Origin of the sequence: Streptomyces sp. R35 (assembly GCF_041053035.1) — a bacterium.
In the GTDB taxonomy this organism is placed as follows: domain Bacteria; phylum Actinomycetota; class Actinomycetes; order Streptomycetales; family Streptomycetaceae; genus Streptomyces; species Streptomyces lutosisoli.
This window is the reverse complement of record NZ_CP163440.1, coordinates 7644421-7700723: the sequence shown is the minus strand read 5'-3', so window position 1 is coordinate 7700723 and position 56303 is coordinate 7644421. Positions and strand designations below refer to the sequence as shown.

Annotated in this window: 57 protein-coding genes and 1 riboswitch (2 of these 58 only partly in view); of the genes, 19 read left to right on the top strand and 38 right to left on the bottom strand. The window is 69.9% G+C overall.

The features are described 5' to 3' along the window. From AB5J50_RS34980 to AB5J50_RS34930, 11 genes are all read right to left on the bottom strand, one after another. Window positions 1–467, bottom strand: the 5' portion of a protein-coding gene (locus AB5J50_RS34980) for an MMPL family transporter (protein WP_369262438.1). Its footprint begins 1813 nt before the window's first position; 467 of the gene's 2280 nt are visible here — the first part of the coding sequence; it begins with the start codon at window positions 465–467; the stop codon falls past the left edge of the window. Window positions 468–650: 183 nt separating this feature from the next. After that, a complete protein-coding gene (locus AB5J50_RS34975; protein WP_369262437.1) occupies window positions 651–974 on the bottom strand; it encodes a hypothetical protein in 324 nt (107 codons plus the stop codon). A 100-nt stretch (window positions 975–1074) separates the two neighbouring features. Continuing rightward, on the bottom strand, window positions 1075–2589 hold the full coding sequence (gene gatB, locus AB5J50_RS34970; RefSeq protein WP_369262436.1) for an Asp-tRNA(Asn)/Glu-tRNA(Gln) amidotransferase subunit GatB: 1515 nt from the start codon (window positions 2587–2589) through the stop codon (window positions 1075–1077). Window positions 2590–2605: 16 nt separating this feature from the next. Beyond that, entirely contained in the window at window positions 2606–2848 is a 243-nt protein-coding gene (locus tag AB5J50_RS34965) for a hypothetical protein (RefSeq protein ID WP_369262435.1), read from the bottom strand. After that, window positions 2845–4350: an Asp-tRNA(Asn)/Glu-tRNA(Gln) amidotransferase subunit GatA gene (gene gatA / locus AB5J50_RS34960; protein ID WP_369262434.1), complete on the bottom strand. Its 1506-nt coding sequence runs from the start codon at window positions 4348–4350 to the stop codon at window positions 2845–2847. The genes AB5J50_RS34965 and gatA overlap by 4 nt, the downstream gene beginning before the upstream one ends. Before the next feature lie 5 nt (window positions 4351–4355). Continuing rightward, complete coding sequence (gene gatC / locus AB5J50_RS34955; protein WP_015036350.1) at window positions 4356–4652, bottom strand: Asp-tRNA(Asn)/Glu-tRNA(Gln) amidotransferase subunit GatC; 297 nt, start codon at window positions 4650–4652, stop codon at window positions 4356–4358. Between the two features lie 636 nt (window positions 4653–5288). Then, on the bottom strand, window positions 5289–7529 hold the full coding sequence (locus tag AB5J50_RS34950) for a putative bifunctional diguanylate cyclase/phosphodiesterase (protein WP_369262433.1): 2241 nt from the start codon (window positions 7527–7529) through the stop codon (window positions 5289–5291). Window positions 7530–7790: 261 nt separating this feature from the next. After that, a complete protein-coding gene (gene ligA / locus AB5J50_RS34945) occupies window positions 7791–9995 on the bottom strand; it encodes an NAD-dependent DNA ligase LigA (RefSeq protein WP_369262432.1) in 2205 nt (734 codons plus the stop codon). A 15-nt stretch (window positions 9996–10010) separates the two neighbouring features. Beyond that, a complete protein-coding gene (locus AB5J50_RS34940) occupies window positions 10011–11018 on the bottom strand; it encodes a methionine synthase (RefSeq protein WP_369262431.1) in 1008 nt (335 codons plus the stop codon). Window positions 11019–11051: 33 nt separating this feature from the next. After that, window positions 11052–11750, bottom strand: a complete 699-nt coding sequence (locus AB5J50_RS34935) for an SDR family oxidoreductase (protein ID WP_369262429.1) — start codon at window positions 11748–11750, stop codon at window positions 11052–11054. Window positions 11751–11757: 7 nt separating this feature from the next. Further along, window positions 11758–12297 carry a TIGR00730 family Rossman fold protein gene (locus AB5J50_RS34930; RefSeq protein WP_369262428.1) on the bottom strand — a complete coding sequence of 180 codons (540 nt, stop codon included), beginning with the start codon at window positions 12295–12297 and terminating at the stop codon, window positions 11758–11760. A 51-nt stretch (window positions 12298–12348) separates the two neighbouring features. On the opposite strand from AB5J50_RS34930, the gene AB5J50_RS34925 reads away from it, so the two are divergent. Beyond that, a complete protein-coding gene (locus AB5J50_RS34925; RefSeq protein ID WP_369262426.1) occupies window positions 12349–12672 on the top strand; it encodes a DUF427 domain-containing protein in 324 nt (107 codons plus the stop codon). 38 nt (window positions 12673–12710) lie between these two features. Continuing rightward, a complete protein-coding gene (locus tag AB5J50_RS34920) occupies window positions 12711–13505 on the top strand; it encodes an alpha/beta fold hydrolase (RefSeq protein ID WP_369262424.1) in 795 nt (264 codons plus the stop codon). 49 nt (window positions 13506–13554) lie between these two features. Here the strand turns inward: AB5J50_RS34920 and mnmA are convergent, their stop codons facing one another. Then, window positions 13555–14676 (bottom strand): tRNA 2-thiouridine(34) synthase MnmA, encoded by a 1122-nt coding sequence (mnmA, locus tag AB5J50_RS34915; RefSeq protein ID WP_369262423.1) that lies wholly within the window; start codon window positions 14674–14676, stop codon window positions 13555–13557. Window positions 14677–14736: 60 nt separating this feature from the next. Between mnmA and AB5J50_RS34910 the strand changes: the two genes are divergently transcribed. Further along, window positions 14737–15441 (top strand): N-acetylmuramoyl-L-alanine amidase, encoded by a 705-nt coding sequence (locus tag AB5J50_RS34910; protein ID WP_369262422.1) that lies wholly within the window; start codon window positions 14737–14739, stop codon window positions 15439–15441. Window positions 15442–15701: 260 nt separating this feature from the next. Continuing rightward, entirely contained in the window at window positions 15702–17276 is a 1575-nt protein-coding gene (locus AB5J50_RS34905; RefSeq protein ID WP_369262420.1) for a multicopper oxidase family protein, read from the top strand. 396 nt (window positions 17277–17672) lie between these two features. Here AB5J50_RS34905 and AB5J50_RS34900 read toward each other — a convergent pair whose 3' ends face one another. The 3 genes from AB5J50_RS34900 to AB5J50_RS34890 all read right to left on the bottom strand — a co-directional run bounded on the left by AB5J50_RS34900 (window position 17673) and on the right by AB5J50_RS34890 (window position 19461). After that, a complete protein-coding gene (locus AB5J50_RS34900) occupies window positions 17673–18842 on the bottom strand; it encodes a cysteine desulfurase family protein (protein ID WP_327431899.1) in 1170 nt (389 codons plus the stop codon). Window positions 18843–18931: 89 nt separating this feature from the next. Further along, window positions 18932–19144 carry a DUF4190 domain-containing protein gene (locus AB5J50_RS34895; protein WP_369265598.1) on the bottom strand — a complete coding sequence of 71 codons (213 nt, stop codon included), beginning with the start codon at window positions 19142–19144 and terminating at the stop codon, window positions 18932–18934. 149 nt (window positions 19145–19293) lie between these two features. Then, window positions 19294–19461 (bottom strand): hypothetical protein, encoded by a 168-nt coding sequence (locus AB5J50_RS34890; RefSeq protein WP_369262419.1) that lies wholly within the window; start codon window positions 19459–19461, stop codon window positions 19294–19296. A gap of 184 nt (window positions 19462–19645) precedes the next feature. On the opposite strand from AB5J50_RS34890, the gene AB5J50_RS34885 reads away from it, so the two are divergent. Continuing rightward, complete coding sequence (locus AB5J50_RS34885; protein WP_369262417.1) at window positions 19646–20272, top strand: TetR family transcriptional regulator; 627 nt, start codon at window positions 19646–19648, stop codon at window positions 20270–20272. 131 nt (window positions 20273–20403) lie between these two features. Here AB5J50_RS34885 and AB5J50_RS34880 read toward each other — a convergent pair whose 3' ends face one another. After that, window positions 20404–20763, bottom strand: coding sequence for a hypothetical protein (locus AB5J50_RS34880; protein ID WP_369262415.1), 360 nt, complete (start codon window positions 20761–20763; stop codon window positions 20404–20406). Between the two features lie 135 nt (window positions 20764–20898). After that, window positions 20899–21861, bottom strand: a complete 963-nt coding sequence (locus AB5J50_RS34875; RefSeq protein WP_369262413.1) for a helix-turn-helix transcriptional regulator — start codon at window positions 21859–21861, stop codon at window positions 20899–20901. Window positions 21862–21964: 103 nt separating this feature from the next. Between AB5J50_RS34875 and AB5J50_RS34870 the strand changes: the two genes are divergently transcribed. Both AB5J50_RS34870 and AB5J50_RS34865 read left to right on the top strand, forming a co-directional pair. Then, entirely contained in the window at window positions 21965–22558 is a 594-nt protein-coding gene (locus AB5J50_RS34870; RefSeq protein ID WP_369262411.1) for a TIGR03086 family metal-binding protein, read from the top strand. 111 nt (window positions 22559–22669) lie between these two features. Further along, window positions 22670–22906, top strand: a complete 237-nt coding sequence (locus AB5J50_RS34865) for a hypothetical protein (protein ID WP_369262409.1) — start codon at window positions 22670–22672, stop codon at window positions 22904–22906. A 334-nt stretch (window positions 22907–23240) separates the two neighbouring features. Here the strand turns inward: AB5J50_RS34865 and AB5J50_RS34860 are convergent, their stop codons facing one another. Further along, the gene (locus tag AB5J50_RS34860) at window positions 23241–24101 is read right to left on the bottom strand and encodes a thioesterase family protein (protein ID WP_369262408.1); all 861 of its coding nucleotides are present in this window, start codon (window positions 24099–24101) and stop codon (window positions 23241–23243) included. Window positions 24102–24255: 154 nt separating this feature from the next. Here AB5J50_RS34860 and AB5J50_RS34855 point away from each other — a divergent pair, with 154 nt between their 5' ends. Beyond that, window positions 24256–25476, top strand: a complete 1221-nt coding sequence (locus AB5J50_RS34855) for an alpha/beta hydrolase (protein WP_369262407.1) — start codon at window positions 24256–24258, stop codon at window positions 25474–25476. Here the strand turns inward: AB5J50_RS34855 and AB5J50_RS34850 are convergent. The 10 genes from AB5J50_RS34850 to AB5J50_RS34805 all read right to left on the bottom strand — a co-directional run bounded on the left by AB5J50_RS34850 (window position 25454) and on the right by AB5J50_RS34805 (window position 37058). Continuing rightward, window positions 25454–26119 (bottom strand): trimeric intracellular cation channel family protein, encoded by a 666-nt coding sequence (locus AB5J50_RS34850; RefSeq protein WP_369262405.1) that lies wholly within the window; start codon window positions 26117–26119, stop codon window positions 25454–25456. The genes AB5J50_RS34855 and AB5J50_RS34850 overlap by 23 nt on opposite strands. 99 nt (window positions 26120–26218) lie before the next feature. After that, entirely contained in the window at window positions 26219–27610 is a 1392-nt protein-coding gene (locus tag AB5J50_RS34845) for a M1 family metallopeptidase (protein ID WP_369262403.1), read from the bottom strand. Between the two features lie 106 nt (window positions 27611–27716). Then, window positions 27717–29108, bottom strand: coding sequence for an ABC transporter ATP-binding protein (locus AB5J50_RS34840; protein WP_369262401.1), 1392 nt, complete (start codon window positions 29106–29108; stop codon window positions 27717–27719). Continuing rightward, on the bottom strand, window positions 29105–30202 hold the full coding sequence (locus tag AB5J50_RS34835) for an ABC transporter ATP-binding protein (protein ID WP_327431887.1): 1098 nt from the start codon (window positions 30200–30202) through the stop codon (window positions 29105–29107). The genes AB5J50_RS34840 and AB5J50_RS34835 overlap by 4 nt, the downstream gene beginning before the upstream one ends. Next, window positions 30199–31206: an ABC transporter permease gene (locus tag AB5J50_RS34830; RefSeq protein ID WP_327431886.1), complete on the bottom strand. Its 1008-nt coding sequence runs from the start codon at window positions 31204–31206 to the stop codon at window positions 30199–30201. The genes AB5J50_RS34835 and AB5J50_RS34830 overlap by 4 nt, the downstream gene beginning before the upstream one ends. Window positions 31207–31278: 72 nt before the next feature. Next, on the bottom strand, window positions 31279–33033 hold the full coding sequence (locus AB5J50_RS34825; protein WP_369262399.1) for an ABC transporter substrate-binding protein: 1755 nt from the start codon (window positions 33031–33033) through the stop codon (window positions 31279–31281). Window positions 33034–33092: 59 nt separating this feature from the next. Beyond that, complete coding sequence (locus AB5J50_RS34820; protein WP_369262397.1) at window positions 33093–34091, bottom strand: ABC transporter permease; 999 nt, start codon at window positions 34089–34091, stop codon at window positions 33093–33095. 403 nt (window positions 34092–34494) lie between these two features. Further along, window positions 34495–35292: an enhanced serine sensitivity protein SseB C-terminal domain-containing protein gene (locus AB5J50_RS34815; protein ID WP_330307443.1), complete on the bottom strand. Its 798-nt coding sequence runs from the start codon at window positions 35290–35292 to the stop codon at window positions 34495–34497. A 185-nt stretch (window positions 35293–35477) separates the two neighbouring features. After that, window positions 35478–36269, bottom strand: a complete 792-nt coding sequence (locus AB5J50_RS34810; RefSeq protein ID WP_369262396.1) for an enhanced serine sensitivity protein SseB — start codon at window positions 36267–36269, stop codon at window positions 35478–35480. Window positions 36270–36383: 114 nt separating this feature from the next. Further along, window positions 36384–37058, bottom strand: a complete 675-nt coding sequence (locus tag AB5J50_RS34805; protein ID WP_369265597.1) for an AAA family ATPase — start codon at window positions 37056–37058, stop codon at window positions 36384–36386. Between the two features lie 169 nt (window positions 37059–37227). Further along, a riboswitch (glycine riboswitch) is annotated at window positions 37228–37337 on the top strand. A 147-nt stretch (window positions 37338–37484) separates the two neighbouring features. On the opposite strand from AB5J50_RS34805, the gene gcvT reads away from it, so the two are divergent. The 9 genes from gcvT to AB5J50_RS34760 all read left to right on the top strand — a co-directional run bounded on the left by gcvT (window position 37485) and on the right by AB5J50_RS34760 (window position 45955). Continuing rightward, a complete protein-coding gene (gcvT, locus tag AB5J50_RS34800; protein WP_369262394.1) occupies window positions 37485–38603 on the top strand; it encodes a glycine cleavage system aminomethyltransferase GcvT in 1119 nt (372 codons plus the stop codon). Window positions 38604–38680: 77 nt separating this feature from the next. Continuing rightward, on the top strand, window positions 38681–39058 hold the full coding sequence (gcvH, locus tag AB5J50_RS34795; RefSeq protein WP_369262392.1) for a glycine cleavage system protein GcvH: 378 nt from the start codon (window positions 38681–38683) through the stop codon (window positions 39056–39058). Between the two features lie 11 nt (window positions 39059–39069). Next, window positions 39070–40329 carry a serine hydroxymethyltransferase gene (gene glyA, locus AB5J50_RS34790; protein WP_369262391.1) on the top strand — a complete coding sequence of 420 codons (1260 nt, stop codon included), beginning with the start codon at window positions 39070–39072 and terminating at the stop codon, window positions 40327–40329. Between the two features lie 167 nt (window positions 40330–40496). Continuing rightward, window positions 40497–41864, top strand: a complete 1368-nt coding sequence (locus AB5J50_RS34785) for an L-serine ammonia-lyase (RefSeq protein WP_369262389.1) — start codon at window positions 40497–40499, stop codon at window positions 41862–41864. A 77-nt stretch (window positions 41865–41941) separates the two neighbouring features. Beyond that, window positions 41942–42349, top strand: a complete 408-nt coding sequence (locus AB5J50_RS34780) for a hypothetical protein (RefSeq protein ID WP_327431877.1) — start codon at window positions 41942–41944, stop codon at window positions 42347–42349. Further along, on the top strand, window positions 42336–43481 hold the full coding sequence (locus AB5J50_RS34775) for a WD40 repeat domain-containing protein (protein WP_369262387.1): 1146 nt from the start codon (window positions 42336–42338) through the stop codon (window positions 43479–43481). The genes AB5J50_RS34780 and AB5J50_RS34775 overlap by 14 nt, the downstream gene beginning before the upstream one ends. 115 nt (window positions 43482–43596) lie before the next feature. Beyond that, window positions 43597–44628, top strand: coding sequence for a phosphatidylinositol-specific phospholipase C domain-containing protein (locus tag AB5J50_RS34770; RefSeq protein ID WP_369262385.1), 1032 nt, complete (start codon window positions 43597–43599; stop codon window positions 44626–44628). 120 nt (window positions 44629–44748) lie between these two features. Continuing rightward, a complete protein-coding gene (locus AB5J50_RS34765; protein ID WP_369262384.1) occupies window positions 44749–45306 on the top strand; it encodes a glycoside hydrolase family 25 protein in 558 nt (185 codons plus the stop codon). 109 nt (window positions 45307–45415) lie between these two features. Next, window positions 45416–45955 carry an MOSC domain-containing protein gene (locus AB5J50_RS34760; RefSeq protein ID WP_369262382.1) on the top strand — a complete coding sequence of 180 codons (540 nt, stop codon included), beginning with the start codon at window positions 45416–45418 and terminating at the stop codon, window positions 45953–45955. Between the two features lie 12 nt (window positions 45956–45967). Here the strand turns inward: AB5J50_RS34760 and AB5J50_RS34755 are convergent, their stop codons facing one another. After that, window positions 45968–46741, bottom strand: coding sequence for an NADPH-dependent F420 reductase (locus AB5J50_RS34755; protein ID WP_369265596.1), 774 nt, complete (start codon window positions 46739–46741; stop codon window positions 45968–45970). A 4-nt stretch (window positions 46742–46745) separates the two neighbouring features. Further along, complete coding sequence (locus tag AB5J50_RS34750) at window positions 46746–47738, bottom strand: zinc-dependent alcohol dehydrogenase family protein (protein WP_369262380.1); 993 nt, start codon at window positions 47736–47738, stop codon at window positions 46746–46748. 101 nt (window positions 47739–47839) lie between these two features. Between AB5J50_RS34750 and AB5J50_RS34745 the strand changes: the two genes are divergently transcribed. After that, window positions 47840–48784, top strand: coding sequence for an AraC family transcriptional regulator (locus tag AB5J50_RS34745; RefSeq protein ID WP_369265595.1), 945 nt, complete (start codon window positions 47840–47842; stop codon window positions 48782–48784). A gap of 46 nt (window positions 48785–48830) precedes the next feature. Here the strand turns inward: AB5J50_RS34745 and AB5J50_RS34740 are convergent, their stop codons facing one another. Together AB5J50_RS34740 and AB5J50_RS34735 are read right to left on the bottom strand one after the other, a co-directional pair. Beyond that, a complete protein-coding gene (locus AB5J50_RS34740; RefSeq protein WP_327431872.1) occupies window positions 48831–49043 on the bottom strand; it encodes an EF-hand domain-containing protein in 213 nt (70 codons plus the stop codon). Window positions 49044–49103: 60 nt separating this feature from the next. Beyond that, window positions 49104–50048 (bottom strand): MerR family transcriptional regulator, encoded by a 945-nt coding sequence (locus AB5J50_RS34735; protein ID WP_369262378.1) that lies wholly within the window; start codon window positions 50046–50048, stop codon window positions 49104–49106. A gap of 60 nt (window positions 50049–50108) precedes the next feature. Between AB5J50_RS34735 and AB5J50_RS34730 the strand changes: the two genes are divergently transcribed. Then, the gene (locus tag AB5J50_RS34730; RefSeq protein ID WP_369262377.1) at window positions 50109–50744 is read left to right on the top strand and encodes a GNAT family N-acetyltransferase; all 636 of its coding nucleotides are present in this window, start codon (window positions 50109–50111) and stop codon (window positions 50742–50744) included. A 6-nt stretch (window positions 50745–50750) separates the two neighbouring features. Here the strand turns inward: AB5J50_RS34730 and AB5J50_RS34725 are convergent, their stop codons facing one another. The 6 genes from AB5J50_RS34725 to AB5J50_RS34700 form a co-directional block, all read right to left on the bottom strand. Further along, window positions 50751–51368: an ADP-ribosyltransferase gene (locus tag AB5J50_RS34725; RefSeq protein ID WP_369262375.1), complete on the bottom strand. Its 618-nt coding sequence runs from the start codon at window positions 51366–51368 to the stop codon at window positions 50751–50753. Window positions 51369–51458: 90 nt separating this feature from the next. Continuing rightward, window positions 51459–52664 carry a YncE family protein gene (locus AB5J50_RS34720; RefSeq protein ID WP_369265594.1) on the bottom strand — a complete coding sequence of 402 codons (1206 nt, stop codon included), beginning with the start codon at window positions 52662–52664 and terminating at the stop codon, window positions 51459–51461. 5 nt (window positions 52665–52669) lie between these two features. After that, window positions 52670–53515, bottom strand: a complete 846-nt coding sequence (locus AB5J50_RS34715; protein WP_369262374.1) for a polysaccharide deacetylase family protein — start codon at window positions 53513–53515, stop codon at window positions 52670–52672. Window positions 53516–54206: 691 nt separating this feature from the next. Continuing rightward, the gene (locus AB5J50_RS34710) at window positions 54207–54791 is read right to left on the bottom strand and encodes an ATP-binding protein (protein WP_369262372.1); all 585 of its coding nucleotides are present in this window, start codon (window positions 54789–54791) and stop codon (window positions 54207–54209) included. A gap of 231 nt (window positions 54792–55022) precedes the next feature. Further along, window positions 55023–55790, bottom strand: a complete 768-nt coding sequence (locus AB5J50_RS34705) for an enoyl-CoA hydratase-related protein (RefSeq protein ID WP_327431867.1) — start codon at window positions 55788–55790, stop codon at window positions 55023–55025. 107 nt (window positions 55791–55897) lie between these two features. Further along, a protein-coding gene (locus AB5J50_RS34700; protein ID WP_369262370.1) for an Ig-like domain-containing protein crosses the window boundary here: on the bottom strand, window positions 55898–56303 show its end. 845 nt of this gene lie beyond the right edge of the window; 406 of the gene's 1251 nt are visible here — the last part of the coding sequence; the start codon falls outside the window, past its right edge; it ends in the stop codon at window positions 55898–55900.

Sequence of the window (56303 nt, the reverse complement as noted above, 5' to 3'; positions counted from 1 at the left end):
TGGAGCCCTTTGGCCTCGGCGGCCTTCGCGGTGTCCACGACGGCCTGCGCGTCGCCCTTGTCGATGTTCTCGGCCTGGTCGTGGAAGGTGACGGTGGCGTAGGCCGTACGTCCGTCGGCGCTGATCTGGCCCGAGCCCTGGCCCTCGTAGGGGCTGACGACGGAGGCCACGCCGGGCAGGGTCGAGATCTTGTCCAGGGCCCGGGTCATGGTCTGTTCGACGTCCGAGGAGCGCACGGTGCCGGGGCTGGTGTGCCAGACGACGGTGTCGCTGTCGCCGCCGAGGCCCGGGAAGCCGTCCCGCAGAAGCTGGGTGGCGCGGCCCGACTCGGTGCCGGGGGCTTCGTAGTCGTTCGAGTACGCGGAGCCCGTGACGGCAGCGGCGGAGGTGACACCGCCGAGGGCGAGAAGCCAGAGCAGAACGACGACGAGGCGGTGCTGGACACACCAACGTGCGAGGGCTGCCACGGACTAGCTCCCTGGGTGTTTTGTGGATCTTTACCGGGAACCGCCCGCAAAGAACGCATGACTTATGCGACATCACTCTTACAGCCGGAAGTGATCGTTTGCCTCATTCATGGGCTTATTCACATGAGTGCGAGCCAACTCACAGGACATTCCCGTGAACTCTGTCGCCCCGCGCGGTATCGCTCAGTCGAACTGGTCACCCATCGCCATGACCATCACTCCGGCGACCATCAGCCACAGGGCCCGCCTGGTGCGCCCCCGGGACCCGAGCACCGACGCTCCGGCGCACAGGGCGGCCCCCGAGGCGTAGGAGACGGGTATGAGCGCGGTCTGGGAACCGGTGGAGCGCAGCGCCGACGCCGCGAGGCCGACGACGGCCAGCAGCGCTCCCGCCCCGACCGCCGTCCAGCGGGCCCGCCGCGCCTCCTGCGCCGGATCCTCCACGTCATGCGTCTCAAAGTCTTGCGTTGTGGCGTCGCGCGTCTCGGAGTCTGTGCTTCCACCCATGGCGCGGGAGCGTAGCGCGCACTCCTGTGCGGCTGTTGACGCACCTAGGGGGATACATCGCAACCGATGTATCCCCCTAGGGAGTAGGAAAACCCTGACCTCAGCCCTCGCTGACGCCCAGCTTCTCCAGGATGAGCTCCTTGACGCGGGCCGCGTCGGCCTGGCCCCTGGTGGCCTTCATGACCGCACCGACGAGCGCGCCGACGGCCTGGATCTTGCCGCCGCGGATCTTGTCGGCGATGCCCGGGTTCCCGGCGATGGCCTCGTCGACGGCGGCGGTCAGCGCGCCCTCGTCCGAGACGACCTTCAGACCGCGCTTCTCGACGACCTCGTCCGGGGTGCCTTCTCCCGCGAGAACGCCTTCGATGACCTGGCGGGCCAGCTTGTCGTTCAGATCGCCGGAGACGACGAGCTCGGCGACCCGGGCGACCTGCGCCGGGGTGATCGGCAGGTCCTCCAGGGCCTTGCCCGACTCGTTGGCGCTGCGGGCCAGTTCGCCCATCCACCACTTGCGGGCGGACGCGGCGTCCGCGCCGGCCTCGATCGTGGCGACGATCGGGTCGATGGCACCGGCGTTGAGGATCGACTGCATGTCGTGGGCGTTGACGCCCCACTCCTCGCGCAGCCGGTTGCGGCGGGCCAGCGGCTGCTCGGGCAGACCGGCGCGCAGCTCCTCGACCCACTCGCGGGACGGGGCGACGGGGACCAGGTCGGGCTCCGGGAAGTACCGGTAGTCCTCGGCCTCCTCCTTCACGCGGCCCGAGGTCGTGGACCCGGTGTCCTCGTGGAAGTGGCGGGTCTCCTGGATGATCGTGCCGCCGGAGTTCAGCACCGCGGCGTGGCGCTGGATCTCGAAGCGGGCCGCACGCTCCACGGAGCGCAGCGAGTTGACGTTCTTCGTCTCGGAGCGCGTGCCGAACTTCTCGCGGCCGTGCGGACGCAGCGACAGGTTCACGTCGCAGCGCATCTGGCCCTGCTCCATGCGGGCCTCGGAGACACCGAGCGCCTTGATGAGCTCGCGCAGCTCGGCGACGTACGCCTTGGCGACCTCGGGAGCACGCTCGCCCGCGCCCTCGATCGGCTTGGTGACGATCTCGATGAGCGGGATGCCCGCGCGGTTGTAGTCGAGCAGCGAGTGGGACGCGCCGTGGATACGGCCGGTCGCGCCGCCGACGTGCAGCGACTTACCGGTGTCCTCCTCCATGTGGGCGCGCTCGATCTCCACGCGGAAGACCTCGCCGTCCTCCAGCTGGACGTCGAGATAGCCGTTGAAGGCGATCGGCTCGTCGTACTGAGAGGTCTGGAAGTTCTTCGGCATGTCCGGATAGAAGTAGTTCTTCCGGGCGAAGCGGCACCACTCGGCGATCTCGCAGTGCAGCGCGAGACCGATCTTGATGGCGGACTCGACGCCGGTCGCGTTGACGACCGGGAGCGAGCCGGGCATGCCGAGGCAGGTCGGGCAGGTCTGCGAGTTGGGCTCGGCGCCCAGCTCGGTCGAACACCCGCAGAACATCTTGGTCCTGGTGCCGAGTTCGACGTGGACTTCGAGGCCCATGACGGGGTCGTACGACGCCAGCGCGTCCTCGTACGACACCAGGTCGGTCGTGGTGGTCACGGTGAAAACTTCCCTCTCAGCCCAGCAGGACGTCGTCGTCGCCCAACCGCTTCAGCTCGCGGTAGAGGATGGCGAGGCCGGTGACGATGGCGGCGGCGGACACGGCCGCGTCGATGAGGCGCAGCGTGTCGTGCTCGAAGCGGGCCTTCTTGACCTGCTTGGCGACGCTGACGGCCCCGAACGCGGTGGTCGCCATGGACAGGTACGTACCGGACTTGGACTTCTTGAAGCCCTTGGCCTTGGACAGTGCCTTACTCACAACGACGGAGCCTCCTCGAGCAGCGGGTGCCCCCACTTTTCCACGAAGGCGGCCTCGACGGCGGCGCCGACCTTGTACAGCCGGTCGTCCTTCAGCGCCGGGGCGATGATCTGCAGACCGACCGGGAGGTTGTCCTCCGGCGCGAGACCGCAGGGCAGCGACATCGCGGAGTTGCCGGCCAGGTTGGTCGGGATGGTGCACAGGTCCGCGAGGTACATCGCCATCGGGTCGTCGGCGCGCTCGCCGATCGGGAAGGCGGTGGTCGGCGTGGTCGGCGAGACGATGACGTCGACCTTCTCGAACGACTTCTCGAAGTCGCGCGTGATGAGCGTACGGACCTTCTGCGCGGAGCCGTAGTACGCGTCGTAGTAACCGGAGCTGAGCGCGTACGTGCCGAGCATGATGCGGCGCTTGACCTCGGGGCCGAAGCCTTCCTCACGGGTGAGGGCGGTGACGTCCTCGGCGGAGCGGGTGCCGTCGTCGCCGGTACGGAGGCCGTAGCGCAGGCCGTCGAAGCGGGCGAGGTTGCTCGAACACTCGGACGGGGCGATCAGGTAGTACGCGGAGAGCGCCAGGTCGAAGGACGGGCAGTCCAGCTCGACGATCTCGGCGCCCAGCTCCTTGAGTACGGCGACGGCCTCGTCGAAGCGCTGCACGACACCGGCCTGGTAGCCCTCGCCGCGGAACTGCTTGACGACGCCGACGCGCATGCCCGCCACGCTGCCGTTGCGGGCGGCCTCGACGACCGGCGGGACCGGGGCGTCGATGGAGGTCGAGTCGAGCGGGTCGTGCCCGGCGATGACCTCGTGCAGGAGGGCGGCGTCCAGGACCGTACGGGCGCAGGGCCCGCCCTGGTCCAGGGAGCTGGAGAACGCCACCATGCCGTAACGGGAGACGGCGCCGTACGTCGGCTTGACGCCGACCGTGCCGGTGACGGCCGCGGGCTGGCGGATGGAGCCGCCCGTGTCGGTGCCGATCGCGAGGGGTGCCTGGAAGGAGGCGAGGGCGGCGCTGGACCCGCCACCGGAGCCGCCGGGGATCTTCGTCAGGTCCCAGGGGTTGCCGGTCGGGCCGTACGCGCTGTTCTCGGTGGAGGACCCCATGGCGAACTCGTCCATGTTGGTCTTGCCGAGGATGACGACGTCGGCGGCCTTCAGCTTCTTGGTGAGGGTCGCGTCGTACGGCGGAATCCAGCCTTCGAGGATCTTCGAACCGACGGTGGTCGGGATCCCCTCGGTGGTGAAGATGTCCTTGAGCGCGAGGGGCACACCGGCGAGCGGCCCGAGCTTCTCGCCCTTGGCGCGCTTCGCGTCGACGGCGCGGGCCTGGGCGAGGGCGCCCTCACGGTCGACGTGCAGGAAGGCGTGCACCTTCTCGTCGACGGCCTCGATCCGGGCGAGGTGGGCCTCGGTGACCTCGACGGCGGTGAGCTCGCCGGCGGCGATCTTGCCTGCGATCTCGGCCGCGGTGAGCTTGATGATGTTGACGTTGGTGTCCGTCATGGTGATTAGTCCTCCCCCAGGATCTGCGGCACCTTGAAACGCTGCTGCTCCTGGGCCGGGGCGCCGGAGAGCGCCTGCTCGGGGGTGAGCGACGGACGGACCTCGTCCGCGCGCATGACGTTCGTCAGCGGCAGCGGATGAGAGGTCGGCGGTACGTCTTGGTCGGCGACCTCGCTGACGCGGGCGACCGCGCCGATGATGTCGTCGAGCTGGCCTGCGAAGTGGTCGAGCTCTTCGCCCTTCAGCTCCAGACGCGCCAGCCGTGCGAGGTGGGCGACCTCCTCGCGCGTGATGCCAGGCATGCAGCGATCCTCTGGGGTGAGTGTGTGTGGTTTGGGCCCAATCCTATGGCGCCGGGGGTGGTGCCTGCGCCCGGGTTTCATCCGGGGGGTCTCCCACCCGCGCACCGCCCGTGACACTTCGCTGCCAAGGTGCGGGTCTCCTGCGGGGGTTCATCGCCGCCGGCGGCTGTCCGTAGGGGGGCCACACCACCGTCCGAACCTGCGGGCCGGGTGTGGCCGGCCGCGCAGTTCCCCGCGCCCCTGCCGGGGCGCCGCTCCTGACGCGGCAAGAACGACGCGATGCGGACGGCGGGATGCGGACGGCGGAATGCAGACGGTGGGAAGCAGACGGTGGGACGCGAACAACCAGGCGCGGACGCCAGGACGCAGACGGCCGGACGCGAACGACCAGGCGCGGACGCCGGGACGTGAACGACGAGGCGCGGACGTCAGTCGTGGAGGAACGACGGCATGCGGATGGTGGGACGCGAACCGATGGGATGCGGGCGGTGGGACGCGATCGACGAGGCGCGGACGCCGGCGGTGAGGAACCCCCGCGGGAGAGCTCCACTTGTCTGGTGACCGCCACGGGCGGTGCGCGGGTGGGAGAACAACGCGGAACCCCCACGCACCCGCACCCGACAGCGAACCGTCAAGCTACTCGGCGGCCGGCAAGGCGGCCCGCGGCCGCTGCCACCCCCGGGACCCACGGGCCAGCAGCCACGCAGTGGCCTCGTCGGGCGGCATCGCGGCGGCGACCAGCCACCCTTGCACAGCGTCACACCCCAGATCCCGCAACCGCTCCCACGTCTCGTCGTCCTCGACACCCTCCGCGACGACCAGCAGCCCCAGCGAGTGCGCGAGATCGACGGTGCAGCGCACGATCTCCGCGTCCTCGTTGTCCACGGCGAGCCGCGCGACGAACGACCGGTCGATCTTCAGCTCGCTCACCGGCAACCGGCGCAGGTGCACCAGCGACGAGTACCCCGTACCGAAGTCGTCCAGCGACATCTTCACCCCGTGCCCGGTCAGCCCGGCCAGGGTGTCCGCGGCCCGCTGCGGGTCCTCCAGGAGGACGTGTTCCGTTATCTCCAGCTGCAACGACCCCGCGGGGACCCCGTGCCGGGCGAGCCGGGCGGCGACCGCTCCGGCGAACCCGGGCGTGTGGACGTCCCGCGGCGAGACATTGACGGCCACCGGCACGTGCAGGCCCTGCGCCCGCCAGCGCGCGACCTGTCCGAGCGCCGTCTCCAGCACGTACTCGGTGAGGTGCGGCATCAGCCCGGACGACTCGGCGATGGCGATGAACTCGTCCGGCGGTACCTTCCCGCGCTCGGGATGCACCCAGCGGACCAGCGCCTCTAGTCCGGCCACCTGTCCGTCGAAGCGGACCTTCGGCTGGTAGTGCAGTTCGACGTCGCCGGCGTCGAGGGCCCGGCGCAGATCGCCGAGCAGACCGAGCCGGTCCGGGGTGTTGGAGTCCCGCTTGGACTCGTACACCTCCACCCCCGTACGGTCCCGCTTCGCCTGGTACATCGCCACGTCCGCCCGCCGCAGCAGCCCCTCCGCGTCCAGCGCGTGGTCGGGGAAGACGGCGAGCCCGGCGCTGGCCTCCAGGACGAGGGTGAGCCCGTCGAGGTCGAGCGGCGAGCCGAGCGCGGCGACGAGATTGCGGGCGACCCGCGTGGCCGACGTCGTGGAGTCGGCGACCGGCAGTAACACGGCGAACTCGTCGCCGCCGAGCCGCGCGGCCTCCGCCCCGCGCGGCAGCGCCAGCCTCAGCCGGTCGGCTATCTGAAGGAGCAGCCGGTCCCCGGCGAGATGCCCCAACGTGTCATTCACGGAACGGAATCGGTCCATATCTATCAGCATCAGAGCGGAACGCGCACCGATGCGCTCGGCATCGTCCAGAGCCGTCCATGTACGTTCCAGCAGCCACTGCCGGTTGGGCAGCCCGGTCAGCGGATCGCGCAGCTGCTCCTCCGCCCGCGCACGGGCGATCCACAGCGTGGAGTCGAGGGCGATCAGCGGGATCGAGAACAGCGGCAGCAGTATGGGCTGCGCGATGGCGACCACACAGATCAGTGGCGCGATACCGAGCAGTGCGACCGCGACGAGCCCCTGTCTGACCAGCGCCGTACGGGCGACGGTGGGCAGGCCGCCGGTGCGTGGCGCGTGCAGGTACCAGAGCAGGGCGCGGGTGACCGCGAGATACGCGGCGGCGACCAGAGCCACCTCGGGTGCGGCGTAGAGCGTCCAGCTCTCCGGGTTCCAGGGTGTCTCGACGGTGGGGAACCGCCCGAACACGGCGAGGACCAGCGCTCCGGCGCCGATGCCGAGGATGTCGGCCGCGCCGTGCAGCAGGCCTTGGCGCCAGCGGTTGCGGCGCGCGATGCCGACCAGGACGACGACGGTCAGGCTGACCATGCCGGCGGGCACCCAGCCGTACAGCAGCAGGACCGAGAGGGTGAGCGCCGCGCCGGAGCCGGTGCCGCCCCACCAGCGGGCCCGGCCGAGGGCGACCAGGTGGCCGACGATGATGCCGGTCAGCACGGCCAGCGACCAGCCGACGGCGCCGGACGGGAAGAGCGCGTGGTCGCCGCTGAACGCCCGGTAGAAGCCGGCGCCCAGGACGAACCCGGCTATTGCGACGACCGCCGCGGGCAGTGCGGGCCAGGACATGTGCCGTTCGGCGTCGTGGCCGGTCGGTCCGGTGGCACGCTCCGCGGTGAGCCTGCCGACGCCGGGAGCGGTGGGTGCCGTGAGGGGCGCGGAGCCGGGTCCGCCAGTGCCGGGGTGTTCCGAAGACCGCACCGTCCGCAGGCCGGCCAGCCACGTGCCGGTCATCCGGCGCAGGCGCAGGCGTGAGTCAGGGGCGGCGCTCTCGGTCGGTTCCATTCCCGTCCCTCTCACAGCCGGCGGTGCCCACGCCACGCGGTCCGTTGCCGGCGACAACTGCCAACGGCGCCGCGTCTGAAAAGCCTTTCCCCAGACTCTTCAAGAGCAGGGGATGCCCCAGCCGCAGCTGGGCACGGCAGGCGCACAGCTCAACAGTAGGCCGCAGAAGGCTTCCACGGGCAGCGGTCGTCGACGGTTGCCCGAATGCGACCCGGCCACCCGTATGCATCTGATATGCGCCGAACGGGTGGCCTTCAACCGCTATTCCTCGATCGGAAGCGCGACTTCCGCTGCCGCGTCCGGCCCTTGTTCGAGCAGGACGGCGAAGCCCTCCTCGTTCAGAACCGGCACCTTCAACTGCATTGCCTTGTCGTACTTCGAACCAGGATTGTCGCCCACCACAACGAAAGCTGTCTTCTTCGAAACAGAACCGGTCACTTTCGCTCCCCTGCTCTGCAGGGCCTCTTTCGCGCCGTCCCGCGTGTGGTGTTCGAGCGTGCCAGTGACGACAACGGTGAGCCCTTCGAGCGGACGCGGCCCCTCGTCCTCGCCGGAGCCCTCATCCTGCATACGAACGCCGGCGGCCCGCCACTTACGGATGATCTCGCCGTGCCAGTCCTCGGCGAACCATTCCTTCAGGGCTTTCGCGACGATCCCGCCCACGCCGTCGACCGCGGTCAGCTCCTCCTCCGTGGCCTGCTCGATCCGGTCGATGGAGCGGAACTCGCGCGCCAGCGCCTCCGCCGCGACCGGCCCGACATGACGGATCGACAGACCCGTCAGGATGCGGGCGAGCGGGCGGTCCTTGGCGGCCGCGATGGTGTCCAGCATCGCAAGCGCGTTCTTCTTCGGCTCGCCCTGCTGGTTGGCGAAGACCGTGGCGATCTTCTCCTCGCCGGTCTTCGGGTCGCGCTTGGGCAGGCCGCTGTCCTGGTCGAGGACGTACGCCTTGATGGGCAGCAGCCGCTCGATGGTGAGGTCGAAGAGGTCGCCCTCGTCCACCAGCGGCGGCTCGGCCGGCTCCAGCGGCTTGGTGAGGGCCGCGGCCGCCACGTACCCGAAGTGGTCGATGTCCAGCGCCTTGCGGCCCGCGAGGTAGAAGAGCCGCTCGCGCAACTGGGCCGGGCACGTCCTTGCGTTCGGGCAGCGCAGGTCGATGTCGCCCTCCTTCATCGGCCGCAGCGCCGTACCGCACTCGGGGCACTCGGCGGGCATCACGAACTCCCGCTCGGTGCCGTCGCGCAGGTCGACGACCGGGCCGAGGATCTCCGGAATGACGTCACCGGCCTTGCGCAGCACGACCGTGTCCCCGATGAGGACGCCCTTGGCCTTCACCACGTCCTGGTTGTGCAGGGTGGCGAACTCGACCTCCGAGCCGGCGACCGTGACCGGTTCGACCTGCGCGTACGGCGTGACGCGGCCCGTACGTCCCACGCCGACGCGGATGTTGATCAGCTTGGTGTTGACCTCCTCGGGCGCGTACTTCCAGGCGATCGCCCAGCGCGGCGCGCGCGAGGTGGAGCCGAGCCGTCCCTGGAGGGGGATCTCGTCGAGCTTGACGACCACGCCGTCGATCTCGTGCTCCACGGAGTGACGGTTCTCTCCGTAGTACGCGATGAACTCCCGCACGCCGTCGAGGTCGTCGACCACCTTGGCGTACTGCGTGGTCGGCAGACCCCACTCGCTCAGCAGGTCGTACGCCTGGGAGAGGCGGTCGATGTCGAAGCCCTCGCGGGCGCCGATGCCGTGCACCACCATGTGCAGCGGGCGGGTCGCGGTGACGCGCGGGTTCTTCTGGCGCAGTGAACCCGCCGCCGCGTTGCGCGGGTTGGAGAAGGGCTTGTCACCGGCCTTCAAAAGGCGGGCGTTGAGCTCCTCGAACTTCTCCATCGGGAAGTAGACCTCGCCGCGGATCTCCACGAGGTCCGGGATGCGGTCGCCCTTCAGACGGTCCGGAATCTCCCCGATCGTACGGACATTGGGGGTGATGTCCTCGCCCGTGCGGCCGTCGCCGCGGGTCGCCGCGCGGGTGAGGCGGCCGTGCTCGTAGGTGAGGTTGACCGCGAGGCCGTCGACCTTCAGCTCGCACAGGAAGTGGTAGTCGGAGGTGCCCACGTCCTTGGCGACCCGCTCGGCCCAGGTGGCGAGCTGCTCGTCGGTGAACGCGTTGTCGAGGGAGAGCATGCGCTCGCGGTGCTGGACGGAGGTGAACTCCGTCTCGTACGCCCCGGCCACCTTCTGGGTCGGCGAGTCGGGGGTGCGCAGCTCGGGGTGCTCCTCCTCGATCGCTTCGAGGGAACGCAGCAGCTTGTCGAACTCCGCGTCGCTGACGACGGGAGCGTCGTTCACGTAGTACCGGAAGCGGTGCTCCTCGATCTGCTCAGCGAGCTGCGCGTGCTTCTCCCATGCCTCGGCGGGTACGGATTGCGAAGCTGAGGCGGTCTCTGCGTGCTTTTCGCCGGCCACCGTGTTGTCCTCCCGTTACTCAGGGTTGTCCGCGAGGGATCTCGCCGCCCGGACGCAGTGGGCGAGTGCCTTGCGCGCGAAGTCGGGGGAAGCCCCCGCGAACCCGCACGACGGAGTGACCGTGACCGCCTCCGCGAGAAGGCCCGGTTGCAGCCCCAGCCTGCGCCACAGCGTCCTGACACCCATGACGCTACCGGCAGGGTCTGACAACGGGCCGTCCACGCTGGGGACGACACCGGCGAAGAGCCGCGTACCGCCTTCCACGGCTTCCCCGATCGCGTCGTCGTCACGCTCGGTGAGGAGTGAGAAGTCGAACGAGATCGCCGCGGCGCCCGCCCGGCGCAGGAGGGCGAACGGCACGTCCGGTGCGCACGAGTGGACCACGACCGGGCCGCCGTCGTGAACCCCGATGACGTCGCGGAGCGTGGCCTCGACGACCTGCCGGTCCACGGCGCGGTGAGTCCGGTAGCCGCTGGCGGACTTGACCTGCCCGCGCAGCACGGCGATGAGCGAGGGTTCGTCGAGCTGGAGGACGAGCTGGGCACCGGGGACGCGCCGCCGGACCTCGTCGAGATGCAGGCGCAGCCCCTCGGCGAGCGATCCGGCGAGATCCCGGCACGCGCCCGCGTCGGCCAGGGCCACCTCGCCGTTCCGCAACTCCAGCGCGGCGGCGAGGGTCCACGGACCGACGGCCTGCACCTTGAGCGGACCCTCGTACCCCTGCGTGAACTCCTCCAGCGCGTCGAGGTCTTCGCCGAGCCACGACCTGGCCCGCCTGGTGTCCCGCCCCGGTCGGTCCCCGAGCCGCCAGCCGCTGGGCTCCACGCGCGCGTACAGCTCGACCAGCATCCCGGCGGTCCGCCCGATCATGTCGGCGCCGGGCCCCCGCGCGGGCAGCTCCGCAAGGAACGGGAAGTCCTCGCAGGACCCCACGACCGTCTTGGCGGCCTCCCGCGCGTCACCGCCGGGCATGGATCCGACACCGGTCGCGGAACCGAACCTGAACTCGCTGTTTTCGCTCACCCCGAAAGCCTACGTAACGCTCCGGGGTGCAGCTCAGCGCCCCGGTCGCACCGTCAGATCGTTGACCTCCGCGTCCCGCGGCAGATCGAGGGCCATCAGGATCGTGGTCGCCACCGACTCCGGGTCGATCCACTTCGAGGCGTCGTACTGCTTGCCCTCCTGCTGGTGGACCTTGGCCTGCATGGGGCTGGCGGTGCGGCCGGGGTAGACGGAGGTGACGCGGACGCCGTTCGCGTGTTCCTCGTGGCGCAGGGAGTCCGCGAGGGCCTTCAGGCCGTGCTTGGAAGCCGCGTACGCGGACCAGTCGGCGTGGGCGTTGAGGCCGGCGCCGGAGTTGACGAAGAGCACGTGGCCCTGGCCGAGGCGGAGTTGGGGCAGGAAGTGGCGGGTCAGCTCGGCGGGGGCGATCAGGTTGACGTTGAGCTGGTGGCGCCAGGCCTTGGGGGTCAGCTCGCCGACCGGGCCCAGGTCGACCACGCCCGCGATGTGCAGGAGGGAGTCGACCCGGTCGGGCAGCGACTGGTGCGAGAACGCCCAGGAGAGCTTGTCGGGGTCCGCCAGGTCGCCGACCAGAGTCCTCGCTCCGGGGAACTCGGCCGCCAGTTCCTTGGCGCGGCCGGCGTCGCGCGCGTGCAGCACGAGTTCGTCGCCGCGCGCGTGGAGGCGGCGGGCGACGGCCGCGCCGATGCCGGAGCCCGCCCCGGTGATCACATGTGTAGCCATGTCCGCCATGCTCGCATCACCGAGGGCCGTGGCTCTCCTCCAGGTAGGCCAGCGCGGCCGCCGGCTCCTCCGCGAAGAACACCAGGTCGGCGAGCGGGCGCGGCAGGAAACCCTCGTCCTCCATACGCCGGAACTGCACCTTCAGGCCGTCGTAGAAGCCTGCCGTGTTGAGCAGCACCACCGGCTTGTCCGTCTTCCCGTGCTTCTTCAGCTCCAGGATCTCGGTCGCCTCGTCGAGCGTCCCCGTCCCACCGACCATGACCACCACCGCGTCGGCCTTCTCCAGGAGCAGCGCTTTGCGCTCGGCGAGATCCCGGGCGATCACCATCTCGTCGGCGCCCGCGCGGGCCTTGGCCGCCAGGAAGTCCACGGAGACGCCCAGGAGACGCCCGCCTGCCTCCTGCACGCCATCGGCGACCACCTTCATCAGACCGACGTCCGAACCGCCCCACACGAGCGTGTGGCCGCCCTTCCCGATCAGCTTCGCGAACTCCCGCGCGGGGCGCGTGTAGCGGTCGTCGAGGTCGGCGGCGGAGAGGAAGACGCAGATATTCATGCCGCCACCGTACGCGGGAAGAACCAGGGCCCCGCGAGCGCTTTTTCAGGTATGGCTGAAGGACACACGATCACCATCGAGCAGGGCACTGAGCACATACGCGTAGTGCACGGCGGCCAGGTGCTGGCGGAGAGCGACCGCCCCCTGGTGCTGCGCGAGACCGGCTGTCCCGTGCGCTACTACCTCCCGGCCGAGGACGTCCGTCTGGACCTGCTGACGCCCTCCGACACCCACACCCACTGCCCCTTCAAGGGCACCGCGTCCTACTGGTCGCTCCCGGACGCGGCCGACCTGGTCTGGTCGTACCCCGACCCCAAACCCGACGTCTCCCCGATCAAGGACCACCTCTGCTTCTACGAAGTAGAAGTGGGGTGACCCGATGAGTTCCGGGTCCGCCGGCGGTCTCCACCGGCATGGACAAGAAAACCATCTCGCGCGACGGCACCCCCATCGCGTACGAACGCTACGGTGACGGCCCGGCGGTCGTCCTGGTCGGCGGCGCCATGTGCACGGGCGCCACGCTGGCGCCCCTGGCGTCGGCCCTCTCCGACCGCTTCGGCGCCCTCACGTACGACCGCCGGGGCCGCGGCGACAGCGGCGACACCGCGCCCTTCGCGGTGGCCCGCGAGGTCGAGGACATCGCGGCCCTGATCGAGGCGTCCGGGGGCAGCGCGGCGCTCTACGGCATCTCGTCGGGCGGCGCGCTGGTCCTGGAGGCGGCGGCCAGTGGGCTGCCGGTCGGCAGGGTCGCCGTCTACGAGACGCCGTTCGCCGTGTACGAGGGCGGCGGCAAGGAGCGCCGGGAGTACACGGAACGACTGACCGAGCTCCTCGGCCAGGACCGGCACGGGGACGCCGTCGAGCTGTTCATGGCGCTCGCCGGCACTCCCCCGGAAATGATCGCGGGCGCCCGCCGGTCCCCCGCGTGGCCGGGTATGGAGGCGATCGCGCCCACGCTGGCGTACGACAACGCCGCGATGGGCGACGGCCTGGTGCCCCGCGACCGCCTGGCCTCGCTCACCGTGCCCGTACTGGCCGTCGCCGGCGGGGCGAGCCCCGAGTGGATGCGTGAGGCGGCCCGGACCGTCGCGGACACGGCGCCCGACGGGACGTATCGCACGCTGGACGGCCAGACCCACATGGTGGACCCCCAGGTACTGGCCCCCCTCCTGACGGAGTTCTTCTCGGGGGCCGCTCAGGGCGGCTAGCGGGTGCTGCGCCGGTCTCCGCCTGCCGACCAGCCGGCGGCGGGGCCGGTCAGACGGTGGCCGTCGCGCGCGTGGTCGTCGCGATCGTCGCCGAGCCCACCACGCGCGTGCCGTCGTACAGGACGATCGCCTGGCCGGGCGCGACCCCGCGGACCGGCTCGGTGAACGCGACCTCCAGCCCGCCGTCGACGAGTTCGGCGGTGACCGTCGTCTCGCCGCCGTGGGCGCGGAGCTGGGCGGTGTACGTGCCCGGACCGGTCGGAGCGGCGCCGCACCAGCGGGGCTTGATGGCCGTCAGTCCGTTCACGTCGAGGGACGCCGCCGGGCCCACCGTCACCGTGTTGTTCACCGGCGAGATGTCCAGGACGTAGCGCGGCTTGCCGTCGTCGGCCGGGGTGCCGATGCGCAGGCCCTTGCGCTGGCCGATGGTGAAGCCGAACGCGCCCTCGTGGGTGCCCAGCTTCGCGCCGGACTCGTCGACGATGTCGCCCTCGGACTTGCCGAGGCGGTTCGCGAGGAAGCCCTGGGTGTCGCCGTCGGCGATGAAGCAGATGTCGTGCGAGTCGGGCTTCTTGGCGACGGCCAGGCCCCGGCGCTCGGCCTCGGCGCGGATCTCGTCCTTCGTGGTGACCGTGTCGCCGAGCGGGAACAGCGCGTGGGCGAGCTGGCGGTCGTCGAGCACCCCGAGGACGTACGACTGGTCCTTGGCCATGTCGGACGCGCGGTGCAGCTCGCGCGTGCCGTCGTCGTTCACGATCACCTTGGCGTAGTGGCCCGTGCAGACCGCGTCGAAGCCGAGCGCGAGCGCCTTGTCGAGCAGGGCCGCGAACTTGATCTTCTCGTTGCAGCGCAGGCACGGATTCGGGGTGCGCCCGGCCTCGTACTCGGCGATGAAGTCCTCGACCACGTCCTCCCGGAAGCGCTCGGCGAGGTCCCACACGTAGAAGGGGATGCCGATGACGTCCGCCGCGCGGCGGGCGTCACGCGAGTCCTCGATGGTGCAACAGCCGCGCGCGCCGGTCCGGAACGACTGCGGGTTCGCCGAGAGGGCGAGGTGTACGCCGGTCACGTCGTGGCCTGCTTCCGCCGCGCGGGCGGCGGCTACGGCGGAGTCGACTCCGCCCGACATGGCGGCAAGGACGCGGAGGGGGCGCTGCGAGGTGTCAGTCATAACCCCTCCAGGGTACGGGGCGGCGGGAACCGGAGCCCGCGAGTATCCGTTGAAGATCGCATGGGGGAGAAAAAGGGGAAGCAGGGGAAGCCGCAGAGCCGCAAGGGCAAGGCCGGCGCCAAGGACGCGGACCGTCGGGTGGGGCGCCGGACGCTGCTCATCGGCGGTGCGGCGGCGGCCCTGGGCACGGCCGCCCTGGCGCGCGACAAGCTGGGCCACCTGTGGTGGAGGCTGCCGGGCGTGGAGAAGCCCCGGGTAGCGGGTGCGGTCGACTTCCGGGGCGCCCAGTGGGTGGCGGCGTCCGCGGCGAACTGGCGGCGCGCGGACCGGCCCGACGACTACGGCATAGACCGAGTGATCATCCATGTCACTCAGGGCAGCTTCACGAGCGCGGTGAAGGTCTTCCAGGACCCGGGGCACGGCGCCGCCGCCCACTACGTCGTCCGCAAGGACGGGCACATCACGCAGATGATCCGCGAGCTGGACGTGGCGTTCCACGCGGGGAATCGGGAGTACAACGAACGGAGCGTCGGCATCGAGCACGAGGGCTTCGTGGAGCGCGCCTCGTCGTTCACGGACGCGATGTATGCCGCCTCCGCGCGGCTCACCGCCGCGATATGCGGGCGGTACGGCATCCCCGTCGACCGGAAGCACATCATCGGGCACGTGGAGGTGCCGGGCACGGACCACACCGATCCCGGGCGGTACTGGGACTGGGACCGGTACATACGCCTGGTGCGGGAGGCGAAAACCGCTTCCGCCTAGCGATATGACGGGGTCGGGCACATCACGTCAGCAAGGGGCCATGTGATGCAGATCACATGTTCTCAATATCGTGAACAATTGGTGAGAGCCTCCCGCCCGATCCGCCCCTCCACCCCGCACGTGACCTGCGGCACGCCAACTTGGCTTTTTTTCAAGGGAGTTGACGGCCGCGGCGATCCATGGCGCATCCACAGCCTCCCCGGCTCGCTCCTAACTTCGCCTAAGTCTTTACATAGCCCTTAGGCCAAGGCTCCACGGCCATGACCCACACCACAGATCCCGCCTCCGGCGCGGGACAGCAGAGCAAGGGCACCCACGCGAGAAGCGGCCGGGGCGACAAGGGCGAGCACACCAAGGGGGCCAAGGGCCGGGGCGGCAAGGGCCTGCACCGGCGGAAGTTCCTCGGCGGGATGGCCGGGGTCGGGCTGGGGGCCGTCGGCGCGGCGGGCGCGGCCTTCTCCCTGCTGACCGGCGGCAACAACAACAAGGCCGCCGCCGCGGACGGCACCCTGACCATCCCGGACCTGCTGGAGGGCACCACGTCCGACAGCACCACCACCTACACCCTGACAGCGCAGACCGGCACGAGCGAGGTGATCAGCGGCGTCTCCAGTACGACGGCCGGCTACAACCAGTCGTTCCTCGGCCCGACCATGAAGTGGACCAACGGCGACACGGTCCTGCTGAACATCACCAACTCCCTGGGCGACGACACCACCGTCCACTTCCACGGCGCCCACATCCCGGCCGAGATGGACGGCGGCCCACAGAACGCCTTCGCCGACGGCGTGACCTGGTCCCCCACCTTCGAGGTCAAGGACGAGGCCAAGACCCTCTGGTACCACCCGCACGCCCTGGGCACCACGGCCGAGCAGGTAGTGCACGGACTGGCCGGGATGATCATCGTCGAGGACGACTCGGACACCTCGGCCGCGCTGCCGAGCGAGTACGGCGTCGACGACATCCCGATCATCCTGCAGTGTCTGGCGTCCGACAGCAGCGGCGACATCAAGTACGACGTCACGGGCTATCTCAGCTCCGGCCTCAGCTATCCGGTGCTGTGCAACGGCACCAACGTCGACTCGACCACCCTCGGCTTCACCGCCACCAAGACCCGCACCCGGTTCCGCGTCCTCAACGCCTCGCCGGCCGACATCATGACCGTCCAGCGCAGCGACGGCGGCACGCTCACCCAGATCGCCACCGACCAGGGCTACCTCACCGAGGCCACCGAGGTGACCACCATCCGCCTGGTGGCGGGCGCCCGCGCCGAGTTCGTCCTCGACCTCGAGGACGCGGTCACGCTTCAGGCAGTCGTCACCACCGGCTGGATCCGCGGCGGAAGCGGCACATACGACTTCCTGACCGTGACCCCGGACGCCTCCGACACACCCGACGACCTGCCGAGCACGCTCAACTCCATCAGCCGGTACGACACGAGCGACTTCACCGCGCGGACGATCACTCTCGGCCAGGGCACGGGCGGCGCCATGACGATCAACGGCTCCGTGGGCACCAGCATGTCCTCGATGGCGATGATCAGCACCACGCTGGACGCCGAGGAGGTCTGGACGATCAGCAACGGTACGCAGCTGGAGCACTCCTTCCATCTGCACGACGTGCCGTTCCAGCTGATCGAGATCAACGGTGAGGAGCCCACCGGCGTCGACCTCGGCTGGTTCGACACCTTCGAGGTGGTCGGCGGCGGCTCCATCAAGATCGCGATGAAGTTCACCGACTTCACCGACGACACGTACATGTACATGCTCCACTGCCATCTGCTCCAGCACGAGGACGAGGGCATGATGGCCGCCCTCATGGTGACGGACAGCTAGCTGGTGGCGGACGACTAGAGGGTGACGGACGGCCGGCCCGGCCTCACGGGACGGCTGCCGCCGGCAGTGGAAGTGCCGGCGGCAGCCGCGTCGAGGGCGGCGCCGGTGGTCGGCCGCGACAACGCTGGGGGTCCGCTCGGACAACTTCCGCCGGGTGAGCAGGCGTTCGCGCGGTGGCGCGACGGTCATACGGCGGCCCTCCGTCGGCAGGAACGGTGCTGTACGGAATTCCCGCACAGCCCGCAGTGTGCACCAACGGACATGCACTGTCGACAGTTGGACCCCCTATTCAAAGAGGAACCCTAGATTAGGGCAGAGTGTCGACACTAGAGCCTCGACCGCCACGGCTTGGCCTTGGCGGCCTTGAGGGCGCCGGCAGTCGAGGGGCGTGCGACGCTACGTCAGTCCCGCGGTGCGCGCCCGCTCCACCGCCGGGCCGATCGCCTTCGCCACCGCCTCGACGTCCGCCTCCGTGGAGGTGTGACCGAGGGAGAAGCGGAGGGTGCCGCGGGCGAGGTCGGGGTCGGTGCCGGTGGCGAGCAGGACGTGGCTGGGCTGGGCCACGCCCGCCGTGCACGCGGAGCCCGTGGAGCACTCGATGCCCTGGGCGTCCAGCAGGAGCAGCAGGGAGTCGCCCTCGCAGCCCGGGAACGTGAAGTGCGCGTTGGCGGGCAGCCTCCCGCCGGCCGCCGGGTCGCCGCCGAGGATCGCGTCGGGCACGGCCTTGCGCACGGCCACGACCAGGTCGTCGCGCAGGGCGCCGATCTCGCGGGCGAACCACTCACGCTGCTCGGCGGCGAGACGACCCGCGACCGCGAAGGAGGCGATGGCCGGGACGTCGAGCGTGCCGGAGCGGACATGGCGCTCCTGGCCGCCGCCGTGCAGGACGGGTACGGGGCTGTACTCGCGGCCCAGCAGCAGCGCGCCGATGCCGTACGGGCCGCCGATCTTGTGGCCCGAGACCGTCATCGCGGCGAGCCCCGAGGCGGCGAAGTCGACGGGGACCTGGCCGAAGGCCTGGACGGCGTCGGCGTGCAGCGGGATGCCGAACTCGGCGGCGACGTCGGCCAGTTCACGGACCGGCATGAGCGTGCCGATCTCGTTGTTGGCCCACATGACCGTGGCGAGGGCGACGTCGTCGGGGTTGCGGGCGATGGCCTCGCGCAGGGCGTCCGGGTGAACGCGGCCACAGGAGTCGACGGGCAGGTACTCGACGGTGGCGCCCTCGTGTTCACCGAGCCAGTGCACGGCGTCGAGGACGGCGTGGTGCTCGACGGGGCTCGCGAGGACGCGGGTGCGGGCCGGGTCGGCGTCTCTGCGGGACCAGTACAGGCCCTTCACCGCGAGGTTGTCGGCCTCGGTGCCGCCGGAGGTGAAGACCACCTCGCTGGGGCGTGCGCCGAGGGCGTCCGCGAGGGTTTCGCGGGCCTCCTCGACCGTCCGCCTGGCCCGGCGGCCGGCGGCGTGGAGGGAGGAGGCGTTGCCCGTGATGCTCAGCTGGGCGGTCAGTGCCTCTACCGCCTCGGGGAGCATGGGGGTGGTCGCGGCGTGGTCGAGGTAAGCCATGGTGGGCCTGATTCTACGGGCCCCCGCTCCGCGGCCTCGGTTCCGGCCCTCAGCCCCGTACGTTCCAGGACATCACGCTGCCGAAAGTCCTAGAAGTTCCAGGACATCGTCGAGTCGAACTGCATGAACGCGACCAGCACCAGCAGGTCGGCGATGCCCAGGCCGAGGCCCAGGAAGGCACGGCCGCGGCGGGCGGTGCCGCGCCAGAGGGCGACGGAGGCGAGGGCGATGGCGATGGGGCCCAGGAAGACGTTGAGGACGAGCAGGCCGACGAGGCCGAGGATGAAGGCGGCGACGGCCATGCCGTCGGCGTCCCGCACGGCGGCCCGGCGAGCGGGGGTGGCAGTGGCGGTGACGGGGGTGTTGGTGACGGGGGTGGGGGTGGTGGCGGTGAGTTCCATGAGGTGGGTCAGCTCCCAACGGTCAGTGGGTGGACGTGGGGCACGAACGGTCAGCTGGTGGAGGTGTGGCGCCGGCGGGCGTTGCGCTCGCGGATCGCGAAGACGGCGAGCCAGATGCCGATGACGGCGGCGGCGACGAGGGTGACGGGCAGCGGCGCGTGGGCCACGGAGCCCATGACGACACCCAGCAGGAGGAGGGCGGCGACGAGGAACAGCATGAGATGCCTCTCGAAGAAGTCTCGAAGTCCCGTCCCCGGGATTCATGACCTCGACAGTGAGGCCCGATTGTTTCGGGGACTTGACGACTCAGTGAACGGTTGTAGTAACAGTTGTTCACTGACTCTTGAGTCTAGCGCGTCCCCCGGCTTTCCAATTACAGAGAACAGTTGTTAACTGCATGGCATGAGTCACACTCTCGGCATCCGACAGGCCCAGAAGCAGAAGACCCGACAGGCGCTCCTGGACGCGGCGTTGGGACTCCTGGAGGAGCAGAGCCTGAGCAGCCTGGGTCTGCGCGAGGTCACCCGTGCCGTCGGTGTCGCCCCGACCGCCTTCTACCGGCACTTCCGCTCGACGGCGGACCTCGGCGTGGCGCTCGTCGAGGAGGCGCTCGGCAGCCTGCACCCGATGATCGAGGACACGGTGTCCGCGGCCGGGGACAGCGACGAACGCATCGCGCGTGCCGTCGACCTGATCGCCCGCCATGTCGCGACTTACCCGGCGCACGTCCGCTTCATCGCGCGCGAGCGGCACGGCGGTGTCCAGCCGGTGCGGGCGGCGATCAGGGAGCAACTGGCCCGGTTCGCCGAGGAGGTGAAGGTCGCGCTGGCGGAACACCCCGAGTCGGCGGGGTGGAGCGACGACGATCTGCTGATGCTCGCGGGCCTGTACGTCGACCACATGCTGATGGCGGCCTCGGCGTTCCTGGAAGCGCTGGAGGGGTCCGATCAGGAGCGGGAGCGGGTGGCCTGTGTGGCGAGCCGCCAGATGCGGCTGATCAGCATCGGCCGGCACAACTGGCTGGGGTAACTCAACTGGCTGGGGTAACTCAACCGGCCGGGATGACACGCGTGGGCGGCGCGCCCGTTCACCGAGCGCGCCGCCCACCCGCGTACGACCATCGTCCGCGCACGACCACCGTCCGCGTACGACGTCCTGGATCAGCCCTGCTGCTGCGGCTGGCCGCTCTGCCGGCCGCCGCCGGGGCCGCCGCCGCAGCCGCCCTGGCCGCCGCCCATGCCACCGCCGGGACCGCCGCTCGGCATGCCCGAGGGGTTGCCGGAAGGGGCCTTCCCGGTGGGCATGTTGGACGGGGTGCCGGACTGCGACGGCATCCCGGACGGCGCACCGCTGGGGCGCCCGGACGGGCCCCCGCTCGGCATTCCGGACGGCTGCTGACAGTTCTGGCTGGAGTTGCCGCTGTTCGAGGACGACGACGAGTCGTCCGAGCCGCAGGCCGCCAGCAGGGGCGACAGCGCCAGCAGGGCGACGACGGGGACAAGTCGTGCACGACGGTTCATGAGGGTAACTCCCAGTCAAGTCACGGAGCCGGTTTATGAAGACCGGATGAGCGGGGGGCCAGAGGACCAGATCCACGTAGGGCCACGCTGTGCCGAAGCTGTGGCTAGCTGTGGATCAACGGCTCCCGCCCGGCCTCAACCGTCCCCGTACAAAGCGCTGATGGCGGCGGCCGTCCCCGCCAGCTCCTCCCGTACCTCCGCCGGCGCGAGGACCTCCACCGTGTCCCCGAAGGCCAGCAGGGTGCGGGCTTCGCGGATGGAGCCGTGCGACAGCCGGGCGACGACCCACTCGCTCGTGCCGTCGTCCTCGGGCAACTCCGAGAGGGCGGAGGCATTGAGGCGCAGGAACATGTCGAGGCGGGAGCGCTGTACCCGAACTGTGACCTCGAGACCGCCCGGACGCTCCTCCACCTGGCGCCGCAACACCTCCCAGGCGTCGCCGAGTTCGACGCCCGGACGCCGCCGCACCGGGTCCGGCAGCAGGGTGGCCGTGCCCACCCGGTCGGCGCGGAAGAGCTGTGGCTTGCCACGCCGGTCGGCGACCAGGTACCAGACGCCGGCCTTGGAGACGAGCCCGTACGGGTCGACGGTGTACGTGCGCGGCTCGGCGTCCCCGCCGTGCCGGTAGCGCAGCCGCAGCCGGCGGTCGGTGAAGACGGCGTTCTGCAACACGTCCAGGTCGACGGCCCGTTGTGGCCCGCCCTTCCAGCGTGTCGCGTCGACCAGGATGCGGCGGCTGGTGACCTCGGCGGCCGGCCGGTGCGGCGCGGGCAGCGCGGCCATCACCTTGCGCAGGGCCGAGCCGAGGGCCGCGTCCAGGCCGAGCGCGGCGTGCGCGCCCTGCGCGGCCAGGATGAACAGCGCGCGGGACTCGTCGGCGGTCAGCCCCGTGACGTCCGTACGGAATCCGGCGAGCAGCTCGATGCCGCCGTGCCGCCCGCGCTCGGCGTAGACCGGGACACCGGAGGCGGACAGGGCCTCGACGTCCCGGTAGATGGTGCGCACCGACACCTCCAGGCGGTCGGCGAGTTCGTGGGCGGGGACGCGGCCACGGGTTTGCAGGAGCAGCAGGATCGAGAGCAGGCGGTCGGACTTCACGACCCCAGGATCGCGCCCGCCGAAAGTCCGCGCAAATGTTGACGGAAACTGTCAGGTTATGCGGCGAACCTAGGGGCACACCGACACACGGAAGAGGTCAGCCATGAACGCCATGGACCCCCGCCCCCTGTACGCCCGCGCCACCGAGCAGATCGCCGCGCTGGTCGAGACCGTCCGGCCGGAGCAACTCGCCGGCCCCACTCCCTGCACCGAGTACGACGTACGGACCCTGCTGTCGCACATGGTCGGCGGCACCCTCCGGATCGCCGTGACCGGTGAGGGCGGCGACGGACTCGCCGTGCACCCCTTCGCGGAGGGCGTCGGGGACGACGGCTGGCCGGCCGCGTACGACGACGTCCGGACCCGGGTGCTGAAGGCCTGGGCGGACGACGCCCGGCTGGACGCCCTGGTGATGGTGCCGTGGGGCGAGGCACCCGGCCGCAACGCACTGGCGGGGTATGTGATGGAGGCCGTCACGCACACCTGGGACCTGTCCGAGGCGCTCGGCCGGCCCCTCGAACTCGACCCGGAACTCGCCGGGTTCGCACTCGCCATCGCCCACCGCGTACTGCCCGCCGAGGAGCGAGAGGACGACCCGGAGCTGCCGTTCGGCTCGGTGGTACCGACCCCCGAAGGAGCCGACACCTACGGACAGCTGGCGGCCTACCTCGGCCGGCTGCCGCTCAGCCGAGCCTGACCCGCGCACGACGACACCCGGCTGGACGCCCCGATGATCGTGCCGCGGGGCGAGGCACCCGGCCGCAACGCACTGGCGGCCACGCGGCGGTAGCCGCATATCGGATGCAGCGTGATGGAGGCCGTCACCCACACCTGGGACCTGTCCGAGGCGCTCGGCCGGCCCCTCGAACTCGACCCGGAACTCGCCGGGTTCGCACTCGTCATCGCCCACCGCGTACTGCCCGAAGGGGAGCGCGAGGACGACCCGGAGCTGCCGTTCGGCTCGGTGGTACCGACCCCCGAAGGAGCCGACACCTACGCACAGCTGGCGGCCTACCTCGGCCGGCTGCCGCTCAGCCGAGCCTGACCCGCGCACGACGACACCCGGCTGGACGCCCCGATGATCGTGCCGCGGGGCGAGGCACCCGGCCGCAACGCACTGGCGGCCACGCGGCGGTAGCCGCATATCGGATGCAGCGTGATGGAGGCCGTCACCCACACCTGGGACCTGTCCGAGGCGCTCGGCCGGCCCCTCGAACTCGACCCGGAACCCGCCGGGTTCGCACTCGCCATCGCCCACCGCGTACTGCCCGCCGAGGAGCGAGAGGACGACCCGGAGCTGCCGTTCGGCTCGGTGGTACCGGCCCCCGAAGGAGCCGACACCTACGCACAGCTGGCGGCCTACCTCGGCCGGCGGCCGCTCAGCCGAGCCGGGCGCGTGCGAGCTGCCGGGACTGTGCGACCAGTCGGTCCGCGCTGTCCCACACCTCGGCGTCCTCCTCCAGGAAGCCGCCGGCGAGGTTGCGGGTGGTGATCGACACCCGCAGCGGGCCGGGCGCCGGACGGGTGCGCACATGCACGGTCAGCTCGACGGTCGGCACCCAGCCGGACAGGCCGATCTCGAAGGCGGTCGGCGGCAGCGCGTCGACCGCGAGGAGCAGCGAGAGGGGGTCGGCGTCGCGGCCGTCGGCGAGTCCGAACCAGGACCGCATCTCGCCCTTCCCGGACGGCGCGCCGAGCGCCCAGCCCAGCGTCGCCGGGTCGAGCTTGAGGAACAGCCGGTCGGCGATCGCCGAGCTGCCGGGAACGGGAGCGGGTGCGTCCTGCGGGCCGAAGCACTGGTCCATCGGCGGGATCGCGGGCGGTTTCGCCGTCGTACGGACGTCGTCGGGCAGGGTGTCGAGATCGCCGTACGAGGCGAGGACGCGGATCCGCTCGACCTCGCGGCCCTCGTCGTCGTACTGGAAGAGGGAGGCCTGGCCGGTCGACAGGGTCCGGCCGGTGCGGACGACGTCCGTGCGGACGACCGCGGGGCCCGGCTGGGACGCGGTCAGGTAGTGCGCGGAGATCGTGAACGGATCACTGTGCGGCAGGGCGTCCGCGAGGGCGCGGCCCAGGACGGCCAGCAGATAGCCGCCGTTGACGGCGTTGATGATCGTCCACCCGGCCGAGAGGTCGATGTCGTAGACACCGGGTTCGCGCAGGGTGACCGCGGTGTCCCGGTCGAACTCGCTGTCGCCGATCGTGGGCCGTACGGCCTGTACCGAAGCTGCTTCTGGCATACGTGAACGGTACAACAGGAGATTACTAAGCGGTAGCTTTGACGGTTTCGGCCAGATGACATCTCCCAGTAGCCCAGGTGAGGACTCGGCAATTTCCTGGTAAGTGTCCGTTATGACCCGTGACCAATCGCCCTCGTCTCGCCTCTGAACTGACATGAGCCTCACCGGGACGCCGTTCCTCTTCACCGCAATCGCGGTGTTCGCCCTCGCCCTCGTCCTGCCCCTGGCCCTCTGGTCCCGAGTCCGCGGGCCCGCGCCCGTGCGCAGCGCTGCCCGGCTGCTGATGCTGCTGTTCGCCCAGGGCACCGCGATCACCCTCGTCTTCGTCCTCGTCAACAACGCCAACAGCCTGTACGACAACTGGGCGGACCTGCTCGGCACGGGCGACCATGTCCAGCGGGCCGCCGACCTCGGCAAGGACGGCACCGGCGGGATCGCGCTCGAACAGCTGCCGAAGGTCCGCCAGACGTTCACCCAGGCGGACGGTCCCGGTATGCACCAGGCGGGCGGGGTGCGCGTCACCCAGGTCAAGGGCCGGGTGTCGGGGGTGAACGCGGAGGTCTATGTCTGGCTGCCGCCGCAGTACCACGAAGCCGCCTACCGCCACCGGAAGTTCCCCGTCGTGGAGCTGCTGCCGGGCTATCCCGGTTCGGCGAAGGCGTGGTTCGGTTCGCTGAAGGTGCACAAGCAACTGCTGCCGATGATGCGCGACGGCGAGGTCGCGCCGTTCATCCTGGTCGCGCCGCGCACCACGCTGCTGGCCCGGGTGGACACGGGCTGCGCGAACGTCCCAGGCACGGTGAACGCCGACAGCTGGCTCAGCCTCGACGTGCCCAGGATGGTGACGGACAACTTCCGCGCCGAGGCCGCTCCGGACGGCTGGGCGACCGCCGGCTACTCGGCGGGGGCGCACTGCGCGACGAAGCTCGCCGTTGCGCACCCCGACCGCTACCGGGCGGCGGTGAGCCTGTCCGGCTACAACGACCCGATCGGCGAACGGAAGTCGCTCGCCGCGCGGAGCACGGCACTACGCCGGGAGAACAACCCCTATCTGCTGCTGCGCGGCTACCGCACCCCGCCCCGCCTCGCCCTCTACCTCTCCGGCGAGTCCGGCGACGGCTACCAGGCGGGCGCGGCGCTCCAGCAGATCGCCCGGCCGCCGACGACCGTGGACGTGCTGCTGCTGCCGCGCAGCGCGGGCGGCCATGACATGGGGCTGTGGCGGCCGCAGATCCCCGAGGTGTTCCGCTGGCTGACCCGGCAGATCGGCGGCAGCGCCGCCAAGGGAGCCGCGGGTTCCACCGGATCCACGGAATCCACCAGTACTACGGGATTCACCCGTACTACGGGATCTACGGGGTCTCTTCCTCAGTGACCGTCGACCGGCGGTTCCACGCGCGCGGCGCCCGCCAGTGGTACCGCATCGCGAGCAGCCTCAGGACGAATGCGGTGACGACCGCGAGCCCGCTGGTGAACGGAGACAGCGCGTCGTAGCGGATGCACAGCACGACCATCGTGGCGCCCACCATCGCGGGCACCGCGTACAGGTCACGGTCCCAGCGCAGCAGCGAGGGCACCTCGTTGGCGAGGACGTCGCGCAGCACACCTCCGCCCACCGCCGTGACGAGACCGAGGGCGGCCGACTGGGGCAGGCCGAGCCCGTACTCGTACGCCTTCGTGGTGCCCGCGACAGAGAAGAGGCCGAGCCCGGCCGCGTCGAAGACGTTGACGCCCGCCTGGATCCGCTCCACGTGGGGGTGGAGAAAGAAGACCAGCAGGGCGGCGAGCAGCGGGGTGGTGAAGTAGCCGAGGTCGGTGAAGGCGGCCGGGGGCACGGCGCCGATCATCAGGTCCCGGAACAGCCCTCCGCCCAGCGCTGTGACCTCGGCGAGTACGGCGATGCCGAAGACGTCGAAGTTCTTGCGGACGGCCAGCAGCGCGCCGGAGATCGCGAAGACGAAGATCCCCACGAGGTCGAGCACATGCTGGACGGAGGGGCTGAACAGTTCCTGAAGCACCCGTACATTCTCACCCGCCGACGGGCGTGAACCTTACAAAGCAAGGCCTACGGCAGGTGATACGACCTACACGGTGGGCTGTCGGGACTGTCGGGTGGGCTACAGCGTCGGCTTGCCGGTCGTGTAGATCCAGGTCTGGAACAGGTCGTCGAGCTGTTGGCCGGAGATCTTCTCGGCGAGCTGGATGAACTCGGCCGTGTTGGCGTTGCCGTACTTGTGCAGCTTCGTCCAGGCGGGCAGCAGCTTGAAGAAGGCGGTGTCGCCGATGCGTTCGCGCAGCATCTGGAGCGTCATCGCGCCGCGCTGGTAGACCGCCGAGGCGAACATCGTGTCGCGCTGCGGGTCGGCGACGGTGATCTGCCAGAAGGCGGCGTCCGCGGGCCGCGCGTTGTAGCCGGCGACGAAGGAGTCGTGCGCCGAGCGGATCCCCTTGTGCTCGGACCAGAGCCACTGGGCGTAGGTCGCGAAGCCCTCGTTGAGCCAGATGTCCTTCCAGCGGTCCACCGAGACGGAGTCGCCGAACCACTGGTGGGCCAGTTCGTGCACGATGGTCGACTCCGAGCGCACGGCGGAGTACGCGGGCTTCGACTGGACCTCCAGCGAGAAGCCGGCCTGCGGCATGTCGTCGACGATCGCGCCGGTCTCCTCGAAGGGGTACGGGCCGAAGACCTGCGACCAGTAGTCGGTCGCCTCGGCCGTGACGGCGTACACGTCGACGCTGTTGCTGTTCGCGAGCACCGGGTCGATGGCGACGTAGATCGGCGTCCCGGCGGGCGTCGTCCCGGTCTTCACGTCGAACGTGCCGATGGTCGCGGTCGCGAGATAGGTCGCCATGGGCTTGTTCTCGCGCCAGTGCGTGACGGTCTGGCCGTCCTTGTCGTACGTCGATATCAGGCGGCCGTTGGAGACGCCGGTCAGGCCCTTCGGCGCCTTGATCCGGATGTCGTACGTGGCTTTGTCGGACGGGTGGTCGCTGGACGGGAACCAGGTGGAGGCGGCGTTGGGCTCGCAGGCGACGAAGACGCCGTCGGGGGTCTTCATCCACCCGTAGTCGGAGCCGAAGATGATGGGGCCGCCGAGGGGTTCGGGCACACCGCCGTAGGTGACGGTCACGGTGAAGGTCCGGTCCTTCGACAGCGTGCCGCGCGGGGTGATGTGGATCTCGTCGCCGTCCCGCGTGAACTCGGCGCGTCTGCCGTTCACTTCGACCAACGCGACGTCCAGCTTCTGGAGGTCCAGGTCGAAGGCGGAGAGGTTCTGGGTGGCGCGGGCCGTGATCGTCGTACGGCCGTCGAGGCGGTCGGTGTCCGGGTTGTACGCCACGTCGAGGTCGTAGTGGCGGGCGTCGAAGCCGCCGTTGCCGAGCTGCGGGAAGTACGGGTCTGCGACGCCGTCGGCGCCCGGGGTGGGGGCGGAGGAGGCGGCGATGACGAGGAAGGAGGCCGCCGCGGTCGCGAGGGCCCCTAAACGTGCCGAACGGGAGAGTGCCATGAGCGTCCCTTTCGTACGTGTACCGATCAATTTCGATCAGACGGACACGCAGGACTCTGCACTCTCCCGTTCGGGCATGTTCATGACTTTGCCAAGTCGTCATGGCCTACTTGCCGGTTGACTCCTGACGATCGGCTTCCGCCTCGGGCTCGGCTTCGGCGTCCGCCGCCGTCTCGGGCTCGGCTTCCGCCTCTGCTTCCGCCTCTGCTTCGGTCGCCGTCTCGGCTTCCGGCTCGGCTTCCACCTCTGCATCGGCCGCCGTCTCGGCTTCCGGCTCGGTGGAGGCTTCCTCTTCGGCGGGCGTCTGCGAGACCTCGGCCGGAGCCTCCCCCGACACCTCGGTGGCGTCCACGGCGGCCACCAGCTCCACCGCCTCCTTCGCCGCCGACAGCAGCACCGTGTCCTGCGGAGCCTGGTCCTCGAAGTTCTCGGGGTGGTGGCAGGCGACCTGCTGACCGGGCTTCAGCTCGATGAGCGGGGGCTCGGTGGTCTTGCAGATCTGCGTGGCCTTCCAGCAGCGCGTGTGGAAGCGGCAGCCGCTCGGCGGCGAGATCGGCGAGGGCACGTCGCCGCGGAGCAGGATGCGCTCGCTCTTGACGCCCCGGCGCTTGGGGTCCGGCACCGGCACGGCCGACATCAGGGCCTTGGTGTACGGGTGCATCGGCGCCTCGTACAGCGAGTTGCGGTCGGCGAGTTCGACGATCTTGCCGAGGTACATCACCGCGATGCGGTCCGAGACATGGCGTACGACGGAGAGGTCGTGCGCGATGATCACGTACGTCAGGCCCAGCTCGGACTGGAGGTCGTCCATCAGGTTCACGACCTGCGCCTGGATCGACACGTCGAGGGCCGAGACCGGCTCGTCCGCCACGACCAGCTTCGGCTTCAGGGCGAGCGCCCGGGCGATGCCGATGCGCTGGCGCTGGCCGCCGGAGAACTCGTGCGGGTAGCGGTTGTAGTGCTCGGGGCTCAGGCCCACCAGCTCCAGGAGCCGCTGGACCTCCTTCTTCACGCCGCCCTCGGGCTCCACGCCCTGGAGCCGGAACGGCGCCGAGACGATCGAGCCGATGGTGTGCCGCGGGTTCAGCGAACCGTACGGGTCCTGGAAGATCATCTGGATGTCCCGGCGCAGCGGGCGCATCCCTCCCGCGCTCAGCGAGGTGATGTCCTTGCCCTCGAACTCGATGGTGCCGCCGGTCGGGTCCTGGAGCCGGGTGATGACCCGGCCCATGGTCGACTTGCCGCAGCCGGACTCGCCGACGACGCCGAGCGTCTCGCCCTTGCGGACCTCGAAGTCGATGCCGTCGACCGCCTTCACGGCGGCGACCTGGCGCTGAAGGATGCCCTTCCGGATGGGGAAGTGCTTCTTCAGCCCCTGGACCCTGAGCAGGACCTCGCGCTCGTCCGAGCCCTTCGCGGAGTCCGCGCGGTCCTCGGGTGCCGCTGCCTGCTGCGGGATCACCGCGTCGGCGGCGTCCGTCTTCTTCGTCTCACTCACAGCTTCGGCGCAATCTCTTCGGTCCAGATCCGCGTACGGTCCTCCTGCGAGAGGTGGCAGGCGGTGTAGTGCCCGCTGCCGACCAGCTGCAGTTCGGGGCGCACGGTACGGGTGACATCGCCCTTGGGCAGGTCCGCGTACGGGCAGCGCGGGTGGAAGGCGCAGCCCGAGGGGACGTTGATGAGGCTCGGCGGCTGGCCCTTGACCGGGATGAGCCGGTCGGAGGTCTCCCGGTCGATACGCGGCATCGAACCGAGCAGACCCCAGGTGTACGGGTGCTGCGGCTGCTCGAAGATCGCGTCGACGGTGCCGCGCTCCACGCACCGGCCGCCGTACATCACCAGGACCTCGTCGGCGATCTCGGCGACCACACCCAGGTCGTGGGTGATGAGGACGACGGCGGAGCCGAACTCCTTCTGCAGATCCCGGATGAGGTCGAGGATCTGCGCCTGGACGGTCACGTCGAGGGCGGTCGTCGGCTCGTCCGCGATGAGCAGCTCGGGGTTGTTGACGAGCGCCATGGCGATCATCGCGCGCTGGCGCATACCGCCGGAGAACTCGTGCGGGTAGCTGTCGGCGCGCTTGGCCGGTTCGGGGATGCCGACCCGGTCGAGCATCTCGATGGCCCGCTTGCGCGCGGTCTTCTTGTCGACCTTGTGGTGGACGCGGTACGCCTCCACGATCTGGTTGCCGATCGTGTAGTACGGGTGCATCGCCGAGAGCGGGTCCTGGAAGATCATCGCCATCTCGCGGCCGCGGAGCTTGCGCACCTCGTCCGGGTCGGCGTTGACCAGTTCCTTGCCGTCCAGCCAGATCTCGCCGGACATCTGGACGTTCTTGCCGCGCGCGCCGAGCCGGTGCAGGCCCATGATCGCCAGCGAGGTGACGGACTTGCCGGAGCCCGACTCACCCACGATGGAGAGGGTCTTGCCCTTCTCCAGCGAGAAGCTGAGCCCGTCGACGGACTTGACCAGGCCGTCGTCGGTCGGGAAGTGCACCTTGAGGTCGCGCACTTCGAGGAAGGCGTTCGGGGCGTCCGAGGGCGAGGAAACGGGCTCGCCGACCGCGGCGCCAGTCTTGGACAGTTCGGTCACGAGAGCCTCACCCGCGGGTCGGCGGCGGCGTACAGCACGTCCACCAAAAGATTTGCGATCACGACGAAGAAGGCGGCCAGCAGAGTCACGCCGAGGATCTTGGGCAGGTCGTTGTCGGTGATGCCGGCCACCGCGTACTCGCCGACGCCGTGCAGCGAGAACACGGTCTCGGTGATCACGGCACCGCCGAGCAGCAGACCGAGGTCCATGCCGAAGACGGTGATGATCGGGGTGAGGGCAGCGCGCAGTCCGTGCCGGACCACCACGTTGCGCTCGCGCAGGCCCTTGGCGCGGGCCGTGCGGATGAAGTCCTCGTTCATCGTCTCCAGCATGCCCGAGCGGGTGAGCCGCGCGTAGATGGCGGAGTACAGAAGTGCGAGAGAACACCACGCGGGGAAGAGCGTGTTGGCCCATTGCGCGGGGTTCTCGGTGAACGGAACGTAGGTGCGCCCGAAGATCGGCCACTGGTAGGTGAAGAGCAGGATCGCCAGGTTGCCCGTGAAGAACATGGGCAGCGAGACACCGGCGAGCGCGACGCCCATGAAGGTGCGGTCGAAGAACGAGCGCGGCTTCAGCGCGGAGACGACACCGACCGCCACACCCGAGACCAGCCACAGTACGGCGGCACCGGCGGCCAGCGAAGCGGTCACCGGAAGACGGTCGGTGAGCTCCGGCCAGACCGCCTGGTGGGTCTTGAAGGAGTACCCGAAGCACGGTGCGTCGCAGTGCACCGTGGTCGGGCCGAGGTCGTAGGTGGCGCCGACCACGATCCCCTTGATGAAGTGCCAGTACTGGAGGTAAACGGGCTGGTCCAGACCCAGGTTGTGCTTGACCGCGAGGATGTCGGCCTTCGACGGGCTCTTACCGATGTACTGCTGCGCCAGCTGGTCGGCGGTCTGGCCGGCCATGCGGGGCAGCAGGAAGAAGATGGCGAAGGTGACCGCGGAGACGACCAGCAGCAGGATCACTGCCGCTACCGTCCGACGGAGGATGTACGAGATCACGGGGATCGGCGCTGGTGCCCGCGGGCCGCGAAGCCCGCGGGCACCAATGCCTTCACCTGCCTTCCGGGGCTGCTACTTCTTCGTGGTGCCGATGTTGAGGTAGTCGTACTGACCGCTGAAGGCCGCCGTCGACACCAGGTTGGTGTAGGTCGTCGGACGGGCCAGCAGCACCTTGAAGTAGGTCAGCGGGACGAGGACGGCGTCGTCCATGGTCTGCTTGTCGATCTGGGTGTACAGGCTGTTGCGCGCGGCGGTGTCCTCGGTGCCGATCGCCTTCTCCAGGAGGGCGTTGACATCCTTGTTGTCGTACTGCGACAGGTTGGTGTTACCCGAGGCGCCGATCGCGCTGCCGTTCAGGATCTGCTGCAGGAAGCCGTAGCCGGACGGCCAGTCGGCACCCCACTGCATCATGATCAGACCGATGTTGTTCTTCTCGGTGAACTTCGGGACGCCCGCGTAGTCGGTGAAGTACTTGCCCGACGGGTACTGCTTCAGGCTGGCGTTGATGCCGGCCGCCTTCAGCGAGTTGATGATCGCGGTCGCCGCGTCGATCTCCTGCGGGCGGTCGCTGCGCGCGGAGATGTTCGTCGTGATCGACGACTTGCCGCAGGCCTTCAGCTGCTCCTTGGCCTTGGCAGCGTCACCCTTGTTGCCGGTGGACGCGTAGACGTCCGACTTCTCGTAGCCCGGGATGTCCGGCGGCAGAACGGTGGAGGCGACGTCACCGCGGATCGGGCCGCCCTCGGCGGTCTGCACCGAGACCTTGTCGATCGCGAACTGCACGGCCTTGCGGCACTCGACCTTGTTGAACGGCGCGACCTTGGTGTTGATCGCCATGTAGACGAGACGGCCACCGTAGGTGTTGTCCGTGTTGGCCTTCTTGTCGGCCGAGCTCAGCACCTGCGCCTGAGTGGCGGCCTGGACACCCGTACCACCGAGGTCGATCGCGTCGCCCGCCAGGACGTCCTTGTCGATCGTCTCGGCGTTGACCTTCAGGTTGACGACGATCTTGTCCGGGTACTGCTTGCGCAGCGGGTCGGTCGAGGCGTCCCAGTTCTCGTTGCGCACGAGGACGGCCTGCTTGCCCTCGGAGTAGCTCTGGAACTTGTACGAGCCCGAGGACACGATGCTCTTGACGTAGTCGACGCCCGTGTCCTTCGCCTGGGGCACCGGAGCCGTCTGCGGCGCCGCGACCAGGTAGTCGAACTCCTGGAAGGCCGTCTTCAGGTGGAACACGACCGTGGTGTCGTCGGGGGTCTCGATCGACGACAGGCCCTTGGCGCTCTTGTCCTTGTAGGGGCCCTTGTACTTGTCGCCGCCGGCCATGAACTGCTGGAAGTAGTTCGGGCCGAGGGAGAGCACGTCACGCGCGAAGTTGGAACGCTCGACGGCGTACTTGACGTCCTTCGACGTGATCGCCGAACCGTCCTGGTACTTCAGGCCCGAACGCAGCTTGTACGTCCAGGTCTTGCCGCCGTCGCTCGGGACGCCCTTGCTCGCGGCGAGGTCCGGGACGAGGGTGTTGCCCTTCTCGCCGGCGCCGGGCTGGAACGTCATCAGCGGGCGGGCGTACAGCCGGCTGAAGTTGTACATGTACGCGTAGTACGTGTTGCCGGGGTCGAAGGAGTCCGGGACGTCGGACAGTTCGTAGGTGACCGTCCCGCCCTTCTTCGTGGAGGCGTTGACGACATCCTTGGTCGCTGCGTTGGCCCCAGCTGATTTGGTGTTGTCGTTCTTGTTCGAGTTGTCATCGGCCTTGCTGCAGCCTGCAAGAAGCAGGCTCGCGGAGCCGATGGCCGCAACAGCGGCCAGCGCTGACCTTCGCATGATGGGCGGGTTCCCCTCCATTGTCGGAAACTTGATGGGCTCTCGGAATGCGGCCGGCCTCAGCGGCTGCGCGGGTCGAGAGCGTCGCGGAGACCGTCGCCGAGCAGATTGAACGCCAGCACGGTCACGAAGATGGCGAGACCAGGCACGATCATGAACTGCGGGTCGACCTCGTAGAAGGTGACCGCTTCCCTGAGCATGCCGCCCCACGACGCCTGCGGGGGCTGGATACCGACCCCGAGGAAGCTGAGGGACGCCTCGAAGAGGATGTTGGTCGGGATGAGCAGCGTCGAGTAGACGATGATCGGGCCGACCAGGTTGGGCAGCAGCTCCCGGAACAGGATGTACGGGCCCCTGGCGCCCATGCCTCGGGAGGCGTCCACGAATTCCCGCTCGCGCAGGGCGAGGGTCTGGCCTCGGACGATCCGGCCCAGGTAGGGCCAGTTGAAGAAGCCGATGACGAAGATCAGCACGCACAGGTGGAGCGGGAGCCCTTCGAGGCCGAAGGCGCCGCCCTGCAGGGTGGCGGAGATGGCGATCGCGAAGAGCAGGAGGGGGAAGGCGAGGAAGGTGTCCATCAGCCGGCTGATGATCGAGTCGACTCGTCCGCCGTAGTAGCCCGCGACGACGCCCAGGATCGCGCCGATCACGTTGGACAGGATCGTCGCCCCGAAGGCGACCACCAGCGACACCCAGGAGCCCTCCAGGATGCGGGTGGCGATGTCGCGCCCGAACTTCGGGTCCACACCGAGCGGGTGGTCCCAGCTCATGCCGCCGAAGCCGCCCTTGGGCAGCGAGGTGTTGGGATCGATCAGATCCTGGTGGAAGGCGTTCGGGTCCAGCCCGAACATCGCCTGGACGGGCCGGGCGAGCACGGCCAGCAGGACGAGCAGCACGACGATGACACCGCCGGCGACCGCCACCTTGTCGCGCTTGAAGCGCGTCCAGGCGATCTGTCCCAGGGAACGGCCCTCGATCTGCCCCTTGTCGACTCCGGCAAGCACGGCCTCTGGCTGTGCTTCCGATGCCGCCCCGGTGGTCTCGATCGGTGCGGTCACAGTGACCCGACCCCTCTCGCCGGTGGTGACCGGCCTACGCCTGCCGCTGTCTGCGGCTTGGTTCACTTGCATGCCGGGAGATGGCCGCAGATGGTGCGGCCTGGTTACCCGGCTTGATCGTTCGACTTGCACTCGCTCACAGGATCGATGACCCCATGTCTGATGGGCGAGTCTTCAGTGCCGCCACGATCACGTGCCAGGCCTGATGGAGAAAGTATGCGCAACCGTGATGCTTGTAGGGGGATTCCGTTATCCGAACAGTGGGTAACGCGAGACGGACGAGGGGCAGTTGGGTCGGAAAGGGCCACGAGGCACCCTTTCCTTCCTTGTCGCCCCTAAACGGGACAACAAGCCCTTACGTCTTCTCGCCCGCAGGTCAGACGGTCGGCCGGGCCGCGCCGGATCAGTATGAGCGCGGCTGCGGGTAACCGTAGCCACCCGCCATCGGTGCCTGCGCCGGGGCCGCGTGCGCCTCGCGGTCGTAGAACGGCCGGGCGTTGGCGCGCAGCCAGATCGCCACCGGGTCGTACTCGTCGGACATCGCGACGGTCGAGACGGGCAGGCCGTCCGGGACCGCGCCGATGGACTGCTGCATCATCGCGCGCACCGAGTCGACGGCGGGCGGCGAAGTGTCGTACACGTCCAGACCGATGGCCAGGTACGGTGCCCCGAGCGCGGGCTGCACCCAGGCGCGGCGCAGCGAGCGCACGGCGGGGGTGCGGTGCGCGTTCTGCGTGATCAGCGCGTAGAACTGCGGGATCTCGATACCGGGTTCGGAGAGCCGGAGCGGGCCCGCGGGCTGGCGCTCCAGGCCCGTGGCGATGCGGCGCAGATCCAGCCAGGGGATGCCGACGCCGCCGCCGGGGGCGTGCGGGTTGAGCCAGAGGCCGAAGTGGTCGGGGTAGAGCGTGCGGGCGACGTCGAGGCCGTCGACGACCTCGTACGAACGGTTCCAGCCGCTGGCCGAGAGCTCCTGGGCGGAGGTGACACAGGGCGCGTACCCGAAGCCGTCCACCTCCATGTTCCCGTACTGCGCGTCCGGGGAGCCGGCCTGGCCGTGCCAGAGCAGCATCCAGACCTGGCCGGACGACGGGGTCGCGAGGGCGCGAAGGAGCGCCTCGTAGGCGTCGTAACGCCCGGGCGTCACTTGGCGCAGCATGTGCTCGACCTGCCCCGCGGCAGCCGTGCCCGACGCGCTCACCTTCTACCGCCCCTTCGCGAACAACACCTTGACCGAGTTATCAAACCAGCTTAGGCGCTCCGCTGGGAGAACCGTTGATAGCTCGGGACTTGCTGTGGTCTGCGGGCTGCGGGTTGGTTGTGGCTGGTCGCGCCCACGCGGCGGAGCCGCACATCGATGCAGCCCCGCGCCCCTATCGGGGCGCCTCAGTGGCCGTACTGATAGAAGGGCCGTACTTGGGCGCGCAGCCAGTCGCCTACCGGGTCCTGGGCCACGTCGAGGAAGATCAGGTTCACCGGGCGGTCCACAGGCACCCGGCCCAGCGCGCGGCCCAGCGCGTCCAGTGGAAGCGTGCGCGCGTCGCCCTCCCATGAGGACAGCTCGACGCCGATGAACATGACCGGGTCGGCGGTCTCGATGGCGGCCAGGCAGCGGCGGGCGGTCAGGACGACGCCGGTCTCGGCGAACTCGGCGGAGGCCGCGGACAGGAAGTCCACCGGGTCCTCCTGCCAGTCGGGCTCGAACAGCCGCACCCGGCCGCCGCTCGCGGGCCCGTCCAGTGGGGTCCGCCCGGCCCGGCACAGTTCGGCGACGGCGAGCGGCGGCAGCGGTACGCCGACCACGCCGTCCGGATTGACCGCGATGCCGACCTGCGGGGGCAGCCCGCGGGCGAACTCGACGGCGGGCGCGATCGTGTACGACATGTGGCCGCCGGTCACCTGGCGGAACTGCTCCTCGGAGCTGAAGACAGGGACGAACGCCTGGCCCTCGATCTCCAGCGTGGGCAGGTCGAGCGGGCCGCTCTGGGGGCCGCCGCCGTTCGGCAGGGGCACCCAGACGAAGCTGCGGCCGAGGACCTCGACGATGCGGGCCCCTGCCGAGGGCACGCCGAGGGAGGCCGACAGCACCTCCTCCAGTTCATTGCCGGGCCATCCGCCGTGCGGATGGGGATGCGGGTGCTCCGGCGCCGGGAAGTCGGGGAATTCGGGGAAGTCCATCTGTCTACCGCCTGCTGTGAACCTGTGAACCTGTGCTCCGGCTGGCAAGGTTAGTGGGCTCGCACCGCCGTCCCGTACGCCCTTTCGTACGACCTCCCGGCGTCGTACGCCCGTTCAGTCGCCGAAGTCGATCCGGCGCAGCACGTCCGCCGCCGCTCGGTCGATGAGGACCGCCGAGCCGCAGCCGTCGGGCAGGTCGCCCTTCTCCACGGAGCGGAGCAGCCGGGTGGCCGCGCCGCGGTGGCGTGCGAACGCGTACCGCGAGACGCCGCGCCCACGCTCGCGCTGACCGTCCAGCGCCGTGCCCGGGGTGACGTCGAGCAGCAGCAGATGCAGCGCGCCGCCCCGGCGCCGGGCCTCGCGGGCGAGCCAGCGGCGCACCCAGGCCTGCGTACCGCAGTCGTGCACGACGACTCCGGTGCCGGAGCGCAGGGCGCGGCGCAGTCCCGCGTAGTGCGCGAGGCGGACCAGGGGGCGGTAGACCGCGTACGGCAGCCAGGCCGCCATCCGGCCGTCCCAGCGGTCGCGGGTGTCCTGGGAGTCGATGCGTGTGCCCGTGACGGCCCGGCGCATCAGGGTCGACTTGCCGCTGCCGGGCAGCCCGGTGACCACGACGAGGTCGAAGGCCCCGAAGTGCAGTCCGTGCGGGCTGTGTCCCGCGCGGTCCCTGAGGTCGCGGACGACGGCCGTCGGAAGCGGCCCGCAGGCCTCCCGCGCCGGGGCGCCGGGCTGCTTGGGCAGCGCGATGCCCGAGGTCGTCGCGTACGCCGTGGTCCTGTTCACCGTGATCGTCCTCCCCTTGGGGTGTGGAGTCCCATCCCCGTCGAGTGTAAAGAGAAGGTAATGCGCGGCGCTTCTTGTTTCGGTACTCGGACTGCCACAGGCCGGTTACAGATGCGGGCTGCCGTGATCGGACGGCGCGTGCAATGATGTGCCCGCCAACTGCATACCGGCCGCTTGAATCCGCGCGGGAGAGTTCCCAGTGACGTACTGCGTACGTCGTGCTGGGACGCCGAAGGAGCAAGTCCCTCCCTTGAATCTCTCAGGCACCGTTACCGCGCGGGCGAGGCACATCTGAAAAGCGGGCCGCTGACCAGTGGCTCCACCCAAGGTGCAAGTCAGGACCACCGTTTCGCGGGGTCGTGATGAACCTCTCAGGTTCCGATGACAGATGGGGAGGAACGACCTCGCCGTCATGCCTTGGGAGCCCCACCGATGAGCAGCAACGCACCCCGTCACACCGCGCTCGATGCCCTGCATCGTTCGCTCGGCGCGACGATGACCGACTTCGCAGGGTGGGACATGCCCCTGCGCTACGGCTCCGAGCGCGACGAGCACCTCGCCGTCCGTACGAAGGCCGGCCTCTTCGACCTTTCGCACATGGGCGAGATCACCGTCACCGGCCCGGAGGCGGCCGCGCTCCTGAACTACGCGCTGGTCGGCAACATCGCCTCCGTGGGGGTGGGCCGCGCCCGCTACACCATGATCTGCCGGGCGGACGGCGGCATCCTCGACGACCTGATCGTGTACCGGCTCCAGGAGCACGAGTACATGGTCGTCGCCAACGCCTCCAACGCCCAGGTGGTGCTGGACGCGCTGACCGAGCGAGCCGAGGGCTTCGATGCCCTGGTGCGCGACGACCGTGACGCGTACGCGCTGATCGCCGTGCAGGGCCCCGAGTCCCCCGGCATCCTGAAGTCGCTCACCGACGCCGACCTCGACGGCCTGAAGTACTACGCGGGCCTGCCCGGCACCGTCGCGGGCGTCCCGGCTCTCATCGCGCGCACCGGCTACACCGGCGAGGACGGCTTCGAGCTGTTCGTCGCGCCCGCCGACGCCGAGAAGCTGTGGCAGGCGCTGACCGACGCGGGCGCCCCCGTCGGGCTCGTCCCCTGCGGTCTGTCCTGCCGCGACACGCTCCGCCTCGAGGCGGGCATGCCGCTGTACGGGCACGAGCTGAGCACCTCGCTCACCCCCTTCGACGCGGGGCTCGGGCGGGTCGTGAAGTTCGAGAAGGACGGCGACTTCGTGGGGCGTACGGCCCTGGAGGCCGCCTCCGAGCGCGCCGCTTCGCAGCCTCCGCGCGTCCTCGTCGGCCTGATCGCCGAGGGCCGCCGCGTCCCGCGCGCCGGGTACCAGGTCGTCGCCGGCGGCACGGTGATCGGCGAGGTCACCTCCGGCGCGCCCTCCCCGACGCTGGGCAAGCCGATCGCGATGGCGTACGTCGATGCCGCGCACTGCGCGCCCGGCACGGCCGGCGTCGGCGTGGACATCCGAGGCAGCCACGAGCCGTACGAGGTCGTGGCTCTGCCGTTCTACAAGCGCCAGAAGTGACACTGGGCGCATCCGCCCAGCTCACCAACCCTCCCCCCCTTCATCAGCACTCCCCCGCGTACAGGAGAATTCAGGCCATGAGCAACCCCCAGCAGCTGCGCTTCAGCAAGGAGCACGAGTGGCTGTCGGTCGCCGAGAACGGCGTCTCGACGGTCGGCATCACCGAGTTCGCGGCCAACGCGCTCGGCGATGTCGTCTACGCCCAGCTTCCGGCGGTCGGTGACACGGTGACCGCGGGCGAGTCCTGCGGCGAGCTGGAGTCGACCAAGTCGGTCAGCGACCTGTACGCGCCGGTCACCGGCGAGGTCGTCGAGGCCAACCAGGACGTGGTCGACGACCCGTCGCTGGTGAACTCCGCGCCCTTCGAGGGCGGCTGGCTGTTCAAGGTACGCATCGCGGACGAGCCGGAAGACCTGATGTCCGCCGACGAGTACACCGCCTTCACCGCCGGCTGAGGAGTCACCGCATGTCGCTTCTGAACACGCCCCTTCACGAACTGGACCCGGACGTCGCCGCCGCCGTCGACGCCGAACTGCACCGCCAGCAGTCCACCCTGGAGATGATCGCCTCGGAGAACTTCGCTCCGGTCGCGGTCATGGAGGCCCAGGGCTCGGTCCTCACCAACAAGTACGCCGAGGGCTACCCCGGCCGCCGCTACTACGGCGGCTGCGAGCACGTCGACGTCGCCGAGCAGATCGCGATCGACCGGGTCAAGGACCTGTTCGGCGCCGAGTACGCCAACGTGCAGCCGCACTCGGGCGCCTCCGCCAACCAGGCCGCGCTCTTCGCGATGGCGCAGCCCGGTGACACCATCCTCGGTCTGGACCTGGCCCACGGCGGCCACCTGACCCACGGGATGCGGCTGAACTTCTCCGGCAAGCAGTTCAACGTGGTCGCGTACCACGTGGACGAAGCCGGCCTGGTCGACATGGCCGAGGTCGAGCGGCTCGCCAAGGAGCACCGGCCCAAGGTGATCATCGCGGGCTGGTCGGCGTACCCGCGCCAGCTGGACTTCGCGGAGTTCCGCCGGATCGCGGACGAGGTCGGCGCGTTCCTGTGGGTCGACATGGCGCACTTCGCGGGCCTGGTCGCGGCCGGTCTCCACCCGAACCCGGTGGAGTACGCGGACGTGGTCACCTCCACCACCCACAAGACGCTCGGCGGCCCGCGCGGCGGCATCATCCTGGCGAAGAAGGAGTTCGCCAAGAAGCTGAACTCCTCGGTCTTCCCCGGCTTCCAGGGCGGTCCGCTGGAGCACGTGATCGCCGCCAAGGCCGTCTCCTTCAAGGTCGCCGCCTCGGACGAGTTCAAGGAGCGCCAGCAGCGCACGCTGGACGGCGCGCGGATCCTGGCCGAGCGCCTGGTCCAGGACGACGTGAAGACCGTGGGCGTGGACGTCCTGTCCGGTGGCACCGACGTGCACCTGGTCCTGGTCGACCTGCGCAACTCCGAGCTGGACGGGCAGCAGGCCGAGGACCGCCTCCACGAGGTCGGCATCACGGTCAACCGCAACGCCGTCCCGAACGACCCGCGCCCTCCGATGGTCACCTCCGGCCTGCGCATCGGCACGCCCGCCCTCGCCACCCGCGGCTTCACGGCCGAGGACTTCACCGAGGTCGCGGACGTCATCGCCGAGACGCTGAAGCCGTCCTACGACGCGGAGTCCCTCAAGGTCCGGGTGTCCGCTCTGGCCGACAAGCACCCGCTGTACCCCGGCCTGAAGTAGTTCCGTACGCTTTTTGACGTACGACCGTTTCGTGCGACCATCGACACTTCGCACGAATGTCCGGGGCGCCGCGCACACTGTGAGGTGGGCGCGGTGCCCCGCCGCATGTATCACCCTCCGCACCACCCGGCAGACAACGGCGTCCGCCGAAACCCCAAGGAGTCCCCGTGGCCATCTCGGTCTTCGACCTGTTCTCGATCGGTATAGGCCCGTCCAGCTCCCACACGGTGGGCCCGATGCGTGCGGCACGTATGTTCGCCCGGCGGCTGCGCAACGAGGAGCTGCTGGCCCCGGTGGCCTCGGTACGCGCCGAGCTGTACGGCTCCCTGGGCGCGACCGGCCACGGCCACGGCACCCCGAAGGCGGTGCTGCTCGGCCTGGAGGGCGCCTCGCCGCGGACGGTGGACGTGGAGGGGGCCGACGGCCGGGTCGAGGAGATCAAGTCGTCAGGGCGTCTGCGCGTGCTCGGCGAGCACGAGATCGACTTCTCCTTCGACGACGACCTGATCCTGCACCGCCGCAAGGCGCTCCCGTACCACGCGAACGGCATGACGATCTTCGCGTACGACGCCGAGGGCGCCCTGCTCCTGGAGAAGACGTACTACTCGGTCGGCGGCGGCTTCGTCGTCGACGAGGACGCGGTCGGCGAGGACCGGATCAAGCTGGACGACACGGTCCTGAAGTACCCCTTCCGCTCGGGCGACGAGCTGCTGCGGCTGACGAAGGAGACCGGTCTCTCGATCTCCGCCCTGATGCTGGAGAACGAGCGCGCCTGGCGCACCGAGGAGGAGATCCGCGAGGGCCTCCTCGCGATCTGGCACGTGATGCAGGCGTGCGTCTCGCGCGGCATGTCCCGCGAGGGCATCCTGCCCGGCGGCCTCAAGGTCCGCCGCCGCGCCGCCGTCTCGGCCCGCCAGCTGCGCGCCGAGGGCGACCCGCTGGCCCACGCGATGGAGTGGATCACGCTCTACGCGATGGCGGTGAACGAGGAGAACGCGGCGGGCGGCCGTGTGGTGACGGCCCCCACGAACGGCGCGGCCGGAATCATCCCGGCGGTCCTGCACTACTACATCAACTTCGTGCCGGGCGCCGACGAGGACGGCGTGGTCCGCTTCCTGCTCGCCGCGGGCGCGATCGGCATGCTCTTCAAGGAGAACGCCTCCATCTCCGGCGCCGAGGTCGGCTGCCAGGGCGAGGTCGGCTCCGCCTGCTCGATGGCCGCCGGCGCCCTCGCCGAGGTCCTCGGCGGCAGCCCCGAACAGGTCGAGAACGCCGCCGAGATCGGCATGGAGCACAACCTCGGCCTGACCTGCGACCCGGTCGGCGGCCTCGTCCAGATCCCCTGCATCGAACGCAACGGCATGGCCGCGGTCAAGGCCGTCACGGCGGCCAAGATGGCCATGCGCGGCGACGGCTCCCACAAGGTCTCCCTCGACAAGGTCATCAAGACCATGAAGGAGACGGGCGCCGACATGAGCGTCAAGTACAAGGAGACGGCCCGGGGCGGGCTGGCGGTCAACATCATCGAGTGCTGACGCCGTAGGCGAGGCCGGCGCCGGCACTTTGGTCACTTGGTGACACCGGCCGGTCGCCCTCCGCTACCCTCTGTGCAGTGACAGGCCTGGAAGCCGCGCTGTGGGGACTGCTGGGGAGCGGGGTCGCCGAAGCGCTGAATCTCTCCGCATCGATGCGGCCCACCGGTCCGCGCCGTCGGTGGCGGTGGCCGTGGAGCAGTCCCGCCGACCGTCCCGTGGTGCTGGTCGCCATCGCGCTGAGACTCTTCGCGGGCTTCGGTCTGACCGCGGCCCTGGGCACCTCGGATCAACTGCCCAACGCGACCGCGGCGTTGGCGGCGGGGCTGGCCGCGCCGCTCATCGTGGCCAGGTTCTTCCAGTCGATCCCCCTCGCCGAACCCGGGGCCCAGCAGCGCCCCGACACGGCGCTGCCCACCACGCGGGAACCGTCCGACCGGCTCGGCCTGCCGGCACCGGAGAGCGGGGGTTCCGATGGTGCGCGCTGACAGCCGGCTCGGTCGCCTGGTGCTGGCTCTCGCCGCGCTGCCGCCGGACGTGGGCACGGCGCCGCCGGACATGGGCACAGCGCGACCAGGGCGGCGCGGTGCCCGGCTCATGGCGGCGCTGGGCACCCGGCCGCTGCCGGTGCGGGTACGGGTGCGGATGCGGGGCAGCGAGCGTCGTCGCCCCGCACCGGGGTGGACGGGCTGGGTTCCCGGGTTCGCCGCGGCCTGCATCCTCGGGGTGATGGGCCTGACGGTCGGCCTGGTCCAGGGCGCAGGCGTACTGCCGTCGCCGTGGAGAGAGATCGGTCCGGGGGGAGCGGGGACGCCGCGGACGGAAACCTGGCAGCCCGTCGGCACCCGCGTCTTCCCGTTCTCGGGCCCCGTAAGTGCGCTGGCCTTCTCGCCCGACGGCCTCACTCTGGTGGCCGCGAGCGGCGTCGCGCTCGACGCGTGGAGGCTGAGCCCTTCCGGGCAGCTGTTGGCACAGAGCATGATCGGGACCGGCCCGGTCTCGGCGCTGGACTTCACCGCGGACGGTCATACGTTCGTGGCCGCGCAAGCGAGCGGGCTGACAGCGTGGGACGTCGAGGAAGGGAAGCGCCTCTGGAGCGTGTCCCTCGGTCAAAACGTCGAGGCCGTGAGCGGCGGCAGGAGCAGCGTGAGATGGGCCGCCTTCGGGTCGGGTGACATTGTCCAGGTGCAGGAGGGTCCGCTTCCACCGGTGGGCGAAACGGCGAGCGGCGGGACGATCCGGCTCCCCCACGCCCCGCGGGCGGCGCAGTTCACCTCCGACGGCGACACGCTCGCCGTCGCCGACGCCGACTGGACCGTACGCCTGTGGGATGTCACGGATCCCAGGCACCCGAAGAACAGAGGCCGGCCGTTCACGGTGGGCGCCGAGGGGGCAACGGCGCTCGCGTTCACCCCGGACGGCACGCTACTCGCGGCGGTGGGGCGGGACCGCCGGGTGCGCCTGTGGGACGTGACGGACCCCTCGAAGCCGGGGTATGTCGGGCGCCCCATCACGGAATCCGACGAGGCGGTCACCACGCTCGCGTTCAGTTCCCACGGCGGTCTCCTGGCGATGGCCGGGCCCGAAGGAGCGGCAAACCTCTGGAGGCGTGGGCATTAGCCCCGCGAACTCCGGTGCACGCAGCGGAGGTTGATGTTCCTCTTAGGGCTACCGCACGGTAATCCACCCACCCTAGGCTGCCGCCGAATGGGCGGCGGCAAAGGGGAGTTGACACGTGCGTACGGTGAGACGGCTGGCAGCGTTGTGCGGGGCGGCGGCGATGCTGCTGGGCATGCCGGGCAGTGCCGAGGCGGCGGCGGTGAAGGTGTCCGACGCGACGGTGATCGGGACGCACAACGCGTACGAGAAGGACAAGTACACGTACTTCGCGAACGCGTTGGACTCGGGGGCCTCGCTGCTCGAACTCGACGTCTACACCGACGGCGTGAGCAAGCGGTGGCGAGTGAGTCACAGCAACCCGGTCGGGAACGACAACAACTGCGAGTACGCCGACAGCCCGGACGAGCTGTACAGCAAGGACCGCAACCAGGACCTCGGCAGCTGCCTGGACAACATCGCGGCCTGGCACCAGGCACACCCGGCACACCGGCCGATCATCTTCAAGGTGGAGATGAAGAACGGCTTCAACAACGACCGTTCACTCGGCCCGGACGAGTTCGACGCACTCGTCGCCGCCAAGCTCGGGAACATCGTCTACAAGCCGTCCGACCTGCTCGGCACCTCGTACTCGACGCTGGACGCGGCCGCGCAGGCCAATGCCTGGCCCTCGCGGGACGATCTGACCGGCAAGGTCATCTTCGAGCTGATACCGGGCACGGTCGAGCAGTCCAATCCGCTCGACACCTACTGGACGGACGAGGAGTACGGGGATCACCTCCGGGACCTGTACGCGGCCGGGACCATCTCCGCCGCACAGGCCTTCCCGGCGGTGCTGGGCGCCGCGTCCGGCGACCCGCGCACCAGCCGCTACGACAGCTCCATCCGCCCCTGGTTCGTGGTCTTCGACGGCGACGCGGCGACGTACGTCAACAACGGCTACGACACGGCCTGGTACGACACCCGTCACTACCTTCTGATCATGACGGACGCGGCGGGCGTCTCCCCCGCCATCTCCTCGACCAGCCCGACGGACGCGGAGGTCGCGGCCCGGCTGTCACTCCTCGCCGCGGACCACGCGAGCGTGATCACCTCGGACTGGTCGGCGAAGTCGGCCACGGTGCTGGGGTCGGTCGCCGGCCGGGGCTGACGTCGCGGGAGTGTCCGGTGTCGAACGCCCGCCCGAGGGTGGGACCGGCCGGCCGAGGGAAAGCGGAAGCTATCGCACCTCCGCGTACCCCCTGCCCCCCACGACACCAGGGAGCCCCCCATGTTGCGAGGCATCGACGTCAGCGCGTACCAGTCGTCGGCGTACGACACGGACGGCCTCTCCTTCGTCTTCATCAAGGCGACGGAGGGGCGTTCGTATGTGAACCCCAAGCTCACGGCCCAGGTGAAGACCGCCCGCGACGCCGAATGCGTCGTCGGGTTCTACCACTTCCTCTGGCCCGGCCACATCACCGCGCAGGCCGAGTACTTCCTCGGCAAGACCCCGGAGCAAGCGGGCGACCTGCTCGCCGTCGACTGGGAGACGACCGGCGACGGCACCCACGCGAGCAACGCGGAGAAGGACCACTTCATCCGGACGGTGAAGGAACTCCGGCCGGACCACCGGGTCGTGCTCTACACGAACCGGAACTACTGGCTGAACGTCGACACCACCTCGTACGCCGGGGACGGCCTGTGGATCGCCGACTACGTCACGGCGGGCAAGCCGCGCATCAAGGCCAAGTGGCGCTTCCACCAGTACACCGACGACCCGCTGGACAAGGACGTCGCCGACTTCGCGAGCAAGGCGAAACTGGTCGAGTGGGCCGACAACGGCTGACCGCTCCCCGGTCGCGAAGGTCAGGATCCCTGGGACTTTTCCGGGGCGGGCCTTACGATTTCGCTGGTCACTGGCGCGATGACGCCATCAGCGGAGCGGGGAGCAGCACATGGGTGGGACAGTCACGGCGGTCAGCAGCAACGGGACGTACTCGTTCACCAAGCCGAACCGGGAGAGCATCACGCTGCTCGCCGGGCTCGGGGTGGAGGGGGATGTGCACGCCGGGACGACGGTCAAGCACCGGTTCCGGATGGAGAAGGATCCGTCGCAGGTGAATCTGCGGCAGGTGCATCTCATACATGAGGAACTCTTCGACGAGCTCCGGGAGGCCGGGTTCGCCGTCGCCCCCGGGGAGCTCGGGGAGAACGTCACCACCCGTGGGGTCGATCTGCTGGGGCTGCCGGTCGGGGCGCTGCTGCACATCGGGGACGAGGCCGTCGTCGAGGTCACCGGGTTGCGGAATCCGTGCGCGCAGATCGACAACTTCCAGAAGGGGCTGCTCAAGCAGGTGGTGGGAAGGGGCGAGAGCGGCGTCGTCTACAAGTCCGGGGTCATGAGTGTCGTGCGGGAAGGCGGGCTGGTGCGGCCCGGCGACTCGGTCAAGGTCGAGTTGCCCGCAGGGCCGCACCGGCCCCTGGAGATCGTCTAGATCCTCTCCGCCTCAGCCACGGAAGCCCGCCGGGCGCTCCGGGGAGGCCTCGGCCAGGGCCTTCGTCACCGCGTCGAGGCCTTCCTGGAGGCCGTACACCGGGGTGTCGGGCTGCTGGCGCCAGGAGTCGTCGAGGCCGCCGGCGTCGACGGTGTCGAAGCCGAGGTCGTCGATGAGGGCGCGGACGACGCGCTTGGCGGCCTCGTCGTCCCCGGCGACCGGGAGGGCCATGCGGTCGGGGGCGCCGGCCGGACGGTGGCGGTCCAGGATGTCCTGGGCGTACGTGCCGTTGAAGGCCTTGATGACCGTGTGGCCGATCTGCTGGGCCGTCCAGCGGCTCTCGGTGAGGCCCTCGTCCTCGATCGCGGCGATCCTGCCGTCGCGCTGCTGGGGGTAGTAGTTGCCGGTGTCGATGACGGCGACGCCCTCGGCGGCTCCGTCCAGGAACCCGTCCGGCAGGTCCGGGACCGCCTTCAGGGGGACCGTGACGACCACGACCTCGGCGCCGCGCGCAGCGTCCTCGACCTTGACGGCTGTCGCCCCGGTCTCCTCGGCGAGCGCGGTGAGCGTGTGGGGACCGCGGGAGTTGGCGACGGAGACGTCGTGCCCGAGGGCGGTGAGCCGCCGGGTGAGGTTGCCGCCGATGTTGCCCGCGCCGATGATGCCGATCTTCATGATGGACAGGCCCTTCCAGGGTTGATGCTCCTGATGGGGATCACCAACCCCGGGCCCGCGCCCGCTATTCCGAGGCGTACGGCAATCGGGTGACCGCCGTGGGGGCCTCAGGACTTCAGGGCTTCACCACGATCTTGCCGGTGTGCGTGTTGGACTCCATCAGGCGGTGGGCGTCCCCGATGCGGTCGAGGCCGTCGAAGACCTCGGCGACGACGGGGCGCAGGGTGCCGTCGGCGAGGCCCGCGTTGACGTAGTGCGCGGCACGGCGACGGGCGTCCGCGGGCCCGGTGACCTCGAAGTTGCTGTAGCCGTGGATGGTGAGGGGCCAGTTCATCGGCAGTTCGATCGGGCGCGGGTCCAGCCAGCCGTAGCTGACCAGGGTTCCGTTCGGGACGGTGGCCTCGCCCAGGGCGCGGAAGCCGGGGCCGCCGATCGCGTCGAAGACGATGTCGGCGCCCTGCCCGCCGGTCAGCCGCCTGGTCTCCTTGATCACGTCCTCGTGCTCGCTGACGATGACATGCTCAGCCCCCAGGTCGAGCAGCTGCTGCCGCTTGGCATCGCTGCGGGTCGTGACGATCGGGACGGCGCCGCTGCGGCGGGCGGCCTGGATCGCGGCGGTGCCGACACCGCTGGACGCCCCGGTGATCAGCACCTGGTCCCCGGGAGCCATGCCCGCGGTCACGATCAGGGCGCCGTACGCCGTCGTGTACGTGAGCCAGACGGCGGCCGCGGTGACCGCGTCGACCCCGGCGGGCCGCGGGACGAGGGCGCTCTCGGGCAGCAGGATCCGGTCGCCGTACACGCCGTGCTCGCTGAGCTTGAAGTTGGCCGCCGACATCACGAGGTCGCCCGGCGTGAACGCGGTGACACCCTCGCCCACGGCCTCGACCTCGCCCGCCGCCTCGTAGCCGTTGCGGGAGCCCGGCAGCGTCGGCTGGTAGAAGTAGGCGCCCGCACGGAAGAGCGCCTCGGCGCGGTTGAGCGCCAGCGCCGCGACCTTGACGAGCACCTCGCCCGGTCCTGGCGCGGGCAGTTCGACCTCCTCGACCGTCAGGACGTCGGGGCCGCCGAGTTCATGAAAGAGCACTGTGCGTGCGGTGGTTGACATGCCGTCGACGCTACGAGGGTCGTGCGAGACGATCCATGTCTGCCGATCTCGATTTCCTGTCCGTACGTCTCGCGGTGGCGAGCAGCGGCTACCGTACGGGCATGGACGTACTCAGCGACGCCATCGCGGCGATGCGCACCGGGCTGCCGCACTCCAAGCGCCATGACAAGTACGCGCCGTGGGGCATGAGCTTCCCGGACTCGGACAGCACCGGGTTCCATGTGGTGTTGCAGGGTTCGGCGTTGCTGATCCCGGCGGAGGGCGAGCCGGTGGCGCTGGGGCCCGGTGATGTGGCGTTCCTGTCCCGGGGCCGCGGATACGCGCTGGCCAGCGGTCTCGACGTACCGCTGGAGGAGATACGGCAGCTGCCGGACGGCTCGTGGCCCGAACTTCCGCCACCCGTACGGGAGTCGGGCCCGGTCACGGTGATGCTGTGCGGCGCGTACCACCTGGACCGGGGCCGCGCCCACCCGCTGCTCTCGGAGCTGCCGGAGGTCGTGCACCTGCCCTCGCGCATCGGCGCCCACCGCTCGCTGCGGGCGGCGGTCGAACTGCTCGGCATGGAGCTGGAGGAGCGGCAGCCCGGCTCGGACACGATCGTCACGTCCCTGCTCGACACCCTGCTGCTCTACATCCTGCGCGCCTGGTGGCAGACCGAGCGCCATGCTTCCGGGCACCCGACGGGCTGGGCCGCGGCGCTCGCCGACCCGGCCGTCGGGGCCGCACTGCGCGCCATCCACGGCGATCCGGCGCACCCGTGGACGGTCGAGGAACTCGGCGTCCACGGCGGCCTCTCCCGCGCGGCCTTCGCCCGCCGCTTCGCCACGCTGGTGGGCGAGCCCCCGCTGACGTATCTGACCTGGTGGCGCATGGTCACCGCGGGCCGGCTCCTGCGCGAGGACTCCGTCCCCCTCCGCCTGATCGCCCAACGCGCCGGCTACACCTCGGAGTTCGCCTTCGCCAAGGCGTTCAAGCGGGAGTACGGGGTGGCGCCGGGGCAGTACCGCGGACGGGCACCCGGGGGCCGCTCCGCACGCACCGCATGACGAAGGGGCGCCCGCCGGATCACCGGTGGGCGCCCCTTCGTGGGTGCTACTTGTTCAGGTGGGCCCAGAACTCGTCGAACGAGAGGACCTTGTCGCCGTTCAGGTCGCGGCTGGCGATGATGGCCTCCGCCACCGACTCGGTGACGTTCCAGTCGCCACCCTGGGCGAGGGCGGTCTTGAACTCGGCCGCGGTGATCGAACCGTCACCGTCCGTGTCGATCCGCTCGAACTGCTTACGTGCTTCCTCGATGTCCGCCACCGGTCCGCCCCTTCGTCGTGCATCACTGCGTGCGTTACTGCCTTGTGTACGGGGGTCAGATTAACTGGCCGACCGAGCCCGCAGTGCGGCGACCACCCAGGCGAACTCCTCACGGTGCGCCGACAGCGGGTCCACGCCGCGGACCAGGGCGTTCAGCTCCCGGAAGCGGGCCATCTCACTGTGTGACGCGGACTCGATGCGTTCCAGTACGGCGGCCCGGTCGGCGTTCCCGAGGATCCCGGCCAGCACCTCCTCGGCCTCGGGCGACCCGGGGGCGACGCCCCGCTCCAGCGCCTCGCCGGCGAGCTGCACGAGACGGCTCATGAACCACAGGGACGTACCGGCCGGCACCTCGGGCCCCCGGTTCGCCGCGTTGAACTCGATCATGTTGCGCATCCGCGCGCGAAAGCCCCGGTCCTGCAAGAGCTCCGCCAGCTCCACCCAGGCGTCCACCTGCTCGGGCGTGGGGTCCTCGGGCAGCTCAGCGAGGCCGAACCGCAGCCGGGTGCGGATGTCGGGGTCCGCGGTGTCGAGGCCCGCGAAGGTCTCCTCCATGAAGTCGTCGGCGATCTGCTTCCGCTCCGCGGCCGACAGCCGCGCCAGTTTGTTCATCAGGGTCATCTCCTCCGCGGTCGAGCCGCGTCGCGCCACGGTCGACAGCACCGCACGGGTCACCTGCAACTGGGGTCCCCCCAGGCCCTTAAGGCACTGGGGGAGGATCTGCGCGTCCAGCGCCGCCACATGCGTCGCCGCGACCTCCGCGACCGTCGTCTCGCCCGCCAGCACCTTGCGTACGTCGTCCAGGCCCAGGCCCAGTTCGCGCAGGGTGCGGATCAGCTCCAGGCGGGCGACGGACGCGGCGTCGTACAGGCGGTAGCCGCCCGAGGAGCGGGTCACCGGGGGCAGGGCCCCCTCGTCCGACCAGTACCGGATGGTACGGACGGACAGGCCGGTGCTGCGGGACAGCTCGCCGATGGTGAAAAGTCCGGTGCCGTCTTCGATCATGTCTGCGAGTCTGGGCCTTCCAGTGGGTGGAGACTCAAGCGGCGGGAAACGGTGACGGTCATGGCTGACACCCTGCGGGACATTGTGGACGCGGCGGCCCGGGGTGTCTTTCCTCCGCCCGACGGCCGCACCACCGTCGTACGCCAGCACTCCCCCCGCGACGCCGGTGTCCTCTCCTTCACGGCGCACTCCGTCGTCTTCACCGACGAGGACGAGGGATGGGTGCGCGAGACGCTGGCCGCCATGGACTGCGACGCGCTCGCGGCGACCATGAACCCACGGTTCCTCGCCGCGCTCATGGAACGCACCGGGCGGTCGAACGACACCATCGACCTGATGAGCGTCGCCGCTCCGCTCCCGGGCGAACCCCTGTTGCCCCTGAGCGAGATCGGCGACCCCGACCATCCCCGGGTCGCCAGTTCCCGCAAGCGGCGCGACGACGTACGGGTGTGGGCCGCGGACGGCGGGGTCCTCGTCCTGGGGCGCGGGATCGCGGGGCGTCTGGAGGTCGCGGTCGAGGTGGAGGAAGGCGTACGGCATCGGGGGCTGGGGCGGGCACTCGCGTCGGCGGCACGGCAGCTGGCCGGCGAGCCCGTCTGGGCGCAGGTGTCGCCGGGGAACGCCCGCAGTCTGCGGGCGTTCCAGGCGGCCGGTTACCGTCCCGTCGGGGCGGAGGCGCTGCTCATCGCCCGGTGACCGAGATCAGTGCCAGGGCTCGTAGTTCGGGTTGCTCTCGCAGTCGCTCATGATCTCGGTCTTGGTCTTCTTGTCGACCGGGCAGACGCCGATGATGTACTGGCGCGCGACGCCGCCGGGGAAGGCGACCTCGACCTGGTCGGCCCACTTGTGGGTGTCACCGATGGTCTTGTTGACGTCCACGCCGCCCGGCGCGTCGATGTAGTAGTTGAAGCCGGACTTGTACCAGGTCTTGTACAGGTCGTGGTCGTACGTCGTCGACACATACGGCGATGGCTGGTTGACCAGGACGTACTGCTCGATGTCGTACTGCCCGTTGACGACGTCCTTCGGGTAGAAGCCCTGCTCGAAGACGGTCGCCGGGCCGCGGCTGTCGCTGCGGTAGAGCGTGCCGCAGGTCTTGCGCCAGACCGGGTCGGGGGTGATGCGGTCGACGTCCACGCGGCGGTCGGCGGCGGCCTGGACCGGGTCGGTGAACTGGGGACAGGTGGGCGCGGCGGCCTTCGCACCCTTGGTGGCCGTCCCCGTGGCCGGAGAGGCGGGTGTCGCGGCGGACGTTGCCAGGACGGCCGCGAGGGACAGGACGGCGGCAGCGGCCCGCCGCCGCAGGCGAGTTGTGATCATGGGGAGCACGATCTCGGTTCCGCGGCGGCGGGTCGGGGATCATCACCCGTACGGCGGCGTGTCAGTCAACCGGGGTTGCCCGCAGGGCTTCTAGCGGAAGATGCCCGTGTGGCCGAGCGAGTAGCGGCCCGGCTGCGGGTACACCGCGAGGCCGTGCGGGCCGTCGCCGACCGGGATGCGGGCGAGCTGGACGCCGGTGCGGGTGTCGATGGCGTACACCTCGGCGTCGTAGCGGCCGGAGAGCCACAGCACCTTGCCGTCGGCGGAGACGCCGCCCATGTCGGGGCTGCCGCCGTCGGGCAGGTGCCACTTCTTGGTGAGCCTGTTCTGGGTGAAGTCGAAGATGGAGATCGTGCCTTCACCTCGGTTGGAGATGTACATCTCGCGCGAGTCGCGGCTGACGTACAGGCCGTGGCAGCCCTTGCCGGTGGGGAGCAGGGTCGGCGTGGTGAACTTGTCGCCGTCCAGGACCCACATGCCGTTGGCCATCATGTCGGCGATGTAGAACTTCTTGCCGTCCGGGGAGATTTTCACGTCCTGCGGCATGGCGCCGTCGAACGGGAGCTTCTGCCGGCCGATCACCTTCATCTTCTCGGTGTCGACCTTCAGCAGTTCGCCGCTGAACTCGCAGGAGACGATGAAGTAGCGGCCGTCCATGGAGAAGTCGGCGTGGTTGACGCCGTAGCAGCTGACCGGTTCGGTCTTGACGCGCTTCATCGTGTGCGCGTCACGGAAGACCAGTTCGCGGTCGAGGGAGGCCATGACGATGGCGTACTTGCCGTTGGGCGTGAAATAGAGGTTGTACGGGTCGTGTACCTCGACCGTTCTGCCCGCCTTGCCGGTCTTCGGGTCGATGGGGGTGAGGGTGTTGCCCTTGTCGTTGTTGACCCACAGCGTCTTCATGTCCCAGGAGGGGACGACGTGTTGGGGCTGGGCGCCGACCGGGATCGTCTCGATGACCTCGTACGTCTTCGGGTCGATGACCGAGACGGTGTTGTCGTTGGTGTTGGGGACGTAGACGCGGGAGGGGAAGTCCTTGACCACCGGGGAGAGCCTGTTCGGGCGGTCGGCGGCGTAGACGTCCGTCGGGTCGAGCACGGCGGGCATGCCCGGCAGGCCCTGGACCGGCTTCTTCATCGTCTTCGTCTTCGGCGGGGCGGGCTGGACGGCGGCGGGCTTGGTGCCGATGGCCTCGTTCGCGTGGTCCTTGGGCTCACCGCCGCAGCCCGGGAGCGCGGCGAGGGCGGCGAGGGCGGCGCCGGCGATCAGTGCGCGCCTGAGGGGAGTGTGGTGCATCTGCATCAGCTCAGCAGCTCCGTGGTGGTGACCGCGCGCAGGCCGCGGCGGTCGAGTTCTTCCAGGACGGCGGGCAGTGCGGCGACCGTGTCCGCGTACCCGAAGTGCAGGCTCACGATCGATCCGGCGCGGATTTCGCCCATGATGTTGCGGGTGACGGCGGCGGCTCCCGGCGAGGTGAAGTCGAGCGAGTCGACGTCGTAGGAGAGCGTGTGCGGGTAGCCCGCGTCGCGGGCGAGCCGTTCGACCAGGGGTGAGGCGCGGGGTGTGCGGGACGGCCGGAACCAGGTGCCGATCGAGCCGGTGAGCCGCTTGAGGCGGTCCGCGCAGCCCTGGATCTCCGCGACCGCGTCGGCCTCGGACATCGCGTTGATGTCGAGGTGGCGCTGGGTGTGGTTGCCGAGGTCGTGGCCGCCGTCGAGGATGCGGCGGGCGAGGTCGGGGTGCTCGTCGAGCCAGGTGCCGACGGCGAGCACGGTGACTCGGGCGCCGTTCTTCTCGGCCTCGCCGAGAAGTGCCTTGGCAATGGCTGGGTCGCCCTGGCCGTGGAAGGTGAGGGCTGCTTGGGGGCGGGTGCGGGGGCCGTGGGCGATCACGGGGGGCTGGGCCGGAAGCGGTGGGGGGTGGGAGCGGGGGGGTGTGGTGCGAGGGGGGCGTGGACGGGGACGTGGACGTGGTGCCTGTGGCGGGGGGTGCGGGGGCGCTGGGGGTACCGGGTGCGCGACGGCGCCTGCCGCGGAGCAGCCGGCGGCGAGCGTCCCCGCGGCGAGCGCGATCCCCGAGCGCAGCGCCGCGCGGCGGTCTGGTGCCGGGCGTGCGACGCGTTCTTCAGACGTGGTCACCCGCACCATTTAAGGGTGAGCTGACGCTAAAAGTGGCGATTGGTCCGATCGGGGGGTGGGTCGGGGCCGGTTGGGGGCGGGTCGGGGCCGCACCGGTACGTCCAGCCCGTCGCCGGTGGGCATTACTGCCTGCTGCCACAGCATGAACTTGCCCATAACCACGTAAGCGACGGGCTGGACGTACCGACACGGCCCCTTCTGTACGTCGGCCGTGCGTCGCCGGGTGCGAGTGCGGGTGCATGTCCGTGTGGCGAACGGTTCCTGGGCTGTCGCGGGGCGCAGCCCCGCGCCTTTGCTTTTAGGGGCGCGGGGAACTGCGCGACAAGACCCCACCGGCCCGCAGTCGAAACGCAACCCCCGGGGTCGAAGGGGCGGAGCCCCTGGGGATGGGACGGGTAGGGGCGGCGGGGGCGAGGAACATCCCGGGTACAACCGGAGGTGGTGGGTGGGGCGTGCGCGGGAAATACAGGGGGCGCGAAGTTCATGCAGAGACATCCGGTTCAACCCCAACCGCTTTTGGATCAATCACCCGCGTCTGCGATAGTCAGCGGTGCGACCTCCACCCATTGACCCGGGCCATGGTTGTCGCCGGTGCCGTGGTTCACACCCCAATTCGTTCCACGGCGCCTCAGGAGCCCCGGCTGCTCAGCGGCCGGGGTTTCCGCGTGTACGGGGGATGGAGAGGGGTGGAGAGGTGGAGTCAGCGGTCGGCCACTCTCATCTCGAACCAGGTGGTCTTGCCTCGGGGCAGGAGATCCACACCCCAGCGGTCGGAGAGTTTGTCCACGAGGAAGAGGCCTCGGCCGCTCAGGTCGAGTTCCTGGACCGGCATCAGACAGGGGAGACCCCGCGAGGGGTCGCGGACCTCGATACGGATCCAGCCCCGGCGGCGGCGCATACGGAGTCCGAAGACGCGCGCGCCGGTGTGGCGCACGGCGTTGCCGACGAGCTCCGAGACGAGTAAGACCGCGTCCTCCGTCATCTTCGGCGACAGGCCCCAGTGACGCAGGACCACGACCTGCGTGAGCCGCCGCGCGGTGGCCGCGGACTCCGGGCGGGACGGCAACGGCACCTCCGCCTCTGTCGGATTGCCGAACAACTCCAGTGCCTGGAGCGCCCGTTCGTCCTCGACCGCAGGCGTCCAGCGCGCCGCGGTCGCACTCCCGTGCCGCCGCGGCTGTTCGATACCCTCCAGCCCCGCCATGCCCCCATCATGGCCGCCCAGAGCCGCCTTCGTGGGCGTTCCGAAGGAATACGCCCCCCGGAACGCCCCATTCCGCACCATCCAGTTGACATATGCCACAGGCAGTTCGGCAGCTTGGGCAGCCCGTCTGACCTGGCCATACTGCCCAGTTGACGGCAATCGCCGGACGTCCCCCACAGGGCAGGCTTAAGGTTGCCTTAAGCCTCACATAAACCGCCCCTTCGGGGGACGCCGGGTAAGACATCGCGTCAACTACAAGTGGATCAGCGGAACTTGGAGAGTGACTTTCGGCTCAGCGGAACCGCTCGTGACTCAGAGGAACTTCGCCTTTCCCGGGCCCTCCTCCACGAAGCTCTTCATCCCCCGCTCACGGTCCTCCGTCGCGAACAGGCCCGCGAACCAGTTGCGTTCAATGGCGAGTCCGGTCTCGAGGTCCGTCTCCAGGCCCGCGTCGATCGACTCCTTCGCCGCGCGCAGCGCGATCGCCGGGCCCTGCGCGAGCTTCGCGGCCCAGGCGTGTGCGGCGGTGTACACCTCGTCGGCCGGGACGACCCGGTCCACCAGGCCGAGCGACAGGGCCTCGTCGGCCTTGACCATGCGGCCGGTGAAGATGAGGTCCTTGGCCTTGGAGGGGCCGATCAGACGGGACAGGCGCTGGGTGCCGCCGGCGCCGGGAATCACGCCGAGCAGGATCTCCGGCTGGCCCAGCTTGGCGTTGTCCGCGGCGATGCGGAAGTCGGCGCACAGCGCCAACTCGCAGCCTCCGCCGAGCGCGTAGCCGGTGACGGCGGCGACGACAGGCTTGGGGATACGGGCTACGGCGGTGAAAGAGTCCTGCAGGGCCCGGGACCGTACGACCATCGCGGCGTGGTCCATCGCCTGCATCTCCTTGATGTCCGCACCCGCCGCGAACACCTTCTCCCCGCCGTACAGCACCACCGCGCGGACGTCCGCCCGGCCGGTGGCCTCCTCGGCGAGCTCCTTGAGCCGGTCCTGGGTGGCGACGTCCAGCGCGTTCATGGGCGGGCGGTCCAGACGGATGGTGCCCACGCCTTCGGCCACTTCGAGATGCACAGTCATGGCAGCAGGTTAGTGCGCGTTAACGGGAACGGGCCCGGTGTGCTCAGTCACAGCAGCACACCGGGCCCGTATCCGTATCTGTATCCGTACCGGTCAAGCGGGGGGATCTAGGCGATCCACTTGTCCCAGGACATGTTCCAGCCGTTGAGGCCGTTGTCCGGGGCGACCGTCTTGTCGTTGGAGTTCTTCACGATCACCACGTCACCAATGATCGAGTTGTCGTAGAACCAGGCCGCCGGCACATCGCTGTCGTAGCCGCCTCGCACATCGCGTACGCCGATGCAGCCGTGGCTGGCGTTGTAGTTGCCGAAGGCGCCGCCGCCCCAGTAGTTGCCGTGGATGAAGGTGCCCGAGTTGGTCAGGCGCTGGGCGTGCGGCACGTCCTTGATGTCGTACTCGCCGCCGTAGCCGACCGTCTCGCCGTTCATGCGGGTCACCTTGAGGCGCTCGCTGATGACCATCTGGCCGTTCCAGGTGTCGTAGCCCGGCTTGCCCGTGGTGATCGGGATGGTC

Coding starts and splice junctions, on each gene's coding strand:
- AB5J50_RS34975 (WP_369262437.1), bottom strand. CDS start 974: ATGGGTGGAAGCACAGACTCCGAGACGCGCGACGCCACAACGCAAGAC.
- gatA (WP_369262434.1), bottom strand. CDS start 4,350: ATGACGGACACCAACGTCAACATCATCAAGCTCACCGCGGCCGAGATC.
- gatC (WP_015036350.1), bottom strand. CDS start 4,652: ATGCCTGGCATCACGCGCGAGGAGGTCGCCCACCTCGCACGGCTGGCG.
- AB5J50_RS34950 (WP_369262433.1), bottom strand. CDS start 7,529: ATGGAACCGACCGAGAGCGCCGCCCCTGACTCACGCCTGCGCCTGCGC.
- AB5J50_RS34935 (WP_369262429.1), bottom strand. CDS start 11,750: ATGGCGGACATGGCTACACATGTGATCACCGGGGCGGGCTCCGGCATC.
- AB5J50_RS34930 (WP_369262428.1), bottom strand. CDS start 12,297: ATGAATATCTGCGTCTTCCTCTCCGCCGCCGACCTCGACGACCGCTAC.
- AB5J50_RS34925 (WP_369262426.1), top strand. CDS start 12,349: ATGGCTGAAGGACACACGATCACCATCGAGCAGGGCACTGAGCACATA.
- AB5J50_RS34920 (WP_369262424.1), top strand. CDS start 12,711: ATGGACAAGAAAACCATCTCGCGCGACGGCACCCCCATCGCGTACGAA.
- mnmA (WP_369262423.1), bottom strand. CDS start 14,676: ATGACTGACACCTCGCAGCGCCCCCTCCGCGTCCTTGCCGCCATGTCG.
- AB5J50_RS34910 (WP_369262422.1), top strand. CDS start 14,737: ATGGGGGAGAAAAAGGGGAAGCAGGGGAAGCCGCAGAGCCGCAAGGGC.
- AB5J50_RS34905 (WP_369262420.1), top strand. CDS start 15,702: ATGACCCACACCACAGATCCCGCCTCCGGCGCGGGACAGCAGAGCAAG.
- AB5J50_RS34900 (WP_327431899.1), bottom strand. CDS start 18,842: ATGGCTTACCTCGACCACGCCGCGACCACCCCCATGCTCCCCGAGGCG.
- AB5J50_RS34895 (WP_369265598.1), bottom strand. CDS start 19,144: ATGGCCGTCGCCGCCTTCATCCTCGGCCTCGTCGGCCTGCTCGTCCTC.
- AB5J50_RS34890 (WP_369262419.1), bottom strand. CDS start 19,461: ATGCTGTTCCTCGTCGCCGCCCTCCTCCTGCTGGGTGTCGTCATGGGC.
- AB5J50_RS34885 (WP_369262417.1), top strand. CDS start 19,646: ATGAGTCACACTCTCGGCATCCGACAGGCCCAGAAGCAGAAGACCCGA.
- AB5J50_RS34880 (WP_369262415.1), bottom strand. CDS start 20,763: ATGAACCGTCGTGCACGACTTGTCCCCGTCGTCGCCCTGCTGGCGCTG.
- AB5J50_RS34870 (WP_369262411.1), top strand. CDS start 21,965: ATGAACGCCATGGACCCCCGCCCCCTGTACGCCCGCGCCACCGAGCAG.
- AB5J50_RS34860 (WP_369262408.1), bottom strand. CDS start 24,101: ATGCCAGAAGCAGCTTCGGTACAGGCCGTACGGCCCACGATCGGCGAC.
- AB5J50_RS34855 (WP_369262407.1), top strand. CDS start 24,256: ATGAGCCTCACCGGGACGCCGTTCCTCTTCACCGCAATCGCGGTGTTC.
- AB5J50_RS34845 (WP_369262403.1), bottom strand. CDS start 27,610: ATGGCACTCTCCCGTTCGGCACGTTTAGGGGCCCTCGCGACCGCGGCG.
- AB5J50_RS34825 (WP_369262399.1), bottom strand. CDS start 33,033: ATGCGAAGGTCAGCGCTGGCCGCTGTTGCGGCCATCGGCTCCGCGAGC.
- AB5J50_RS34810 (WP_369262396.1), bottom strand. CDS start 36,269: ATGGACTTCCCCGAATTCCCCGACTTCCCGGCGCCGGAGCACCCGCAT.
- gcvT (WP_369262394.1), top strand. CDS start 37,485: ATGAGCAGCAACGCACCCCGTCACACCGCGCTCGATGCCCTGCATCGT.
- gcvH (WP_369262392.1), top strand. CDS start 38,681: ATGAGCAACCCCCAGCAGCTGCGCTTCAGCAAGGAGCACGAGTGGCTG.
- glyA (WP_369262391.1), top strand. CDS start 39,070: ATGTCGCTTCTGAACACGCCCCTTCACGAACTGGACCCGGACGTCGCC.
- AB5J50_RS34775 (WP_369262387.1), top strand. CDS start 42,336: ATGGTGCGCGCTGACAGCCGGCTCGGTCGCCTGGTGCTGGCTCTCGCC.
- AB5J50_RS34765 (WP_369262384.1), top strand. CDS start 44,749: ATGTTGCGAGGCATCGACGTCAGCGCGTACCAGTCGTCGGCGTACGAC.
- AB5J50_RS34760 (WP_369262382.1), top strand. CDS start 45,416: ATGGGTGGGACAGTCACGGCGGTCAGCAGCAACGGGACGTACTCGTTC.
- AB5J50_RS34750 (WP_369262380.1), bottom strand. CDS start 47,738: ATGTCAACCACCGCACGCACAGTGCTCTTTCATGAACTCGGCGGCCCC.
- AB5J50_RS34745 (WP_369265595.1), top strand. CDS start 47,840: ATGGACGTACTCAGCGACGCCATCGCGGCGATGCGCACCGGGCTGCCG.
- AB5J50_RS34735 (WP_369262378.1), bottom strand. CDS start 50,048: ATGATCGAAGACGGCACCGGACTTTTCACCATCGGCGAGCTGTCCCGC.
- AB5J50_RS34730 (WP_369262377.1), top strand. CDS start 50,109: ATGGCTGACACCCTGCGGGACATTGTGGACGCGGCGGCCCGGGGTGTC.
- AB5J50_RS34725 (WP_369262375.1), bottom strand. CDS start 51,368: ATGATCACAACTCGCCTGCGGCGGCGGGCCGCTGCCGCCGTCCTGTCC.
- AB5J50_RS34720 (WP_369265594.1), bottom strand. CDS start 52,664: ATGCACCACACTCCCCTCAGGCGCGCACTGATCGCCGGCGCCGCCCTC.
- AB5J50_RS34715 (WP_369262374.1), bottom strand. CDS start 53,515: ATGGTGCGGGTGACCACGTCTGAAGAACGCGTCGCACGCCCGGCACCA.
- AB5J50_RS34710 (WP_369262372.1), bottom strand. CDS start 54,791: ATGGTGCGGAATGGGGCGTTCCGGGGGGCGTATTCCTTCGGAACGCCC.
- AB5J50_RS34705 (WP_327431867.1), bottom strand. CDS start 55,790: ATGACTGTGCATCTCGAAGTGGCCGAAGGCGTGGGCACCATCCGTCTG.